We start from the raw sequence: 57,671 nt of genomic DNA on the forward strand, positions 1-57,671 counted from the left end.
TTCATATATCGTACTACACAGCATTTTATTTTTATAAGGCCGTGAAAGGATGTTTCCTCATGAGGAGAAGAAATCAATCAACATGGCCTTTGCATAAATAGTTGTTTTCTGACGTACCCGTTTATCTAATCTCGATCTTTCGATACAGCAGAGTGATGGACCGTATATTGTCCCTCTCTTTCAAGAAGAACGGCCTATATAGGAAAACAGCTGAAAGTAACCGCTTACAATTTAATAGTTTTTATTTCAAGGAGGGGAAAAGAGAGTATGCATATTGTCGTATGTGTCAAGCAAGTGCCCGATACAAAGATCATTAAAATCAATCCCAAGACGAATACTCTTGACAGGAGGAGTGCACCTGCAATATTGAATCCTTATGATGCCCATGCTGTGCAGGAAGCGGTCAAAATCAGGGAGAAAACAGGTGGAACGATTTCTGTTTTGTCCATGGGGCCGCCACAGGCAGTCGCTGTCATCAAGAAAAGTGTTGAAATTGGCGCAGACCAGGGTTACTTGATCTCTGACAGAGCGTTCGCGGGTGCAGATACACTGGCTACAAGCTATGCTCTTTCCAAAGCGCTCGAGAAAATTTCGAAGGATAAACCAATCGACCTTGTCATTTGCGGAAAGCACGCGATTGATGGTGATACAGGTCAAGTAGGACCAGGTATTGCCCGGCGTCTTGATATTCCGCCAATTACAAATGTTATAGAAGTTTCAGAGGTTAATAAGGATGAAAAATATGTTCATATCAAACGGAAGCAAATCGCCGGCTATGAGGTCCTTCAATCACAGCTTCCTTGTTTATTGACAGTCGAAAAAGAGATTAATGACATCGAGTATGCTCCGATGCCGAACATGATCAAGGCTGCCAGATATGAACCTGTCATCTGGTCTGTGAATGATCTTGAGGATGTTGATAAAACCCAGCTTGGCCTAAAAGGGTCTCCAACAATCGTTGGCAAGATGTTCAGCCCTCCTAAGCTGGAAGGCGGAAAAAGACTGGAAGGAAACCCGGATTCTCAGGTGGAACAGCTTATGGGAATTTTGCTGGAACGAAAAGATTTATTGAAATTAAATACAGCCAACTCTTGATTCCGATTTTTGAAGGGGGAATAAAAGGATGCAAGAAAACCAGGGAGTCTGGGTATTCATTGAAGTAAATGACGGAAAGATCGAAGGAGTGTCGCTGGAATTACTGGGTGCGGGCAGAAAGCTTGCAGACAAGCTCGAAGTTCCGCTTGCCGGAGTGATGCTAGGTGAAGGTGTCCTGCCTTTAGCCAACGACGTAATATACGCCGGTGCTGACCAGGTTTATGTTGTAGACCATCCAGTCCTGAAAGATTACCGGACTGAGTCATTCATGAAAGGGGTTTGTATACTGGCAGAAAAATATAAACCCGAGATTTTCCTTTATGGTGCGACACCAAATGGAAAGGACCTGGCCAGTGCGGTTGCGACTGATTTAAGCACCGGGTTGACTGCTGACACGACCATGCTTGACGTTGATGTCGAGAAAAGGCTGCTTGAGGCAAGCCGTCCGGCATTTGGCGGCAATATCATGGCCACGATCCTATGCAAAAAGCACAGGCCGCAAATGGCAACCGTAAGACCTAAAGTCATGAAAGCCCTCGAAACTGATACTGGCCGTAAGGGAGTCATCATTGAAGAAGAACTGGAACTTAGAGAAGAGGACATGCGCACAAAAGTGCTTAAAATTGTGAAGGACGTAACAAAAAAAGCAAGTCTGTCAGAAGCTCATGTCATTGTAGCAGGCGGAAAAGGAATGGGCGATATCCAGGGATTTCAGCTGATCCATGAACTGGCCGAAGTCATCGGCGCAAGCGTCGGAGGAACGAGGGATGTTGTTGAAGCAGGCTGGCTGAAGCATGAGCAGCAGGTCGGGCAGACGGGGGAGACCGTCACACCAAAAATCTACTTTGCCATCGGGATATCCGGGGCAATCCAGCACGTGGAGGGCATGAAAAACTCCGAGTTGATCATCGCCATCAACAAGGATCCGAATGCACCGATTTTCGATGTTGCCACATATGGCATAGTCGGTGATGCATTGGAAATTGTTCCAAAGCTGATCAAACAGTTCAAAGAGCTCAGCAAAGAGAAGGGCGGGGAAATGAGCTATGTCTGAAAAATTTGATGTAATCGTCGTAGGAGCCGGCCCTGCTGGAACATCATGTGCCTACAACTGTGCCAAAAATGGATTGAAAACATTGTTGATTGAACGGGGGGAATATCCAGGCTCAAAGAACGTTATGGGCGGAGTTCTTTACCGTAAACAGATGGAAGACATCATTCCCGAGTTCTGGAAGGAAGCGCCGCTGGAAAGGCCAGTCGTAGAACAGCGTTTTTGGATGATGGATAAAGAATCGGTTGTCCAGTTTGGTTATAAAGGTCTCGAATGGGCGGTTGAACCATATAATAACTTTACAGTCCTGCGGGCACATTTTGATCAGTGGTTCGCAAAGAAAGCTGTCGAGCAAGGGGCATTATTGATAAATGAAACAGTTGTGACGGAATGTATCGTTGAAAACGGTAAGGTGGTAGGCGTCAAGACCGATCGTCCAGATGGAGAAGTATTTGCAGATGTTGTCGTGCTGGCAGACGGAGTCAACTCCCTGCTTTCCAAGCAGCTCGGCTTCCATCGTGAATTCCGGCCTGATGAGGTTGCCCTGACGGTAATGGAAGTAATCAATCTGCCGAAGGACAAAATCAATGAACGCTTCAATCTTGAAGGAAATCACGGAACGACGATTGAAATTTTCGGAGATTCTACAAAAGGCAATCTGGGCACTGCCTTCCTCTATACAAACAAAGAAAGCTTGAATATCGGAGTGGGAACCACACTTTCAAGCATGATCAAAGCAAAGCTTAAGCCATATGAACTTCTGGATTACCTGAAAAAGCATCCAATGGTACGTCCATATCTGGAGGGAGGAGAGTCTGCGGAATATCTTGCGCACTTGATTCCGGAGGGTGGATTCCATTCTGTGCCGAGAGTTGCCGGAAACGGGGTGCTTGTCGTGGGAGATGCTGCCCAGCTGGTCAATGCCATTCATCGTGAGGGTTCAAACATGGCGATGGCTTCGGGACAAATGGCTGCTGAAGCGATTGTCGAGGCCAAGAAAGATGGCGACTTCAGCGAGAACAGCCTGAACCGCTATAAGGAAGCATTATTCGGCAGCTTCATCATAAAGGACCTTGAAAAATACAAGGATGCAGCACATACCTTCGAGACATACCCGCAATACTTCAAGGAATATCTGCCAATGATGAACAAAGCGATGAGCAAATTCTTCACGGTAGATGGAACACCTAAGAGAGAAAAACAAAAGGAAATCATGCGCAGTGTGACGGCTGAAAAAGGAACCTTTAAGATAATGCAAGACATCTATCGTGCCTGGAAGGCGGTGAAATAATGTCAACGACAAACATCGAGGAAAAACAATTTCTTTTAAGGTTTAAGTGTGACACGAAATCGCATCTGACCGTTCTGGACCATGACGTCTGCATGACTCAGTGCCCTGATAAACTGTGCACCGTATTCTGTCCGGCTGAGGTCTACAAATGGGAAGGAAAACGGATGCAGGTAGGCTATGAGGGCTGCCATGAGTGTGGGAGCTGCCGGATTGGCTGCCCGTACCAGAACATCAAATGGGAATATCCAAAAGGCGGACATGGAATCGTATTCAGGCTCGCGTGACCAAGAAAAAGTAAAAAGCTGGCGACTGACCTAAAATGGTCGCCAGCTTTTTCTGTTTTATTCGTTTTGGGTAATCAAGGGAACTTTGAAGAAGAGCTAGTAATTTTGGGGAGCAAAGTCTTGAAATAGTTATTGAATCGTGGGAAGGGGATCAGTTTACAAAATCAATCTTATAGAAATGTTCTATATTCATCATATGTAAGTTAATTCACAAGTGGGTGCAAAAAAGGGTGAAGCTTAAGAGGGTATGGATTTAGGGGGGAGAGATTAGCTGATTTTTTCTTGATGGCGCATCAAGTGAAGTTCATCATTGCGGATTTCTTTTTCTAATTTCCGCGCTTCAAGCATGGCATCATCGAAACGGTCAAACAATTCCGAAGCGTACACGGGTTTGCCGGCATCATAGATTCCGGAAGAGTCTGATTTATAAATGGTAACATTCCAATGGTAAGAATCTTTGCCTTCTTCCTGATGGCCCTGTAATCCGATCATTAAATGTGTATAGAACAGATCAGGCTGGATTCCAAGGAAGGATTTCTGGTCACTAAGCCCCGCGGGAACAAGTGATTTTCCATAAAAATCGCGATATAAAGAGTTCTGCAATCTACATTCACTCCTTTTACATTAAGCTATAACTTCATTATATGTAAGGTGTTTAGATATTTGAAGAATAATTGTTAAAATTTTTAGAAATTTTAACGAAGTGTCATATTTCCTTCACAATTTCGTTCGTAAAATGAAAATTGTGATTCCTATCACAACCTGGGAGATTACTGGTTTTTATAATGAAGGTATCAAAATGTATAGGAGGCCGATTAGCATGACAGGCTGTATGAGCGGTTTAACCCAGGATTCTAATTTTACATTAAGTGAAGGTCTTCAACAGTTAAAAAGTGAACACCCGCCATTATTGGAAAGGCTTGCGCATCTTTTGGTTCTTTCAGGGAAAGTTGAGGAAGGTATGCAAATGGAGGAGAACTTTTCAAAGCTGAGGGAGATGGTCGTCGAATTCCTCGCTGAACTGGAACCCCATTCAGAGCGGGAAGAGGGCGTTTTGTTCGAGATGATGGCTGCTTATATCGGAAGGGAAATGGGACCAATAGCGGTGATGGAATATGAACATGATCAGGCAAAACGGTTTATCGGCGCTTTCCTTCATAACACAAAGGATGGAGTTGCAGGTCTTACAGCCGAGCAGATGGTCGAAAATGCCCAACTGATCAAAAATGCAAACTACACCTTGGTGAGCCATTTCTCAAAAGAAGAGAGCATCCTATTCCCTATGGCGGAAAATATGCTCAGCGAAGAAGAAAAGCAAGAATTAGCTCAGCGCATTAAGTTAATAAAATAGGGGCTCTGTTAAAGCTAAATGTTGATTTCTAAATCCTGTTGATTGTAGAGGAAGGCGCGTAGACTCCTCCGAAAATGCTACCGCATTTCCATCGTGCGTGGGCTGATTCAGGAAGCTAATCAATGTCCTGCGGGCGAAGCTGGTCAGGTGAGACCCCGCAGGAGCAAAGCGACGAGGAGGCTCAGCGCCAGCCAGGAAGAATTGCCTTTTGAAAAAGCCGGCAGTTGGGCTTTTTCATTATTCTTCCAGCGGAAAGCGAAGCGCCTGGAACGAAAATCAACAGCCTTGTTTAACAGAGCCAAAATAAAAATAAAAAGGGTGAAGCGATTGCTTCACCCTTTCTTTTACATTTAAGCCGTTGTGATTGTGACCAGTTTAATGTCTTTTGTATCGAATTTATAAAAAACATCATCTTCACCGGTGAATTCAATCATGCCTTCCTGGTCTTTGGCATCCTGGATGGCTTCAGATATGTTTTCCACCTCGATTGGTCGTGAAACGACAAAATCTTTTTCAAAAAAATAATTAATCTTAAACTTAGACATGATAATCTCCCTTCAATATATCCTCACTATCTTTCTTTCCTTAACAGGAGCATGCCTAAACGTAAAAAATGCAGATGGAAAATTTTAATTGCCAGTGACGTTTTATCTATTCCATTCTGCCAGTTGTTGATCTGTCGGAAGGAACATGGTCAGGATTCCCAGCAGGGGCAGGAAGCCGACGCAGATAATCATCATTGGAAGCCCGATCATGTCAGCGAGATATCCCAGGCCGACAGAGCCGATAGCACCCATGCCGAATGCCAATCCTACTGTCAGTCCGGCCATCGTACCGATTTTGCCGGGAACCAGTTCCTGGGCATATACAACCGTAACGGAAAAGCTCGACATCAGGATAAAGCCGCTGATGGTCAACAGGAAGACTGCAACCGAAAGGGGCATAAATGGGATGATTGCCGACATAGGAGCAGTTGCGATCATGGAAAGGAAAATGATCTTCTTCTTTCCAAAACGGTCAGCGAGCGGGCCGCCAAAGAATGTGCCGAACGCACCTGCAACAAGAAAAGCAAACAGGAACAATTGCGCTTCCTTAATCGAAAGTCCATATTTATCAATCGCATAAAATGCATAGAAATTTGTCATGCCAGAAATATACCAGGATCTTGCAAAGATTAAAAATAAAATCAGGACAAGAGCCATCTTGATATTTTTAGAAATGCCATTATTGATTTTTGTGGTGGCTTGTCTGGTTCTAGCGGCAATTTTATCAAAGTTCAATTTGCGGTTGTACCATGTAGCAATATAGATGAGCAGTCCTACGGCAATGGCAGCTACAAGCGTAAACCATACAGCACCGAATTGGCCAAGCGGAACTAATATCAGCGCGGTGATGAGCGGAGCAAGTGCCTGCCCGGAATTTCCGCCAACCTGGTATATGGATTGTGCCAATCCTCTGCGCGGGCCTGCTGCCATATAGGCTACACGCGACCCTTCAGGATGGAAGACAGCTGATCCTAGGCCGATGAACAAAACCGAGAGAATGACAAACTCGAAACTCGGAGCGAATGCCAGGCCGAGAACACCGAACATTGTTGAGGTAAGACCGAGCGGAAGGGCAAACGGCATCGGCTTTTTGTCGGTTGCCATCCCAATCAAAGGCTGAAGGATGGAAGATACGATATTCAAGGAAAAGGCAATCATTCCTAGTTGGGTAAATGAAAGGCCCATCGATTTCTCGAGTATAGGGAACATCGCAGGAATGACGGACTGGATGGAATCGTTCAATAAATGTACCAATCCAATGATAAAAAGTATTTTATATGCTGTCACATTTTGATTTTGCGTTTTTGCGCTGACAGCAGCTGCTGTTTGGCTCATGTTTGTCTCCTTTAAAATTTATTTCGGTTTCCTACATATCATTTTACAAAAAAAGTCACCAGATAAGAATAGCTTTTCTATTAAAATATATGGTCTAATAAAATTGAGAAAATACAGATTATTCAAAGAGGAGAGCGAGGAATGGAACAGACAGTGAATTTACAGATGACCGTGGAAGTGTTGAATGGTTTTCTGGAGCGTTTTGGTTTAGAGGCCGAAGTAAAGAAGCTTGGGGATTTCGAAAATTATGTATTTGAAACGTATAGGACTGGCCAGCCCTATATCATGCGCATCACTCATAGTACCCATCGTAATAAGGATGAGATTTTATCCGAGCTCGACTGGATGAGACATTTATACCGTGAAGGCCTGTCTGTTCCGGAAGTCTTTCCTTCGTTAACCGGAAGTCTGGTTGAAGAAGCAGCAGCAGAGGATGGCAGTATTTTTTACGGATGCTTGTACGCGAAAGCTGAAGGAAAGGCTGTCTCTGTCCGTTCAGAGCAATTCGATGATGTACTATTTGAAAAGTGGGGAGAAACGATTGGAAGGATGCACAGCGTAACAAAGAGTTACCAACCATCCGAAGGCATCAAAAAACGCTGCAGTTGGGATGAAGATGACCTCCTCCAGGTGGAAAAATATTATCCTGCTGAAGAGCAGGAATTGGTCCAGAATGCAAAAGCGGTGATATCGTCCATTTCATTGCTCCCGAAAAATATCGATAATTTTGGAGTCATCCACAGTGATATCCATTCCGGCAATTTCTTTTATGATGGAGAAGAAATCCATGTTTTTGATTTTGATGATGCCAGTTATCATTGGTTCTCATCCGACATCGCCATTCCCTTGTATTATTCCTTGCTATACAGAATTCCTGCCAGTGAAAAAGAGGAGCGCCAGCGCTTTGGACAAATGTTTCTGGAGTCATTCATCAATGGATATCAGAAAGGGAATCAGCTCCCCGAAGGATGGAAAGAACATGTCCCATTGTTCCTGATGCTCAGGGATGTTGTCCTGTATGCCGTCCTGCATAAGAAAATCGCTCCAGAGGACAGAGATGAAAAACTTCTGGCGATGATGGATGAGATCGCGGACAGAATTAAATGCAAAGAGCCGATTGTGAAAATCAGCTGATGAATAGGTCTAAAAAAAACACCAGAGCAACCGCTGCTGGTGTTTTTCTGTTATTGAATTCGACTCTATGCTGGTCCCTGAAAGTGAGAAATTAGAGATCCTTACCAGCCGCGGCTTGCACCACCGCCGCCGGAAGAACCGCCTCCTCCTCCCCGGGGACCCCCACCGCCGCCGCCGCCCCTTGAAATGATCGACAAAAGCAGATAGGTAAGGGTACCGCCAAAGAACATGAAATCAAGGATGATCACACCGATTACGATAATGATCAGCAGCCAGGAGGGGATGGGGAAATCCTGTTGCTGCTGAACATCATTCGGGGCGCTCCCATATTCATTCGTACCTGACACCTCATTTGCGAGAGCCTGATACGTATTCATCACTGCCAGGTTAGGCTGGCCATTTTTCAAGTGAGGAATCGCGTATTCATCAAGAATTCTCCCTGCCTTGCCATCGGGAATGACCCCTTCAAGTCCATAACCGACCTCAATCCTGATTTTCTTTTCCTGCATGGCAATAACAAGCAATACGCCATTATTATTTTCTTTGGTCCCGAGGCCAAATTTACGGTACGCCTCAACTGAATATTCCTCGATGCTTGTCTCCCCGATCGAATCTACGGTCAGGACCGCAATCTGAGATGTTGTCTGGTCATCAATCGACCGGCCGATGGTTCGTAATTGGATTTCTTCATTTTCACTTAAAACATTCCCGAAATCCTGGACATAAATATCTCCAACAGGTGCCGGTATCTCATTTGGTGCCGCGATTGCACCGGATGGAAGCAGCAAGAGCAGGATGCCAAGCAGTGCTGCTAATCCGGGGAATCTTTTCGGAGTCATCATCAGCCTCCAAAGTCAACCTCAGGAGCTTCCTGTGCCCGAGGGTCTGCTTTAAAATATTCCTTTTCGTCAAATCCTGTTATGTTTGCGATAAGGGCACCTGGAAATCGTTTAACCATTTTGTTATAAATGGACACCTGGTCATTGTAATCCTTCCTGGCCACAGCCAGTCTGTTTTCTGTGCCGGCAAGCTCGTCCATCAATTGTGTGAATTGCTTATCCGCTTTCAGGTTTGGATAATTCTCGACCACTACTAGCAATCTGCTTAATGCACCCGACAATTCAGCATTTGCGGTTGCCTGTTCTTCTGGTGTATTTGCGCCAGCCAGCCTTGCACGGGCATCCGAAATCGATTTGATCACTTCTTTTTCATGGGATGCATATCCTTTGACTGAATTCACAAGATTCGGGATCAGGTCCAGCCTTCTTTGCAGCTGGTTCTCTATCTGGGCATAAGCCTGATCGACATTCTCTTCTTCGGAGACAAAGTTGTTGTAGCTGCCAACCCCCATCATGATGAAAATTCCCAGTATCACCAATAAACCAATAACAATTCCTAAACCTTTTTTCATCCAAGACACTCCCAATTCTTTGTTGAAGGTTTTCGCTATAATGCCGGAAACAACTAAAATAAACGAAAGCCTTATTATTTATGCAGATGCCCGTATTTTTCCCTCATTAGACAGGTTTTTAAACTTTTTGAATGGGGATAATCTTTCCCGATGTTTACCTGGATGATGAATTAAAATAGTTTTTATTGATAAAATTAAGGGAATTACTGATAAAAACAACAAATTCAGATATACTCTAGTTATGGATTAGTCGTTTAAGATAAAGGAATGAATTATGCATGAGCAATGAAACAGAAAAATCTTTAAAATTATTTATTGTATTGTCCCGCGCCTATCGGGCAGTTAATGAAAAGGTGAACAAGGTCATCCAAAAAAATGGACTGAACCCCACAGAGTTTGCTGTGCTTGAGTTGCTTTACCATAAAGGGGAGCAGCCACTCCAGCAGATTGGCGGGAAGATCCTGCTTGCAAGCGGCAGTATCACCTATGTGGTCGACAAGCTCGAAGAAAAGGGCTACTTGAATCGGGTGGCATGTCCAAAAGACCGAAGAGTGACATACGCAAAAATTTCAGAAGATGGCAAAAAGTTGATAGAAGAAATTTTTCCGGAACACAGCGCCTTGATTCACGAACTGATGGACAGCCTGTCAGATGAGGAAAAAGGCACTGCGATCGAGCTGTTAAAAAAGCTGGGGCTATCTGTGAGCAAATATTAAAAAAACGGCAATTGCCGTTTTTTTGTTATCCCGATAATAAAATTTTTTGAAAAGACAATGCATTAAACAGGAAAAATGGGGCCATCCGTAGAATAGGATGGAGATGGGGTGAATTTTCATCCTTATATAGATAAAGGGGGCAATACGATGAGGTTTGAGGAATATACATATACACGGCCGAATTTGGACGAAGTGACGGCCAAATTTGATCAGCTGCTTGAACAATTCAAGAATGCCGGATCGGTTGAGGAACAAAGTGTTGCTATGGATGGAATCAATGGGCTGCGAAATGATGTCGGAACCATGTTCAATCTTTGCTATATCCGTCATTCGATTGATACTGAAGATGAATTTTATAAGCAAGAGCAGGATTTTCTTGATGAACTGGCTCCAGAGGTAGAAGGTCTTGTGACCAAATATTATGAAGCACTTGTGTCATCTCAATTCCGTGCTGAGCTTGAAGCGAAGTGGGGAAGGCAACTGTTTGCACTTGCTGATGCACAATTGAAGCAATTTTCCCCGGAGATTGTTCCTTTGATGCAAAAGGAAAACAAACTTTCCACTCAATATACAAAGCTTGTAGCATCAGCAAAAATCATGTTTGACGGAGAAGAGAGGACGCTCGCTCAGCTTGATCCATTTACAGAGTCAAAGGACCGTGAAACAAGGAAAAAAGCCAGTGAAGCGAAATTCGCATTTTTCTCAGAGCATGGAGAAGAGTTTGACCGCATTTATGATGAACTGGTAAAAGTAAGGACGGAAATGGCACATAAGCTTGGCTACAACAACTTTGTCGAGCTGGCTTATTACCGTATGTCCCGAACTGATTATGACAGCAGCATGGTAGCGGCATTCCGTGACCAGGTCCATAAATACATCGTACCGGTAGCGACGAAGTTGAAGGAACGCCAGCAAAATCGAATCGGTGTCGATGAGTTGAAATATTATGATGAGCCTTTCGATTTCAAGACGGGGAATGCTGCACCGAAGGGAAGCCCCGAGTGGATCATTGAAAACGGCCAGAAGATGTATGATGAACTCTCGGCTGAAACAGGTGAGTTCTTCAAATATATGAACGATAACAACCTGATGGATCTTGTTGCCAAGAAAGGGAAAGCCGGCGGCGGTTATTGCACATATATTGAAAACTATAAATCACCGTTCATATTTTCGAATTTCAACGGAACATCCGGTGACATTGATGTCCTGACACATGAAGCAGGGCATGCCTTCCAGGTATACTCAAGCCGTCATTTCGAGATTCCGGAGTATAACTGGCCAACATATGAGGCATGTGAAATCCACTCCATGAGCATGGAATTTTTCACATGGCCATGGATGGATCTATTTTTCAAAGAAGATACCGATAAATACAAATTCTCTCACTTGAGCAGCGGCCTGTTGTTCCTGCCATATGGTGTTTCAGTCGATGAATTCCAGCACTGGGTATACGAAAACCCAGAGGCAACACCTGCAGAGAGAAAACAGCAATGGCGTGAAATCGAGAAAAAATACTTGCCGCACAAAGATTATGATGGCAACACCTATTTGGAAGAAGGCGGATTCTGGCAGCGTCAGGGCCATATTTACAACTCGCCATTCTATTATATTGATTACACGCTTGCCCAAATTTGTGCATTCCAATTCTGGAAGCGTTCAAGGGAAAACAAGGAAGAAGCGTGGAACGACTATGCCAACCTCTGCAAACTCGGCGGAAGCATGGCATTCACTGACCTTGTAAAGGAAGCGAACCTGATTTCACCATTTGAAGAAGGCTGTGTTCAATCCGTGATTGGCGAAATCGACAGCTGGCTGGAATCAGTCGACGACAGTGAACTGTAAAATAGAATAGTGAAGCCTTTGGGCATCACCTCAGCCTGCAGACAAACTTGATGGAAATCCAGTTGTCTGCAGTTTTTTTTAGGACACAAATAGCCCTTAATGGTGCCCACTTTTTAAGGATCGTAAGAAATTAAGTCACCAATAGCCGTCTTTGGTATCCTTCCAAAACAAAAGCCCGCATCTAAGTGCGGGCTTCAAATCTTACATACCTCGTTCTTTTTTCACTTGTTTGAAGAAGAAAACTTCATAGATCACCGGGATCAGGATCAATGTCAACAGGGTGGAGGAGGTAAGTCCGCCGATTACGGTTACTGCCAGCCCTTTTGAGATCAGGGTGCCTGATGAGGTGGTGAGTGCCAATGGAATCAATGCGGCAATTGTCGCAAAAGCGGTCATCAGGATTGGCCGGAGCCTTGTAATTCCTGCTTCGATCAACGCTTCACGTACAGGCATTCCTTTTTCAGTTCGATTCTGGCCAATTCGGTCGACCATGACAATGGCATTGGTCGTAACAATTCCAATCAGCATCAGCAAGCCGATCATGACACTGACTGACATTGGTTCATCAGCAATCCACAATCCCAAAAGTGAACCGATTGGGACGAAGATCAGGGATGACAGGATAATGAACGGAATTCTTGCCTGACCGAAGGTAATCAACATCGTTAAGTAGACCAGCCCGATGGCCACAACCATGGCGATTCCCAGTTGAGTGAAGGTTTCAATCGTTTCATCGCTTCCGCCGCCGCCTTCAAGCGAAACACCATCTGGAAGGTCGATATCATTTTTGACACCGTCAATGACAGCAGTTGAAACGGCCCTGATATCATTGGAATCGATCTGCGCAGAAACCCGGGCGAAAATTTTGCCATCCAGTTTCTGAATGGAGGTGAATGCTTCAGTCTCGGTGATGCTGGCGATTTCTGTAATTGGAACAGGACCTTGCTGGGTGAAAATTAAGGTATTCTTTAAATCATCGATTGTTTCGGATTGCTCATCATAAATAATCGAAACCTTTCGATCCTCCCCATCGAGCTGCAAGGTACCTGCATCGACTGGTTTTGTTTTATCCGAGATGGTGCCGAGAATCTGAAAGCCGGAGAGACCCAGCTGTGCCGTTTTCTCAGGGTCGATATCGACCAGAACCTGTTTTTGTTTTTCAGAAAAATTGTTAGACACATATTTTAAGCCATCCTGCTTATTCATGTAATCTTCGACTTTGGCTGCTGCTTCCTGTAAGGCAGAAAGGTCAGTAGAATATAAGTCGATATTGACATTGTTATTGGATGGAGGACCTCCTGTGGACTGTTCCTGGATGCCGATTTTCGCATCCGGCTCTATGGAAAGCACGGTATCTTCCATTTCTTTTTCGAGCTTGGGAATAAACTCAGAAACACTCGCTCCTTCTCCAAGGCTTAAAAAAAAGTTCGCCTGGTTCTGGCGTTTGAGACCAGTCTGAAAATCACGGCTTCCGATTCCGACGGTTACATCATTGATTTCTTTTTGTTCTGCGAACATATTCTCGACTTTCAGCGAAACTTCATTTGTTTTTTCAAGTGAAGTAGAAGAGGGCAGCTGAAATGTCGCAACAAGCAGCTTTTGCTCCTCGTTTGGTATGAAAGTGAAACCAAGTCCTCTAACAAGGAATCCTGAACCTGCAAGCAGGGCAATCGACATTAAGATCACGAGCCCTTTATGGTTCAGGGACCATCTGATGGAAGAGGCATATGCTCTTTGCATTGCACCTTCTTTTTCTTCCTTTGGCACTCTTTTGAAAGAGAATTTTGCCAGGATTGGTACGATTGTAACGGCTACAACCAATGATGCAAGCAGTGAAAATACAATCGTCAGTGCGAAAGGCAGGAAGAATTCCCCGGTGATCCCACCGACAAGGCCAAGCGGCAAGAAGACAACAACGGTAGTAATCGTGGATGACGTGATGGCTTTCAGGATTTCCTTTGTGGAATCCTGAATCAGGTCATCGGTCATGCCCTGATTGGTTTTCCGGACTCTCCGGAAGATATTCTCGATGACGACAATACTGTCATCGACGACACGTCCTACTGCCACAGCCATTCCGCCCAGGGTCATGATATTCAATGAAATATCAAGCTGGTTCAAAAAGATCGACGAAATTAACAGTGATAGCGGGATGGAGACAATCGCGATAATGGTTGCCCTGAAATTCCTCAGGAAAATCAATACGGCAACTGAAGCAAACAGGGCACCGAGCAACCCTTCCTTGACGAGGGTGTTGACTGATTTTTCAATTCCTTCTGCTGAGTCGAAGCCGATCGCGTATTCCAGGCGGTCATCATAACTGTTGATCACGCCTAAAACCTTTTCAGCTACTTCGACTGTATTTGCGTCCTGCTTTTTCGTGATAGCCATCGATAATGATTCTTTTTCGTTATACCGGGTGATTTCCGGTTTTTCGGTTACCACATCGATCGAGGCAATTTCACTTAGTTTGACGGAAGGAGCATCTGGTGTGAATTTTGATTTAATGACCAGGCTTTCAAGTTCAGTGATTTTTTCTACTTTTTCCTGCACCCGTACCGGCACCTGGATTTCGTTTTCATTCAGGTTGCCTGCCGGGAAGCTTAATTTTTTGGAATCAATCGTTTCTTTAATATCATTCAAACTCAGCCCCACCTGTGCTGCCCTTTCCTGGTCCACGGTGATTTGAAGGATGTCTTCGGTCATGCCGCCAACAGAAACACTGTTTATGCCTTGGATTTTATTCAGCTCCGGAATGATCTCTTCGTTCACCAGAGTCTCGAGATCTTCATCACCTTTTGCAAACAGGGAGATATTGAAAATCGGGAATGTGCCAAATGAGAATCTGTTTACGTTCGTCTGCACGTTCTCAGGCAGTCCTGCTTCCTTGATGAAGGTGTTGACCTGTTGTTCGGCATCATCAAGCTGAGTATCAAAAGGAAATTCCAGATTGATGATAGCAATGCTTTCAAATGAAGAACTTTGCATTTTCTTGATGCCATCGATCCCTTTGAATTTTGTTTCAAGCTTCTCGGTAACCTGTTCGTTGATGTCTTGCGGGGATGCTCCCGGATATATGACTTCCACAGAGAGCTGTGGAAATTCGATATTTGGCAGCAGATCAACCTTTAGCCTGGTGAATGAGTACAGGCCGCCAAGTATCAGTAAAAATGAAATGATAAATACAGCGAATGCGTTTTTGAGACTGAATCTTGTCAAAAATCCCATTAAAAGACCTCTTTTCTATAAAAAAGCTATGACTCTATTCTATATGCCTTCTATGTAGTTTTCATTTTTAAACTGTAAAAAATAAAAATAACCCGAAGTTTCATAACTCCGGGTATCAAATAAAGATTATTTTTGTTTGATGGTAATTTTGTCATTTTCAATGACTGCTTCCAACTGGTTTGCTTCCGGTGCTTCAAGAATAAAGTCGGCAATGGAATCCTCCAGTTGTTCCTGGATGGAACGACGCAGCGGGCGGGCACCGAATGCTGGGTGGTATCCAAGCTCAGCCAACTTAGTCTTCACTTCCATTGTCACTTCAAGGTTGATGTTCTGCTCTTCAAGTGTTTCTTTCAGTTCTGCAAGCATCAAGTCCACAATCTGAAGAAGGTGTTCCTTCTCAAGAGACTTGAACTCTATGATGCTGTCGAAACGGTTCAGGAATTCTGGTTTGAAAAATCCTCCCAGTGAATCAAGAATGCTAGATTCATTGACAGCAGTGTTCTGGCCAAATCCTACCTTGATGGTTTTATGTCCGACACCTGCGTTGCTTGTCATAATGATGACTGTGTCCTTAAAGCTTACTGTGCGGCCCTGGCTGTCAGTCAGGCGTCCATCTTCAAGAATTTGCAAGAACATATGCTGAACATCTGGATGAGCTTTTTCAATCTCGTCCAGCAAAATGATGCTGTATGGGTTGCGGCGGACTTTTTCAGTCAGCTGGCCAGCTTCATCATGGCCTACATACCCTGGAGGCGAACCAATCAGCTTGGAAACACTGTGCTTCTCCATATACTCACTCATGTCGAGACGCACCATTGCATCCTTTGAACCAAAGAGTTCCTCAGCCAAAGTCTTGGTCAGCTCTGTCTTACCAACACCAGTAGGGCCGACGAACAGGAACGAGCCGATTGGACGATTCTTTGATTTCAGACCTGCACGGCTGCGGCGGATTGCCTTGGCTACTTTCTGCACGGCATCATCCTGTCCAATGACTTTGCCATTCAGGTTGGCAACAAGATTCTTCATCTTTTCCTGTTCGTCTTCCTGAAGCTTGCCGACAGGAATGCCAGTTTTCTTCTCGATGATTTCCTGGATATGCTTGACTGTTACAACAGGTCGTTCAGCATTGCCATTTTCATTTATTGCTTTCTCAAGCTTCGCTTCTTCATCACGGAGCTTGGCAGCAGTTTCATAGTCTTCCTGCTTCAATGCTTCTTCCTTTTCTTTCGCAATTTCAGCAAGGCGGCTTTCAGCATCATTTTTATTTGTATAGTCAGACACCAGGTTTAGCTTAGAGCCAGCTTCATCCATTAGATCAATCGCTTTGTCTGGAAGGAAACGATCCTGGATATAGCGGTGTGAAAGCTGGACACACGCCTTGACGGCTTCATCCGCAAAAGTCACCTGATGGAAATCCTCATACTTGGACTGGATTCCTTCCAGGATCTCAATGGCCTCGTCCACAGTTGGTTCCAGTACATGGACAGGCTGGAATCGTCTTTCTAAAGCTGCATCTTTTTCAATTTTGCGGTATTCCTTCAGGGTTGTCGCACCGACTACCTGAAGTTCGCCGCGGGCAAGTGCTGGCTTGAGGATATTGCCTGCATCCATGGAACCCTCAGCAGACCCTGCACCTAAAAGCTGGTGGATTTCATCAATGAAAAGAATGATGTTTTTGCGTGCCTGCAATTCAGAAATCAATTGCTTCATTCTTTCCTCGAATTGCCCACGGATTCCGGTGTTCGATACCATGGAAGCGACGTCTAAAAGATAGACTTCTTTATTCTTCAGCTTCTCTGGCACATCACCCTCGACAATCTTCAAGGCAAGACCTTCAGCAATCGCTGTTTTGCCTACACCGGGTTCACCGATGAGCACAGGGTTGTTTTTATTTCTTCTATTTAAGATTTCAATCACACGTTTAACTTCTTCGTCCCGGCCAATAACCGGATCAATCAAACCTGTCTTGGCGATTTGTGTCAGGTTCCTGCCAAATTGGTCGATATAGCCCTTCCCGCCGCCGGCTGTTTTAGTTGCAGAAGCAGATGTATTGTGAGGTTCCTGATTCATATTCCCAGAGAATTGTTTGAACATATCATTAAACGGCGAACCTCCAAATCCGTTAAACCCGGACATTGGGCTGCCAAATGAAGCACCTAATTTTTCTCTCTCTTTTTGGTAGCAGTCTTCACAGAGCATTAAATGCTTCTGGTTACCATTTAAGCTTACCTTCAATTGAATATTCGCATGTTTTTCCTGGCAATTTTGGCAAAGCATTTAAATTCCTCCTTCAAAAGTTTCTATATTTTTTATTTAATCAAAGATGTTTTGACTTTGACTATCTTTGATCAACTTAACTATATTGTACTTTGACCAACTTTGACTTTCAAGGTGTTTGCATATGGGAATTATTAGTAATTCAAAACGTGAGGCGTAGCCTTTAACTTTGGATAGGAAAGCAACGAGGTTTATGAAACAAGCTTTATAAAAAGCTCGTCATGGTTTGTCTTTCCATACATATATTGAAACAGAGGGAGGGGAACGCTTTGAAAACGAATTGGGGTGCTGCCTTTCAGATCGCTGCTGTTTATGTCGGCACTGTGGTGGGGGCTGGTTTTGCGACCGGGAGGGAAATCGTTGAATTCTTTTCCCGTTTTGGCATATTTGGACTGATTGGAGTGTTCATGGCTGGATACATTCTTACATATATGGGTGCTAAATTGATGCGCATTGCAGCGGCCATTGGCGCCCGATCATATGAAGAAATGAATGTGCATTTATTTGGAGTGTTTTTTGGGAGGATCATTAATATATTGATGCTGTTCATGCTTCTTGGTGTTTGCGCTGTTATGCTTTCGGGAGCCGGAGCCGTTTTTGAGGAACAGCTGGGATTGACGAAATCACTCGGAATCATTATTACGATTGCCTTGTCACTTGCCGTCATGGTTGTCGGCCTAAAAGGTGTTTTTGCCGTTAATACTTTTGTGGTTCCGATGATGATTTTGTTCAGCCTGATCCTATTTTCCCTGTCAGTTAAATTGCCTGGATTCTTTGAACAGGTTGTATTTATTCCATATGCTGAAGATGGCTGGAAAGCCGTAATCGGCCCGTTTTCCTACACGGCACTGAACCTGTCTCTGGCCCAGGCCGTGCTTGTACCTGTCGCCGCAGAGATGAAGGACGATCAAACAGTTAAGTGGGGGGGCATTCTTGGCGGGGTTGCACTAACATTGATTTTGCTATCGAGTCACTTGACTTTGATTATGCTCCCTGGATTTGATACATTCGAAATTCCGATGGCTGTTATCATGAAACAGCTGGCGGCCGGCCTTTATTGGATTTTTGTCTTTATTGTTTATGGAGAAATTTTCACATCCGTCATCGGTAATATCTACGGTCTGGAAAGGCAAATTCAAAAACATATCAAAATGCCAAGCATGCTCATCGTCTCTTTCCTTTTCCTGATCTGTTATTTCATCAGCTTGATTGATTATGGAACACTACTTTCGTTCCTGTATCCGGTATTCGGCTACATCAGCTTAGTGTTCATTGTTTTACTGTGGATGAAGCCAGTCAATTTTAAAAAATGATCATAAAAAAAGAAGGGGGCGCCCCTTCTTTTTCTTGCGTTTTATAGGAAAGTATAAAATTTATTAGGTGTGGATACCTTCTGTGATTATCTTAATCCAGCTCAAGGGCCTAGCCCCTCGAGATGCTTCAGCCCTGTCAATGAAGTCAAAGAACGACTTTACTGTCAGGTCCTCCAGCGCTTGTCAATGCTGAACGAGGCGCTTACGCTTTTTGTTCTATTTCTCTTCTTTCATGATTGTCTTTGCCATTTGGATGAAGGCATCACGGTGGTCAGAACCTTCTTTTGTGAATAGAGTAAGCTTCAAAGGCTGCTCTTCATTTTTAATGAGGTAAGTGGTGACATTGTCCGCTCCGTTTTTTGTTTCCATACCCCAGGCATTGCTGAAAAATGGGTCTTCAGGAATTTCAGTTTCTTTTACCTCAGGCCCGACTGCAGCCAGCTGTGCTTTTGCATTTTCTTCAACCATTGCCCATTCTGCATCTGCTGGAAGCAATTCTATCCTCATAAAGATACTGTCATCCTCAGTCAACATCAGAACATCTTTGTTTGGTTCTTCCGCAGTCAATTCATAATCAGGCAGGACATACATTGAGTAATTTTGGTTATCATTATACTTTAGAAAAGCGGTTTCCTGTTTCTGTTCTCCGTTCAATGTATAATCAAGGTTTTGTTCCATGATCCGGATCAGACCTTCTTCATTGTTCTTTTCCTGTTCCGCCGCTTGCTGATCTTCATTCGAAGCTTCCGGCGCAGATGCCTGCTGTGATTCAGGTGTTTTCTTCACTGTTTTATCAGAATCTTCAACGGATCCGCAGCCAGAGATGATAATTGCCGATAAGCCCATAAGCGCGATTGGTTTTACTAATTTGTTCATGACAAAATGCCCCCTGTTATTTCATTTGCTGTTTTCTACAATTTTAGACGGAAAAAGATAAAGAATGTTACAACCCTTTATCAAAATAACATGGACAAGTCTCTTCCGACAATAATGAAAATGACCCACGAGCCAGCGTGGGTCATTTTTCAGGATTCATTATTTTCAATGCTACCTGAGGGGAAGAAAAACAAATAATAATAAATCAAAGACAATATGGGAAACAATCACAAGCGGCATGCTCCTTTTCCAGGCATATAAAATGCTCCATGCCAGGCCGGCGATCACTGCAGCCAGAATCAGAATAGCTTGCCCGGAATAAAAATGGACAGAAGCATATAAAAGCACAGATAAGCCGATTGTCATTTTCATTCCAAAGTATTGACTCAGTCGCTCTTGAATGAATCCCCGCCAAAAAATTTCCTCACCAGGAGCGATGATCAAGACAAGGACGATATAATGCCAGAGTAATTCAGGAGAGAATCTGCTGTACAGGGAGCTGATTTGCCCGGAAAAAGGCAGGTTGATTAATTCGATCAATAAGCTTCCGAACCAGAAGAGACCAAATAAACCTGCTCCTGAAATAATCCCTAACGTTAAATAAGAGAGTGTCGATGCATTGTCCTCGATTTCTTCATGGATGATAGAAAAGCTTATAAGAACAAGCATTGAAGCTGTGAATATATACCAGAAAACGTTTTTATCCTCGAAGGTAAAAAACATAAGAAGATGCGCGATCAAAATGCCCAAAATTAATCTGGGATCCGCCATCCATTTTTTCATTCTCGATAAACCCCTTTCCAGAAACAAAATTTATTGTACCAAATAATTCATTAAAGTTGTAAGGAAAAGATTTCTGCAAGATGGGGAATGTTAAGACAGAACAAAAACGAGGGGAGGGAAGAGCATGTCTCAATCGAAACGCGAGAAGGAGCGTAATTGGACAGTCCGTAAACAGGATCAGCATCCTCATGGGAAAGTGAAATCGTACAAGGAATTAGCTGGCAAAGAAACAAAGGAATAGAACAAATTTTGAACAAGTATGAAGCAGCCAATACGAAGCTCCGCAGCTGGGGTGTTTACCAAAGAAGAAAAAGCAGCCAAGGCTGCTTTTTACTTCTTGCATAACATATATTAATAGGCTGTTTCTTTAACAATTTTATAGTTTTTATGATTGATTACTGTGCGCTGGTCCAGTTCCAGATCCCTGAAATTGTTCATATATGTTAAATCAACAATTACAGAATTCTCATTGACCTTCTCCACAACTCCTTGTAATCCTTCTTTGAATTCGATTACATTTCCAACTTCGGCTTTCTTCAAATAACCTCGCTCCTTCGTTATATTTCGAATTACTAACATTTTGCCTTAAATATTTCAAAGCGTAAAGGAAAATCTGTTATAAATTTTAAATGTTCACGAAATTTTCAAATTTAAAAGTTAGAAAATTCAATTTATAGTATTTATTATATAGAAAGATAACATATTCATCCAGAGGAAATTTATATTGTTTAAAAGGTTTTTTCCCATTTAAATAAGTTTAGAAACTTGTCTCTGCAAGATAGAAATTTGCAAATTGTCCATTAGGAGATAAAATGGTTTTAACTTATTGGCTCTGTTAAAGCTAAATGATGTTTTCTAAATCCTGTTGATTGTAGTGGAAGGCGCGTAGACTCCTCCGAAAATGCTAACGCATTTCCATCGTGCGTGGGCAAACTCTAGGAAGCTTCTCAATGTCCTGCGGGCACAGCTGGTCAGGGGAGACCCCGCAGGAGCAAAGCGACGAGGAGGCTCAGCGCCAGCCAGGAAGAATTGCCTTTTGAAAAAGCCGGCAGTAGGGCTTTTTCATTATTCTTCCAGCGGAAAGCGAAGCGCCTGGAACGAAAATCAACAGCCTTGTTTAACAGAGCCACACTATTAATGATAAAGGATGTGAAAATATGGACAAGGAACAAGCTGAAAGAATGCTCGAAAATCTGAAAAATCGAGAGGTAGAAGAAATCTTTGTTGCAAAGCAGGATTTTATGATTTTCCGTGAAGTGATCGTGAAGCGGGAAGATTTTAAACATTTCAGGGGTATTGCCCAAAGAGGCGGCGATGTCATTTATCAATATGTGGATGAAGCAAGGAGCTGACCTGATAACCTATGTTAAGGGGAAAATTGTACTATACCTATTAGTGGAATAGTAGTAAAATATTAACATAGACTGATGAGGTGATCGCAGATGGAAACTATGTGCCGCAATAAAATAAAAGAAGAAATCGAACATAAACGAAAAGAAATGATTTCTTCGGCCAAAGAAACCGGTTTTCTCAGCGTGCAGACCATATCAGTAAGCCAGGAACTTGATCGGCTGTTAAATATTTTTCAAGGAGAAGGTCAGGCAACATCAAAATAAATGTGAAAGGACACTAAACCAGTGTCCTTTTTATATCTTTAATTGGTTGAAAATTCACACATAAATATCAGCTGATGTTAAAATTTTTTTTAGAACTATATAAAGAATATAGGGGGATGGCGGATGGAATTAAAAGACAAGCTTGAACAGATGAAGGAGGAACTAAGGAAAGTTGTAGTTGGACGGGACCGGGAAGTCGAAATGATGGTCATATCCCTGTTGAATGATGGCCATATCCTAATGGAAAGTGTGCCGGGAACAGGAAAAACCCTTCTGGCGAAAACATTCGCAAACGTCATAACGGGTAAGTTTTCAAGGGTCCAATTTACACCTGACGTTTTGCCAAGTGACATAACAGGCATCCAGTTCTTCAATCCGAAGCTCCAGGAGTTTGAATTGAAACCAGGTCCTGTGGTTACCAATATCCTTTTAGCGGATGAAATAAATCGTGCTACACCCAGAACCCAGTCAAGTCTGCTGGAAGCAATGGAAGAACATCAGGTGACAATCGATGGCCATACGATTCCGCTGAACACTCCTTTTCTTGTCATTGCAACACAAAACCCGGTTGAATCACAGCAGGGTACCTTCCAGCTGCCAGTCGCGCAGATGGACCGTTTCTTCATTAAACTTTCGCTTGGGTATCCGGAAATCAATGAAGAAAAAGAAATGATCAAAAAGCACAGGTTTGGAACGGAAGCGGCAGGAATCAATGCTGTCTTTAAAGAGGAGGATATCCTCTTTCTAAAGCAGGAACTAAGGAAGGTTAAGCTGGCAGATGTGGTAGAAGAGTATCTGTTAAAAATAACAAGAGAAACAAGGAATCATGCCTCCATCGAATTGGGCATCAGTCCCCGGGGAACGCTTGCTTTAGTAAAAGCAGCCCAAGGCAGGGCGCTCGTTAAGGGACGAAGCTATGTGGTCCCAAATGATGTGAAGGAAATGGCGCCATTCGTCCTCGCTCACAGAATTTACCTGTCTGCAGAGGCCTCACTGACGATGACCCCGGAAAAAGTAGTCGCGGATTTGCTGGAATCTATCCCGCTTCCGGTAGAAGCTGAGGTTTGATGCCATGCAATGGAAAAAAACCGTGATTGAGGATCGCTTTTTATCCATTCTGGCTTTTCTCGGTATTTTATTGATGATTGCAAGCTTTTACATAAATTCATGGCTGATTTTCGGGGCTGGCCTTCTCATCATTTTTCTGGCATTCGCCAATTCCTATTATTTAAAACATATAGGAGAAGGGCTGTTTTTTGAAAATAACCGGAATCGCAATCGCTTTTTCATTGAAGACAGGGGAGAGTGGAACCTTCAGTTCTTCAATCAGGGCCTGCCCATCATGAATGGGAATATCTCTATCTATTTTGACAGTGCAGTTGTCCCAGCTTCAGCTGAATATCATATCCATCAATCAAGAGTAGATGTCAGCATGCCGTTTTCGATAGGACGAAAAGAAAAAATCAATATTCATATCCCTTTTCTTGCTGAAAAGCGGGGACTATCGAAAATCCGGAAGCTGGAGCTCCATATTCCGCATTTTTTTGGCTTCGGCGATACGATTCTTGAGTTTACAGATGTGATCAATATGGAGACACTTGTCTATCCAAGACCGCTAACGGTAAACAATATTGATCGTCACAAATCGGTCAAGCCTGGAAACAGTCCATCTATTTTCTCAGTTTTTGAAGACAATATGGGACCGGTTGGAACAAGGGATTATCTGCCGACCGACAGCTTCAACAGAATTAACTGGAAAGCAAGCGCACGGAGAATGACATTGCAGACAAAGGAATTTGAAAGAATCAATGAGGCTGGTGCTGTTTTGTTGATTAACGTCTCTGATGGATATTCAGTAACCAGTAAGCTTGAATTTTTAATGAGCAGCGCTGCCGAAATGGGTTATTTTTTTCATCGTAACAATATCCCATTCTCCCTTTGCATGAACATACGGTCTGCCGGGGCGACACCCTTTACCTATCTTCCATTAGGTTCAGGAAAAGATCATCTGCAAAAACTCCTGGATTTATTGGCGATTGCCGATTTTCATTCGCCCACCATTCCGCATGAACAAATGCTTTTCTTCTATAAAAGGCATTTGCCGCTGGCACCGGTAATGGTGTATGCGGGTGTTCGGACACCAAGGACGGATGGCTATATGCAAGAGTGGTCAAGGGGAGGGGTGCAGCTTTTCGAACTGCAGCAGCATAACGAAGCTGCATACCTTGAACCACTGAAAACCATGTTAAAGGATGTGGCGGGCAAATGAATCTTCGTGTCTTGCATGTCTTTTTTCGCTTTTATATCGAATGGACCTTTGCCAGCCTGATTATGGTGATTATGCATTTGTTGTCCTCACAGCAAATGCCATTTACTGCAGCAATGGCCATAGCGGCAGCAGCTTCGCTGGTTTTTGCGATTCTGTTGGAGCAAAGGCCAAATTTCGCTAAGCCATTGTATGTACTGGTCATTTTGCCGGTGATTGTTCTCTTTGGAAATGTAAGCGGCCTGGATCTATTGTATACAGGGATCATGGGTGTATTGGTCTTTTGGAGGATCCTGAAATTTCATGAGGATTCTACAAGTCATTCAGAAAGTGTTTGGCTTGTCGTCACCTTCCTCATAGGAGTGTTCGTTTCCCCGCTTGGATATTTTTATGGCGGGAGCTATTTAATGCAGATCGCGATCATTCTGATTTTTCAGTTGCTGTTTATCTTATTGGGACAATTTTTGCTAAAGTGGCTGGATATTGAAACGGCTGCGAAAAATAAGTTCGCTGTCACCTATTCCAGACTGCTGGGTGGTATACTGCTCATGGTCACGGCACTGACCTTTGGAAGAAATCTATTAAAGGAAATATTCTTTTTTGTCCTGCAGGCAATTGGGTGGATACTTTCCATGCTGTTATATCCACTTTTCTCCTGGATTGCCTCTCCTGTTATACAGGAAAGGGCAAGTAAAGTCATTCCAAACAGAAAGCCGAACGTGGAGAACGACCCTTCTTTTGAGAATGCCGTGCTTGGCTTTGACCCGAATTTCTGGGGACCCATTCTTTTTGTGTTGTTAGTCATGATCGCTTTTTACTTTATTTATAAAAAGTCCGGTTTGTTTAAAAAAGAACAAGGACCGAATGAAATCCAGGCGGGGTTTGTAACAAGTGCTCCGTTCAATGATTCTTCACTGAACAACATGCTTTCAAGAAAGCGGACAATAGTGCCCGCCAATCAAATAAGGAAAGAGATTTTTCAACTGGAAAAATTCGCACATAAAAAAGAACTGGGGAGACTTAATTTTGAAGCAATCAATGAATGGTTCGACAGACTGGGCATTCAATACGATGCAAGGACCATCCAGACATATGAAAAAGTCAGATATGGTGATGAACACGAAGAATCTTTAGAAGGATGGTTCAAAGAGGATATCAAGTCCATCAAGAAACAGTTCGTTTCACTAGAAAAACTTTACAAAGAAGAAAATAAAACAGGGTTGAAAGGCACCTTGAAAAATGTTTTAAAACGAAATTAAAATCATTTGTCACAATTTCGTTAAAATGAAAACGTTTTACTAAAAAAAATGCGCAAAACCTTTAAAAAACAAGGTTTTTTCATTGTCTATACTGGGGTGAAATGCTATTCTTTTGTGTGGGATGCCAATCCATATTTCTGAGGAAATGATTGGAAACAATATATGGTGTGAAAGAACAACACAAATGGGTAAAATACAAATATCATTTTGGCCAGGCCAGATTTTGACCTTTCGCTGAATTGAACCATTTAGTTTGGAAGGCATCATGTATGGTCATCTTAAACATTTATTTTAAAGGAGATTGATCTAGTATGGTACAAAAACAATTCAAGGTTGTTGCTGAAACAGGAATCCATGCTCGCCCTGCTACAATGCTTGTTCAGGCTGCAAGTAAGTTCGATTCTGAAATCCACTTAGAATATAAAGAAAAAAAGGTTAACCTTAAATCAATCATGGGTGTAATGTCATTAGGAATCGGCCAGGGTGCAGACATCGCGATCATCGCTGAAGGAAGCGACGAGCAAGATGCTCTTAATACGCTGGAAGAAACTCTTAAAAGAGAAGGTTTAGCTGAATAATGGGCTTTCTCCAGGGTATTGCTGCTTCAAATGGCATTGCCATCGCAAAAGCCTATAAGCTTGTCGAGCCTGATTTTTCTTTTGAGAAAAAATCGGTAGAAGCCCCTGCTGAAGAGGTTGCACGATTCCAGACAGCGCTTCAGACAGCCAAAGCTGAGCTTGAAAAAATCCGTGATCATGCGGGAACGGCTTTAGGTGCAGATAAAGCAGCGATTTTTGATGCACACCTTCTAGTACTAAGTGATCCAGAACTGATTTCACCCATCGAAGATAAAATCACAACTGAAAATGTCAATGCAGAACACGCATTGAAAGAAACGGCTGATATGTTCATTGGCATGTTCGAATCAATGGACAATGAATACATGAAAGAACGTGCGGCTGATATCCGCGATGTAACAAAGCGTGTGCTTGCACATCTGTTGGGGATCCAGATTCCTAATCCAAGCATGATTGCCGAAGAAGTGGTCATTGTTGCGGAGGATTTGACTCCATCCGATACTGCTCAGCTAAACCGCCAGTTTGTAAAAGGCTTCACAACCAATATCGGCGGCCGTACCTCACATTCTGCCATCATGGCTCGTTCCATGGAGATTCCTGCCGTTGTGGGCACGAAGGCAGCTACGGAAGAAATCAATAACGGCGATCTCGTTGTTGTGGATGGATTGAAAGGTGAAGTTCATTTCAATCCGACTCCTGAAGTGCTGGATGCATATAAAAAGATTCAGGAAGACTTTGAGAAGCAAAAAGCAGAATGGGCAAAGCTTGTTAATGAAAAATCAGTAACAGCAGATGGCCACCATGTAGAACTTGCCGCGAACATTGGGACACCGAAAGATTTAAAAGGTGTTGTTGAAAATGGCGGTGAAGCAGTAGGACTATACCGTACGGAATTCCTCTATATGGACAGGGACCAGCTTCCTACCGAAGAAGAACAGTTTACAGCATACAAAGCTGTTCTTGAAGGCATGGAAGGCAAACCAGTCGTTGTCCGCACATTGGATATCGGCGGCGATAAAGAGCTTCCATACCTTGACTTGCCAAAAGAAATGAATCCTTTCCTTGGTTTCAGGGCGATCCGTCTTTGCCTGGAGGAAGTTGATATTTTCCGTACACAGTTACGCGCTCTATTGCGTGCCAGCGTTTATGGCAACCTGAAGATTATGTTCCCGATGATCGCTACTCTTAATGAGTTCAGGGAAGCAAAAGCGATGCTGGAAGAAGAGAAAGCTAAGCTTGTAGAGGAAGGCATCAAGGTTGCCGACCACATCGAACTTGGAATCATGGTCGAAATCCCTTCAACTGCAGTTCTTGCAGACCAGTTCGCAAAGGAAGTCGACTTCTTCAGTATCGGAACAAATGACCTTATTCAATATACGATGGCCGCGGACAGGATGAACCAGCAGGTATCATACTTATACCAACCGTATAATCCGTCTATCCTTCGTTTGGTAAAAATGGTCATTGATGCAGCGCATAAAGAAGGAAAATGGGCTGGCATGTGCGGCGAAATGGCCGGAGACGAAACTGCGATTCCAATCCTGCTTGGTCTAGGTCTTGACGAGTTCTCCATGAGCGCTTCATCAATCCTGAAGGCACGCTCTTTGATCAGAAATCTGAACAAAGCCGATATGGAAAAGCTCGCTTCTGATGTTTTGAACATGAGCACAACAGAAGAAGTGGTCGAAGCAGTAAACAAAGCAGTCGCTTTGTAATATATTTGTAATATAAAAAATGTTTTAACCTATATCAGGCGGGTATAGATGAGTAAGCACTTTGGTTAGACTGAAAGTAAGCTAATCATTCTCATTTTCCCCCAGATTTGGCCGGCTGTTAATCAGCCGGCATTTTTTTGTGCAAAAAAATTAAATGTGGAAAGTCATGCGTTAAAACTTCCGAAAGCTAGAGCCACTTCAGACAGGTTTGAAGGAAAAAGCAGAAAAGCTGTCCGAAGCAGGATCAACTTCGGACAGGTTTGAAGAAAAAAGCAGAAAAGTTGTCCGAAGAGAGAGCATCTTCAGACAGGTTTGAAGGAAAAAGCAGAAAAGCTGTCCGAAGCAGGATCAACTTCGGACAGGTTTGAAGAAAAAAGCAGAAAAGTTGTCCGAAGAGAGAGCATCTTCGGACAGGTTTGAAGGAAAAAGCAGAAAAGCTGTCCGAAGAAGGAGCCACTTCAGACAGGTTTGAAGGAAGAAGCAGAAAAGCTGTCCGAAGAAGGGTCAACTTCGGACAGGATTGAAGGAAAAAGCAGAAAAGCTGTCCGAAGTGAGAGCAACTTCAGACAAGTTCATAAGGAAGAGCATCATAGCTGTCAAAAGCAGTCACATTGAACAGTTTAATAAAGTCCTGATAACGGTGACTTAATGACCGTACAAAAACAGCAGGAATACATCTAAGCTTTAAATGGGTTTTTCCACTCCATCAGCATTCCATAATTCAATGATTCTTCATCTTCCAGATAATTAGCCACCGGTTTTACCGGGGTACGTCCGCAGCGGAGCAAAAAGGAAACGACGGGGTCCTTCAATTCACCAGCAAGTACTTTTTCAATATACTGGTCAATCGACATGTGTGCAGCATAAAGGTGATAACCCGGCATCCTGCCGCCACCCAAAAGCCGATCCAATCCTAAATGAACCACTGTTTCATACATGCATTGCATCATCCATTTTCCAAGTCCCAATTTCCGATAGGCCGGGCTGATGCAAATATCGACTATGTATAGTGTATTGCCATTTGGGTCGTGATTCCGGATATAGCCATTATCTGTGATATCAGCCCAAGAATGATCTTCATCCCCATTTTTCAAATCAACAATCAGGCCGGTGATGGAGCCTGCAATCCTGCCATCGACTTCAACACAAATTGCACCTTCCGGGAACAAGCTAATATGATTTGTCAGCTGATCTTCATTCCACCAGAGATCCTCCGGAAAAGGCGGGGGGAAGGCTTCCTGCTGGACGCGGACTAACTGGTCGAAGTCATCTTTCCTATAATTTCTAAACGTTGCCTTGACAGGTTTATTATTGTCGTACACATAAATCTCTTTATAAAACATATTCACACCTCGGAAAGTCGTCATAACCACAGTATAGAAACTTTAGGCACACAAGGTCAACTCGAGAACCACTATATAAATTTAATGAATCTTTATGTTTGAAAAGACCAAGGAAGGGGTAACATAAGGGTGCGCATAAAAATGGTAGATCGCTCTGGAGGCCGGGATTAATTTCTCGGCCTTTTTTGATTCTAATGTTAGAATATATTTAAAATTAAAAAGGGGAAGAAGGAGTACATATGCTATCCAAAGAAGATACGGTAATTGGATTTATCGGAACTGGTGTGATGGGGAAAAGCATGGCAGGCCATCTGCTTGAAGCAGGCTATCAGCTTACGGTTTATACTAGGACAAAAGAAAAGGCAGCTGAATTGCTGGAAAAAGGGGCGGTCTGGTCAGAGTCACCACGTGAGGTTGCCCGAAAAGCAGATGTTGTTTTTACAATTGTCGGTTACCCATCAGATGTGGAAGAGGTTTATTTGGGCGAGGATGGACTCATTGCCAATGCGAAACCGGGCAGTTATCTGATTGATATGACCACATCGACCCCATCCCTGGCAAAGAAGATTTATGAAAAAGCAAAAGAAAAAGGAATCCATGCTATTGATGCTCCTGTTTCCGGCGGAGATGTCGGTGCCCGGGAAGCCAGGCTAGCGATTATGGTCGGCAGCGATGATGAGGCTTTCCTGGAAGTGGAACCATTGCTTAATATACTTGGTACGAATATAGTTCATCAGGGAGAGCCTGGTGCGGGTCAGCACACTAAGATGGCCAACCAGATTGCGATCGCTTCGAATATGATCGGTGTTTGTGAGGCAATCATCTACGCCGAAAAGGCCGGCCTTGATCCTGAGACCGTATTGAAAAGCATTTCGACCGGTGCTGCAGGCAGCTGGTCACTGTCAAACCTGGCACCAAGGATGATTGCAGGCAATTTCGAGCCTGGTTTCTTCATCAAGCATTTCATCAAGGATATGAAAATTGCCCTCGATGAAGCGAAGCGGATGGACATGGAAGTGCCTGGCCTCTCGATGGCTCTTTCATTGTATGAGCAGCTCGCGGAAAAAGGCGAAGAAAACAGCGGCACACAGGCGTTATATAAGTACTGGAAACAATCATAATATTTGCTAGTCATAGACCCCTCCCCAGGTAAAGATACTAAAACCTAAAGGAGGGGATTTCTATGGCTAAAAGGACAAAAAAGAATGATCCGCAGCAAAAAAACAAAAAAGGTTTTGACTCTGCTGTCATTGATTCTGAGTTCTCACATGAAATTGGCAGTGCTGCGACAAATAAAATCCATAAGGATAAAGCAAAAAAAGAGAAAGCTCCTAAAAATAACGGAAAATATAAGGGGTAATAAAAAGCCGTTCCTGCTGATTGAGGAACGGCTTTCAAGTTATTGGCGTAAATATCTCTCCAGACGGTCTAATCCTTCTTTAAGCGTGTCCATTGAATATGCATAGGAAAGGCGGAAATACCCCTCTCCAAATTCGGAGAATGCACTTCCGGGAACAACAGCCAGCTTTGCTTCTTTGACTAAATCCATACAAAAATCAAATGAAGAAATATCGGTTGCCGGAATTTTAATGAAAAAGTAGAACGCTCCTTCAGGCTTGATGACATCAAGTTCCATTGACTGGAGCCTTTTGAATACATAATCACGCCTAATGGCATACTCCTCTTTCATTGGCAATGCGTCATCAATCCCCGCCGTCAAAGCCTCCAATGCAGCCATTTGTGAAATCGAAGTTGCACAAGTCACATTGTATTGATGTACTTTCAGAATATGTTTTGCCAGATATTCAGGCGCAAAAAGCATCCCTATCCGCCAGCCTGTCATCGAGTGGGATTTGGAAAGCCCGTTAATGACAATCGTCTTTTCCCTCAGGAATTGGGCAATAGATACATGCTTCTGCTCGTAAACCAGTTCACTGTAAATTTCATCAGCCAGCACAAAAATATCCTTGTCCATCAGGAGTTGTGCAATTTCCAGGAGCTCGCTCTCATTCAGACTGACCCCGGTAGGATTTGATGGGTATGGGAGGACGATGCACCTTGTTTTTTCGGTAATCAGGCTCTCAATCAGTTCGGCTGTCATCCGGAATCCTGTATTCCTGATATCCGCATAGATTGGAGTGGCACCGCAAAGCTTGATGATCGGCTCGTATCCTGGATAGACAGGGCCGGGAAGGATCACCTCACAGCCTTCATCCAGGATGGTCCGGAAGGTGATATCAATCGCCTCACTTGCTCCTACGGTGATGATTGTTTCATGGTCAGCTGAATAATCGACATGGTATTTCTTTTTGTAAAAATCCGCTGCGGCCTCTCTTAGCTGAATCAGACCAGCATTATGTGTATATGTAGTGATATTTGACTCTATGGCTTGCTTGCCTGCTTCTTTAACATGTTCAGGCGTTTTGAAGTCAGGCTGTCCGATGGTCAAAGAAATCATATCCTCCACGTGGGCAACCATGTTGAAAAACTTCCTGATGCCTGATATCTCTATGTTTTTTACCCGATTATTAATTAAATGCTCCACTTATGACATCCCTCCAATGATCATTCCTATTTTACCATGTTAAAGTGGGAAGTTGTAAATTCATCTGCAAGGAAAAAGGGTTAATGAAAGAAGCAGCGAATATTAATTTAGGTAGAAATGGAAAGGGGTGTTCCACTTGGACTTGGAACAAATCAAAAAACATTATACAGAGTTCGATATCTGGATCCAATCATTAAGGAATCTTGATGACAGTGAATGGAATATGCCGCTAGGAGAGGGAAAGTGGGCGGTAGCAGCAGTAGTATCCCACCTGCTATTCTGGGATAAATTTTCATTGGAAAAACGATTTCCGTTTTTTAAAGAAGACGCTGTTCTGCCATCATTCCCTGATTTTCAGGAAATCAATGATATGGCACGTGATTATGCTGAAAATAACGCAACTAAGGACCAAATCCTTGATGAGCTCCTTGAGGTCCGTCAAGAGTTCCATGAAATGCTTGAACGCATGAATCAAGACGCTCTTGCCGTGTCATTCAAGATTTCTGATCATCAAATGACGACTGGTACATATTTTGCGGACTTTATCTGGCACGATCTTCATCATCAAAAACAAGTAGATGCTGTGTTAGGAAGGACAATCGCAAACTGATTTTCATAGGCAAACCATTTTTGGTTTGCTTTTAATATTTTTCAACTTAAAATAGTCTAAACCTTATTCAACAGAACAGAAGAATCAAAATCGGAATAATAAAAGGAAGAATAGTTATGTCAAATACCTTAAAACAAAGAAGAATAATTTTAGATTTAGCAGTTACTTTAGATGGTTTTATTGAAGGGAAAAATGGAGAGGTTGATTGGTGCATCATGGACCCTGATATGGGGTTTACTGACTTCCTAAATCAAATTGATACTATTTTATATGGTAGGAAAAGCTACGATTTATGGGGACAATATATTCCGAAAAATGAAGACACAGATACCGAAAAGGAAATTTGGGAATTGGTTCATCGTAAAAAGAAATATGTTTTTTCCAGAACACAGAATACGATTGATAATCAAGCGATACTTATAAATGATAATATCCTTGTAGAAGTAAATAAATTGAAGAAAGAGTCTGGTAAAGACATCTGGCTCTATGGCGGAGCAAGTCTCATTACAACTTTTATTAATCTTGGGCTTGTTGATGAATTTAGATTATCTATTCACCCTGTTGCTTTGGGAGAAGGAAAACCGTTGTTTATTGATTTAAAACAGAGGGTTAATTTAAAAATGGTTAATACAAGAACATTTTCCTCTGGCGTTGTGCAAATAATTTATCATTGGCATGGTAACTAAAAAAACTTTCACTTCAAAGATATATTGTAATAAATAATGTAAGTTCATATTCGACAGTTGTTTTACGTATTGATTGCTAAAGGGGAATCCATAAATAATGGGTTCCCCTTAATAATGTGTAATCATCAATAAAATTTTAACAGGGCCATTTGCTAAAGGGTATTATCCGATCTGCCGATAATAGGTATATAGTACCCATATTTTTTATAGAGAAGGAAGAGCATGATGAATGATAGCAGTATTTTATTAGAATCGGGCACGAATGAACTGGAAATTGTCGAGTTCGGGATCGGCCAGAATAAATTTGCCATAAATGTTATGAAAGTGAAAGAAATCCTCAATCCGGTCCCGGTCGTGGAGATTCCTCAGTCGCATCCATTTGTGGAGGGAATTATGGAACTGAGGGGTGAGGTGCTTCCTGTTATCAATGTGGCGTCTGCTTTAGGACTGACGCAGTCAGCCAATCCTCAAATGGATAAATTCATAGTTGCGGAATTCAATCGGCAAAAGACGGTATTCCATGTGCATACCGTTTCGCAGATCCATCGTATTTCATGGACTCAGATCGAGAAACCATCCGATTTGTATCAGGGTCAGGAGAGCCAGGTGATCGGAGTGATCAAACTGGCAGGAGAGATGGTTCTGTTCCTGGATTTTGAAAAGATTCTTCTTGAGATCAATCCTGATTCTGGGGTGAAAATCAGTGATGTCAAAAAGCTGGGGCCTCGAGAACGTTCTTCGAAAAAAATCGTGATTGCAGAAGATTCTGCGATGTTAAGAAAAATGCTTCATGACACATTGAGTGAAGCAGGATTCGAGAATCTGGAGTTTTTCGAGAATGGGCAGGATGCAATCACTTATCTTGAGCATTTGACAGCGAACCCACAGGAGTTACCCGGGGCAGTCCAGCTTGTGATTACCGATATTGAAATGCCCCAGATGGATGGCCACCATTTGACAAAGAGGATAAAGGAGCATCCGGTCCTGTCAAAGCTTCCGGTGATCATCTTTTCTTCGTTGATCACGAACGAGCTCCGCCATAAGGGAAGTGTTGTGGGTGCGGATGCCCAGATCAGCAAGCCGGAGATTGCACAGTTGGTTCTGAAGATTGATGAATTGATTTTATAAGGCAGATTGTCTATAAAAATAGAAAGCTGGGCTTCCAGCTTTCTTTTACGGATATCTTTCGCCAAGCTTTTTAAATACGGGTTTTACATATTTTCTTGTCCTGGCAGTTCCGGAAGCTTCCTGGGCCTCTTTTAACCCAGTGTAGGATGACAATAATTTTTTCGCGTTGGTCAGCGATATTGATGCTCTCGGGTTCCTGACAGCCTGATCAAGCTTTCCCAGGTGGGGCAGCTGCTCAAAATCCTGTTTAGTCGGCGGGATATGGAACGTATAATCACCGCAAACCACCAGTACGTCTGACTGCTGCTGGCTGTTTCTTGGATTGTTTGAGAAATGAAGACCAGTTTTTTTGGCTTTTCCTTCCCTGAGCATTTTTTTTATCGCATCATGTTTTAACTGATAAAGAAATTTCGGATTTGGAGCAGTCTTGGCATGACGGTTCACTGTGAAGATAGCTTGCGAGAGGTTCTCAATCGTTGGACGGAGTTGGGGAATATTGTTCCTTTCATTCTTCAATGGGTTAGGCTCCTTTCTGCATTAGCACCTATGCAAGTCCTTATTAACCATATTTCTATTATAACCTTTATTTGGCTTTTTGAGAAATAGAAGCCTTTCATCGAGCATTTTTATGGCCTGATGGCTACTCTTGTTCCGTTCGGTACCTGCCGGGCTAACTCGAGAACATCTTTGTTTTGCATGCGTATACATCCTTTTGAAACAGACTTGCCGATGGAGGCAGGGTTATTTGTTCCATGGATTCCATACCCAAGCTTGGAAAGAGATAACCACATTACGCCATAAGGTCCGCCAGGGTTGGGTTCTCTGTTGACAATGACAAATTCTCCGACGGGGGTTTGGGTCAGCATTTTCCCGATGCCGACAGGGTATGTTTTTACTAATTTGCCTGCTCTGTATAAACTGAGCCTTTTGCTGGTTAATGATACCGAAATGGAGTAAGGAATGGAAGCAGGATCCGGAAGTCCGGGAATTGAAATACGCTGGCCTGGATAAATGAGCGCAGGATTGATGATCCCGGGATTCGCTGATAGGATTTGACTTAGGGGCCGTCGATAATTTGCTGCGATAACGGCCAAAGTTTCGCCTCGCTTAACAATATGATACATAAAATCTCCTCCTCTGCATCAGCTTATGCCTGTTGTAAGAGAAGGGCACCTTGCGATTTTTCGATGTCGATTTTTAGCGAAAATTTGTAAATATTTAAAAAATAGTATCGTTTTTCCTTATTCGAAAAGGTAAAATAGGGATATAAAACTATTTCGGATCATGGACCAGGTACAAATGTACTTCTGGAATGAGGATGGTTAGATGAATCAAATGAAGCAATCACGAATCACAAAAAGAAGGAGCATGCCGGCTCCCAATAAAATCGAACAGATGATTTCAGATATCATCTTTAAACATGTGAAGGATCTCGTTTTTATCATGGAGGTAGAACCGGGATACCAATTCCGTTATTTATTTGCGAATGAAAACGGACTGCTCCACGCGGGAATGAACCCGCGTGATATTGGCAAGACGATGGAGGAAGTATTGCCGGTTAATCGGTTGGCCCCCTTGCAGCAGCAGTATTTAAAAGCCGTGAATAAAGGACAGGAAGTCGTTTTCCATGATCAAGTCGATCTTGAGAATGACAAACAGGTTCTTGGTGAGACACTGCTGACTCCGGTCAAGAATGAGTCAGGGGATGTACAATATGTTGTAGCGGTCACTCGGGATATTACCGAAACCCTGAAGGAAAAGAATCGATTGATTGACAGCGAGCAGCGCTATCGATCACTTATTGATCATAATCTTGATGCTGTTTTTTCAATTGACCTTAGAGGGAAAATCCTTGATGTCAACCCCGCTGCCCAACTATTGACAGGATATACGGGCAAACAGCTTAAATCGCGGAAGATCACCAGCTTGATTTGCGAGAGTGACCTGCCGCCATTTCACGAGCTATTGACTGATACGAAACATGGAAATGCGAAGGAATCGCTTGATTGCCGCTTCATGCACCGAAAAGGCAATTTCCTTACTGTCCATTTGAAGACAATACCAATTGTGATCCATTCTGAAATAAAAGGAATGTATATCATTATACGGGATCTTTCTGAACAGGCTAAAAATACAGAGTTGATTAGATACATGGCATTCCACGATCAGCTTACAGGGCTGCATAACCGTAGGGCACTTCTCGATCATCTTGATACTCTTGTGAAAAACAGAATGAAGCAAAAGACTCCCTTCGCCCTTCTCTTTCTGGATATCGATCGTTTCAAGTACCTGAACGATACACTGGGGCATTTTGTTGGCGACCAGATTCTAAAACAGGTTGCAGATCGGCTGGTCGAAATACAAAAAGTAAACTGTACTGTCTACAGACAGGGCGGTGACGAATTCATCATTGTCCTTGAAGAAACAGGCAGGCTAGCCGCAGGTGAATTCGCACAAAAAATATTATCCAGATTCAATGAATCTTTTTATTTCAATTCCCAGGAGTATTATATAACACCGAGCATCGGAATCAGCCTATATCCCAATGACGGGAGGGACGCTGAATCATTGATCAAATATGCGGACGAAGCATTATATAGCGTGAAAGATAAAGGGAAAGCACACTACCAATTTTATCGTTCGGACATGCAATCAACTGGCATCAATGTCATTACCCTTGAGGCCCATTTGCGAAAAGCAATCGAACGGGAAGAGCTGGAACTTTATTTTCAGCCGCAGGTGAACTTAACTACCAATGAGATATCCAGCTTTGAAGCTTTACTTCGATGGAACAGCACTGAATTAGGCTTTATTTCCCCGGCTGAGTTTATTCCGCTTGCAGAAGATACCGGGTTGATCATCCCGATTGGCAACTGGGTCATTGACAGGGCATGCCGGCAGATCAGAGAATGGTCGGACAAGGCAGGGAGGCCAATCAGGATTGCCGTCAATATTTCTCCGAAACAATTTTTGCAGCTGGATTTAGTCAGGGTAATCAAGAGTGCGGTTGAGCAGCACCATATTGATCCCGCCCTTCTGGAAATTGAGATTACAGAGGGAGCAATGCAGGATACGAAAGAAACAATCCCAACCCTGAAACGTTTGAAAAACCTGGGAATCAAAATCTCCGTTGATGATTTTGGGACAGGGTACTCATCACTCAGTTATTTAAAGCAGTTTCCTATTGATGTATTGAAAATTGACCAGAGTTTCATAGGGGATATCAAGTATAACGGCAAGGATGCCGCCATCATTACAACCATCATCCACCTGGGCAAAAGCCTGGGCATGGAAGTGATTGCAGAAGGTGTCGAAGAACAAAGCCAGGTGGAATTCCTGACAAATGCCGATTGCGAGAAAGCCCAGGGGTTCTTTTTTGCCAGACCTTTGAAAGTGGTTGAAGCAGAGGAGAGATTCATCCTCAAATCGACAACAAGCAGCTGATCAGCTGCTTGTTTTTTTGAGTGTAAATAATGTAAGTTCAGGCTGTGACAAAAATCTGAATGGAAGCCTGGTTGTTCCAAGTCCGCGATTCACATATAGTTTGAATTCCTTGTTGTTTCCTGCGTCATAGAAGCCTTCTACGTATTTTTCGGCATATGGCGGCGTAACCAGTGGACCGTAAAAGGGTATCTGGATTTGTCCGCCGTGGCTGTGTCCGCTCAGCTGCAACTGAATAGAATAATGTGCTGCTTCATCTGCTTTGTCAGGAGCATGGGACAAGAGGATGGTGTAAGAGTCTTTGGGTATATTGGACATAGCCTCTTTCAAATTAGGCTTGCCAAGCATGGCATCGTCAATGCCGGTAATCCAGATCGAACTGCCATCAAGAAGCCTGACAGCAGCGGAATCGTTCAGCAACAAGGAGAAACCTGATTGTTCCATCATTTGTTTATATAGGTCTGAACCGTATCCCCCATGATCGTGATTCCCATATACAGCAAATTTTCCAAGGGGAGCCTCTAACTGGCTTAACAGAGTAGTGATTTTCTTTTTCTTATCTGTAAAATGCCGAGGGTCATCAAGTAAATCGCCTGTAAACACAATCAAATCCGGATTCAGTTGATTAATCTTGGCAACCAGTTTCGCAAGCTGTTCAATTGTATATTGAAAACCAATATGTGTATCGCTGAATTGGATGATCTTAACTCCGTCAAATCCTGCCGGCAGCGTGGCGCTCCCGATGGTATGGCGGGTGACATCAAGCATTCGGGGCTCGACTTCACGGGCATAGAAATAGCCTCCAGTGGTGAGTCCGCCTGCAGCCAAAATCGTGCCGACTGCCTTTTTTATAAACTTCCTCCGGGTGATTTGTTCAGACATGAAAAATACCAACCTATCTCCAAATTTTCTCTACTATACTAGCAAACAAACATGGAAAAAAGAAGTGCCATTTTAGGGAAGGAACTCATTTATGTGTTTCTTGGCCATTACTCTGGGGAAGAGAAAGGAAAAGTATGACTTGTCCTTTCAGCAAAAGAGGTGTTGTTGATGAAATATTATGATATGAGAATGGAAATAATGTTTATACCGATGAAAAATGGCTATTTAAAAGTTTTTGTTTCCGGTTTTGACCGGTTAGGAACCTGGGGCAACGCGATCGCTGTCTTTAATGGTGTATCGGCTACAGCAAAGGGTTTTAATAAGAAGAGGACAATCGTCCATTCTATTGCGAAACTCCATAAATCGCTTGAGAAGAAGAGCGGTGGCAAGTAAAAGAGAAAAGGCCGGAATGGAATCCAGCCTTTATCTGTGTTTTACCGGTAACTGACTGCTCTTGATTGCATCGCTTTCCATGTTTCAATAAATCGCTGCTTGTTAACAGGCACTTGTTTTCGGCCTGACAGAGGGTCGTTCAGATAGACAGTAGTGTCATTGAACCCAACAAGGACGACTGCGTGTAAGTCGAGTGGCGTTTTTATGACTTCGCTGCCATGTGTCCATGATTCCCAACGATCAGGAAGACGATAGTCACCGGTCGTCCACACGACGGCCGGGTAACCGGAAGCCACATGGTTTAGAACAGTCTCGAAGTCTTTGCCGGTCAAATTCACCGCCCGGCCTGGAAGGTAATGGTTGATCAACTCTTCCATTGGTCTATCAAAAACTGCATACCCTGCACGTTTCCCTGTCATATCTCCAACAAAGCCTTCGGCTGGATCACCCCAGCTTATAATATCCCCGTTTGCAGATCGCTTTAGAGGATCTTTATCTTTTTTTATCTCATTGAAAAGCTTCATTTTATTCGTTTCAGCCCCGGCATACTTCAGCATCATCGCCAGGCTGGTTACTTCACATCCATACTTTAATTCTGGATTTTGTTTGATCAAGGGTACATTCATCACTATCTGTTTATCACGCTGTTGCTGTACTTCTTGTTTCTGCTCTGGTTTCGGGACCGCCAGTTCCTGAATCTGTTCAGGAACTTCCTTGATAACGAGTGGTTCATGGTCTGTTTTGAGGGTCTGTGTTTGGTTTTCGGCGGGCGAGCCGTGGCTGCATCCAAGCAATGGAAGAATAATGCCGATGAAATGCCACGGTTTCATGTCATCATCCTTCCATAAGCTCTGCTATTATCTTTAGCCATCTGGATGCTTTTATGACTTGTCGAAAATGGAAACAGTGTAACTGAGGGATTTATCATATTGTGGTAAAATCGTTCATATCAAAGTAATGGATAGGAAAATGCGCAGATTTTGAAGGGAGGTTGAGTTTTTTTGGATGCTCTTGATATATTAACCGACCTTGAGCATGTTGTTCCATACTTTCAGCCAATTTTTAATGCGGAAGAACATAAAATCATTGGATATGAAATATTAGGACGATATGTTGGCGATAAGGAAGAAATAAGTCTTGGTTCTTTTTTTGAAGATGACATGATACCTGAAGAATACCGGATAGAAGTGGAGAATGTCGTACTTAGCAAAGCTCTTGAAATAGCCTCCAGTGCAGGCGAGAAGGATCTGCTGTGGTTCGTTAACCGGGATGCGGAATTATTGATGATGGATGATGGTGAAGGATTTTTGCAAATGGTCCTCTCTTTCCAGGAAAAAGGCGTTCGTCCAGAACATATTGTCCTTGAAATATCTGATCGCCATGTCCAAAGCCATATCGAGCATCTGATCAATTACTATAAATCCTACGGAATAAAAATCGCGATGGATAAAGTAGGAAGTGAAAGCAGTTATCTAAACCGTATAGCAGGTATTGAACCAGAAATACTAAAAATTGATATGTCCTCACTCCGGTCCAATAATACCGGCCCGGCTTACCTGGATGTCCTTCATTCCTTGTCCATCCTCGCCCGTAAAATTGGTGCAGCGATATTATTTGAAAACATTGAAACACCATACCAGCTGCAATTTGCCTGGAAGAACGGAGGCAGGTTCTATCAAGGGTTTTACTTAAAAAGACCTGATCATGGCTTAGTGGACAAAGAGATACTCAAGGATAAATTAAAGGACGAAATCCACGGGTTTATTTTATCCGAGAAGAAACGGCTTCAGTCATTTTATGATTTGCGGATTGAATTGAACAGCAAGTTTCAGGAATTGATCAGCAAGTATAAAAAAGAACAAAGCCCAAGTGAGTTATTGATGGCTCTCGGTGATCGCATGGATGGGGTTGCGTTCCGGATGTATGTATGTGATGAAGACGGATTCCAGCTGTCACCTAATCTTTATAAGGCAGGGAATGAGTGGCTTTTGCAGCCCGAATATGAAAATAAGAACTGGAGTTGGCGCCCATATTTTCTTGAGAATATCATCCGAATGAGAGGCGGAAAAAAAGGGATCCTGTCAGATCGCTACAGTGACATAGAAACCGGGGAAGTCATTAGGACTTTTTCGCTGCCATTGAATGAAAAGGAGTTTCTGTTCGTTGACTTATGTGCCTCTTTTTTGCATGTAAGAGAAGGGTTATTTTGACAGGGTGAATGGCGAATAGGAAAGCGGATTAAGCACAATTTATATATACAGCCTTCTATAAAGGGGGATTTATATGAGTATCTATACGACAATGCTTTTATTAGCAGGCGCGGGTGTGCTGGCTGGCGGTCTGTTCTATACCTGGGCATTAGGCAAGGGACAGAAAAGAGCGCAGGGTAATCTTGATTCCCAGGTTCCAGGAGCTGTCCAGGAGCACGCATATATCCGTAATCCAATCTTTTTAACCTATATCATTGTTCTTTCAATCGCCCTGTTGTTCGTCGTTTATTTTGCGGTGACCACAGCCAGGTATTAACCTCCAAGTTTGGGGGTTATTTTTTTTTCCCTGATAAACCAACAATTTTTTCACTATTTGCGTTAGTTCGAGCGAGTATAGGGTAATTTGAGAATAAGAAGCCGCTTTTTATGTCAGATGGTGAAGTTATTTTACGAATGAATTTCATAATTATATAGGGTAAATCTTGGTAAAATTGTATGTACCAGTCATCAAGAAAGAGGGGGAGAAAATGGACAAGCGCTCTAAGCTATTATTTCTTTTATTTGGATTTTTTGTTTTGTTCGTCCCGGCCAATGCATACGCACAGTCAGATCTGCATGACAGGGAAGAAGTTTTCGAATTCCTCGGGATAGCTTTTGATTCACAGGTCTCGTTAAGTGAAAAGGGGAGGAGTATGGAGGAGATTGACAGCATCCTTGACCCTTATTTTACAGATGCGTACAAGTCAGGATTCATTGAAGAAAACGTTGTCGGCCAGGAAAATGATTTCCAGACATATGGAACCGACTTTGCTCCATATTATATCCCGTTTTACGCATTTTCCGAAAAAACAAAAGTTGTGGAAACCGAAAATGAAATTTATGTTGTTGAGTTTTTCCCAGCCACTACTGAAGGCCCGGTAGGCTATGAAGATCATTATGAAGGATTGAAGCTTGTTAAAGAAAAGGACGGGTGGAAGGTCGCTGAATATTTGTATGATCAGGTGCCCCAGGAAGTAATTCATCAGGCATATCCTGAGAAAGTGAAGGATCAGCAGGCTGCTAAACCCGAAAGTGAAGATAAGCCGTTCACCGGTGATATCGTTTTTGGGCCGAATTTCTCGACATTAAACACGTTCATGGAATTAGGCGTGGTATTCCAGAACGAAAGCAGGACCATTCTATTTGGTCTATTATAAAGGTGGAAGAGGTGCCTCAAATGGCACCTCTTCTTTTGTGTTTTTGTCCGAATTGAGTGTGTTTTTCGCACGATGCAACACTTTTTATCATTCTTTTATATCCAGGACTTGTTTTAACCGCTCGAGATCGAACCCTGTGATGACTTCTTCACCTACTACAATCGTAGGTGTTGAGTAGGAGTTGTAAGTATGTGTCAGCTCCTGCCTGCTGCTGTCATCTTCACTGATGTTCTTTTCGGTAAAAGAAAAATTGAATTCAGTCAGGAACATTTTAATGATTTTGCAGGAAGGGCAATCATTTTGTGTATACACGATGATGTCATTCATATCAATGGCTTCCTCCGTTCAGTTTTGTTAAATAATGGGCCAGTCCCATCGCACTTACATTGATGTCTAGGTAGAGCAGCTCGTAAATCGGATGGCTGTCAGCCAGACCTTGCTGTTTTAAATGGGAACGTATTTTATCATAAAGGTTTTTGGTGATATTTTCGACTAGTTTTTCACGTTGATTTTCATCTGAAAAAGCCAGTTCTGCTTCCTGAATGAATAGTTCAAGCCAGTGCTCAACCTGCCTGAAAGCTTCGGCTGGATTTTCAGACATGCCATAATGTCCGAAAAAGATTCTCTCGATTCCCAATTCCTTATACTTGTTTATGGAGTCAAGCATTTTCCCAGGGTCAAACTGATTTGGCGAGGTAGTGGGAAGATAGAATTCAATTCCTTCGCGGTCAAGCTGTGGATAAAATATCCCGGCGGTATCACCAGAAAAAATTCCTTTTGTTAAGGGATGATAAACGCTCAGGTGATGATTGGCATGTCCGGGAGTGTCAAGGAACTGCAGTGTCAACTTCTCGCTGATTTTAAGTGTCTCGCCCTCACCCTTAATCACCAAACGGTCCTCAGGTACTTCTACAATGGGATCGAACAGCTCAGAAAACTTTTCTCCATAAACCGCTTTTGCTCCCTGAATCAATCTGGAGGGATCGGCTAGATGCCTTGCACCCTTAGGATGGACGATGACTTTTGCATTTGGACAGTGCTTGAGCATCAAACCTGCACCGCCGGCATGGTCGAGATGGATATGGGTAACGATTATGTATGAGATATCTGCCGGGGATATTCCGAGTGTGTTCAATCCTTCAAGGATATAGGGAATGGATGGACTGGCGGAAGTTTCGATCAGGGTAACCTTGTCCTCTGTCAATACATAGGTTCCGGTACGTTCTTCCATCTTGAGGTCGTAATCATCAATAAGAAAGACATTTTGTGATATTTGTACGGGCTTTTTCAAAAAATCACTCCTTTTCTCGAAGCTTTTACTTGTACATCGTCTGACAATATTTTATTCTGTTAATATTGACATGTAAAGAATTATGTATAGAAAATTCTGAAATCATTTTACATGGATATAAATAGGCCAATTGCAAAATCTATTGATAAGTTATTGGTTTTTGTCTTGAAAGGAGAGGGAGCAATGTCACAGCTTCAAGGAATCATCACCCGTTTAAAGAATCTGCAAGAGCAGTCTAATGGAGGGGAGCCTTCCCAACGCTTTTTTGAGGTGAACGGAGAGCGTAAATGCCAGGTTACATACCATCCAAAAACGGAAACATATGAACTGGAAGTTTACAACGACAAGGAAAAGCCTAAGAAATACCAGTTCGATAACATCGACATGATTACGATTGAGATCTTTGACCTTATTCAGTAATCAAAGATCCATAGCAAAAGGGCCTCATTTTGTGGTCCTTTTTTGTTCTTATAGGAAATAATAAAAGCGATAAAGTGTGGATAACAAAAGTGGTTATCTTAATCCAGCTCCAGCGCCTAGCCCTCGAGACGTTTACCTAGCTTCGGCTCCTAACTCCTCGAGACGTTTCGGTCCTGCCAATGAAGTCAAAGAGCGACTTCACTGTCAGGCCCTCCAGTGCTTGTCGGGGCTGACCAAGGCGCTTGCGCTTTTTGTTATCCTTTTTGAGCAAACTAAATAAAAGCACCACCCTATAATTTATGATAAAATGAAATGGAAAGAAATCCATTTTAGGGAGTTTTCGCCATGATTAGTCTTTACAGCGGTGAATTTTTGGGATTATCGGTTAAGGACCTGATGATTCCTTCTGAACGTGTAGCCCACGTCCAAGTCGGCAATAGTCTTGAGCATGCCCTCCTTGTCCTGACAAAGAGCGGATATACTGCAATTCCTGTACTGGATCCACATTATCGTTTAATGGGTTTGATCAGTACACCTATCATAATGGATTCCATCCTCGGACTTGAGAGAATCGAATTTGAGCAGCTTGATACGAAAAAGGTTGAAACCGCGATGAATACAGAAATCCCCAGGATCAATGTCCATTCCGATTTGCAATCTTCCCTTGATTTGCTGGTTGACTATCCGTTTCTATGTATAGAAGATGAATCAGGGATTTTTGAAGGAATTCTGACAAGACGGACCGTTTTGCTGAAGCTGACGAATGAGGTAAAAAGAAATCATAAAAAATAGTGCCTGAGGCAGCTCCCGGATACGGGAGCTGAATTTTTTACTTTTTGAGGTGTATGTATGGGACAAGCTGAACAAAGGACTACGAGAAAAGAAACGAAACGGCCTTATGTCCTGGCAACAGTCATGCTCGCCATGTTCATGGGAGCCGTGGAAGGGACTATCGTGTCAACCGCGATGCCTGCCATAGTCGGGGATCTTGGCGGGTTTGCGCTATACAGCTGGGTTTTCTCAGCTTACTTGCTTATGAATGCTGTTACGGTCCTTATCTATGGGAAACTTTCTGATTTATTTGGAAGGAAACCAATTCTGACTGTTGGAATCATTGTATTCTTGATTGGGTCCATCCTGTCGGGTACGGCAGAAACGATGGAGATGTTGATTTTATACCGGTTCATCCAGGGTTTTGGCGCCGGCGCTGTCATGCCGATTGCCACGACGATTGTTGGGGACATCTATTCTAAAGAGGAAAGGGCAAAGGTACAGGGTTACCTTTCCAGTGTTTGGGGAATCTCAGCCGTATCAGGCCCGGCACTTGGTGGCCTCCTTGTGGAATATGCAAGCTGGAGGTACGTGTTTTGGATCAATGTCCCGCTAGGTATCCTGGCAATCGCGGGTCTCTGGTTATATCTTCATGAAAATATCGAGAAAAAGAAGCATAAGGTTGATTATCCGGGAGCTATACTGCTGACAATCTCCATTAGTTCCTTGATGATTGTCCTTGTAGAAGCTGGGGCGAACTGGGCTTGGACTTCACCGAAAACAATCGGTCTCATCAGCTTGAGTGTCATTGGATTCATTTTCTTCATTCTTCAGGAGAAAAGGGCAGAAGAGCCTATGATGCCATTTAATATTTGGCGTGAACAGTCCATCTTTATCGCCAATATGACTTCATTGACTACGGGCGTCATGCTAATAGGTATATCTAGCTTTTTGCCTGCGTTTGTCCAGGGTGTCATGGAAAGGTCTCCGATCGTAGCCGGTTTCACCCTGACGGCAATGTCGATTGGCTGGCCAATTGCTTCGGCAGCCAGTGGACGGCTCTTACTGAGTATCGGCTACCGCAAAACTTCCGTTTTTGGCGGGGTATTTCTGATCCTGGGCAGCATTCTGTTTGTCACTCTAACACCGGAGGCAGGTCCCTTATGGGCTGCAGCGGGGTCGTTTTTCGTAGGTGTAGGGATGGGGCTGACAAGTACGGCTTTCATCGTTTCTATTCAAAATACCGTCGCCTGGCAGCAAAGAGGAATCGCCACCGCCGCCAATATGTTCATGAGGAACCTTGGCAATACCGTTGGTGCTGCTCTGCTGGGCGGTGTTCTTAACAGCAGCATCCTCAGCTATATGAAAAAGCATGGAGCAGAAGACCATGACCTTTCGATCGATGCAGCAAATGTTCTGCTCAATGAGGCAGAACGCCAAAAGCTTTCGGTCGGCATGAAAACGATTCTTCAGGACGCGCTGACAAATGCACTGCATTCGGTCTATATTGTCGTATTCATATTCGCAGTCATCAGCTTGCTGTTCATCTTATTTTTGCCAAAAGAAGAAAAAACTGCAGATTGAATTCATCTGCAGTTTTTGTTTATAAAATAATCGACGCGAATGGTACTATATAAATGAAAAACATTTAAAGAGGGTAAGCGATGTCATCAATTTCTGAATTCCATTTATTATCGGTGCTTGCACAGGAAATGAATATGAGGAAGGCGGCGGAAAGACTGTTTGTCTCGCAGCCAGCGTTGTCCCAGCGCCTTCAATCGATCGAGAAGGATTGGGGCACGAAACTGTTCCTTCGCTCCCAGAAGGGACTTACTTTGACTCCCGCAGGAGAGGTCGTACTCCAATTTGTCAATGAGACCATTGCCAGGGAAGAAAAAGCGAGAGAAACCATCCATGCATTAAACTCTGAAGTGTATGGAACCCTTAAAATAGCTGTCGCCTCAATTGTCGGACAAAATTGGCTTCCACAGGTGTTGAAGAAATATGTAAGCCGTTATCCTCAGGCAAAAATCTCGCTTGTGACCGGTTGGAGCAGTGAAATATCAAAGGCACTCTATGAGGACCAGGTCCACATTGGCATTATCAGGGGAACGCCAGACTGGAAGGGTGTGAAAATCCACCTTTTCAAAGACAGCCTCTACCTGGTAGACACAGAAATCACGAGTCCGGAACAAGTCCTGGATACAGATCGGCCGTTCATCCAGTTTAAAAGTGATTCGAACTACTACCAGGAAATCCAGGATTGGTGGCTGCGGCAATTCCAGACAGCGCCTAAAAGAACCATCATTGTCGACCAGATTGAAACGTGTAAACAAATGACGTTCAATGGAATTGGCTATGCCATCCTCCCGGCAATTACGCTCAATGGAGCTGAAAAGGATATTTTCAAAGTACCGCTTCATGACGAAAACAATGAACCTTTAGGAAGAGATACCTGGCTCCTTGGCTACGAATCAGCCTTCCAGTTAAAGCAGGTTCAGGCTTTCATTGAAATCGTCAAGGAACATATCGTCGATTCGAAGAAAAACGATAATTAGTTTTCCTTGTTTTAAAAACTTTTGTTTGTTAAAGTAATTTTTAGAAAAGGCTGTTTTCATTCGATTGCTTTAGTACATTAGCAAGGCGTCGACAAGAAGAGCCTGTGACCACACATACATAATTGGAGGTAAAGTAAATGAAAATGATGGATGCGAACGAAATTATTTCGTTCATTCAAAATAGCAAGAAAGCGACACCAGTGAAGGTTTATATCAAAGGGGAACTTGAAGGGATAGACTTCGGTGAGAACTCAAAGACATTCTTCTCTGGAAACAGCGGTGTCATTTTTGGCGAATGGGCTGAAATCAATCAGGCACTTGAATCGAACCAGGACAAAATCGAAGAGTATGTCGTTGAAAACGATCGCAGGAATTCTGCCATTCCATTGCTTGATATGAAGAATATCAAAGCGCGCATTGAACCAGGCGCCATCATCAGGGACCAGGTGGAAATTGGTGATAACGCCGTAATCATGATGGGAGCTTCCATCAATATCGGGGCTGTTATCGGTGAAGGCACGATGATTGATATGAACGTTGTTCTGGGCGGACGTGCGACAGTCGGAAAGAACTGCCATATCGGTGCAGGCTCTGTACTTGCGGGTGTCATTGAGCCACCTTCAGCAAAGCCAGTCGTGGTTGAGGACGATGTCGTCATTGGTGCGAACGCAGTTGTCCTTGAAGGGGTAAAAGTAGGCAAGGGAGCTGTTGTAGCTGCAGGCGCCATTGTAATCGACGATGTGCCTCCATACACAGTGGTAGCTGGAACACCAGCTCGCGTAATCAAGGAAATCGATGAAAAAACGAAATCAAAAACTGAAATCAAGCAGGAACTTCGCCAGCTTTAATAGCAAGCAAGAAAGAAAGCGTGGATATTCGGTCCGCGCTTTCTTTTATAAGGAGAGAACGATATGAATTGGGACGCATTCATTAAAATTAGAAGAGATTTGCACCAGATTCCTGAACTTGGTTTCAAGGAGTTCAAGACGCAGGCTTATCTCCTTGATTATCTGAAGAGTCTTTCCCTAGACCGGCTAGAAGTAAAGACCTGGAAGACGGGGGTTTTCGTTAAAATACAAGGGAAGAATCCCAAAAAGACGATCGGGTACAGGGCAGACATCGATGGGCTGCCAATTACAGAAGCAACAGGCTTGGAATTCCAATCTCTTCATAAAGGACATATGCACGCTTGCGGACATGATTTCCATATGACAATTGCTCTTGGACTGATCACGTACTTTGTTGAAAACCCGATTGATGATCATTTGCTGTTTATTTTTCAGCCGGCGGAAGAAGGTCCGGGTGGCGCTGAACCTATGCTCAAGACAGATATCATGCAGGAGTGGAAACCTGATTTGATCATTGCCCTGCACATTGCCCCTGAATATCCGGTGGGAACAATCGCAACAAGGGAAGGGCTGTTGTTTGCCAATACCTCTGAGTTGTTCATTGACCTTGAGGGGAAAGGGGGACATGCAGCATATCCTCATCAAACGAATGATATGGTTGTTGCTGCATGTGCTCTTGTGAACCAGCTTCAGTCAGTAGTTTCAAGAAACGTCGATCCGCTTGATAGTGCGGTGATCACCATCGGTAAAATCACCGGGGGGACCGTGCAAAACATCATCGCGGAAACCGCAAGACTGGAGGGTACAATCCGGACGCTGTCTGTGGAATCCATGGCAAGAGTCAAGGAAAGAATCGAGGCACTTGTCAAAGGCATTGAAGTAGGCTATCAATGCAAAACGTCAATTGACTATGGTGCCATGTACCATCAGGTTTATAATAATGAAGAAATTGCGCGTGACTTCATTGCCTTTGCTGAAAAAAAGGAAAACATTGAAGTAGTCGTTTGTAATGAAGCGATGACAGGGGAAGACTTTGGCTATATGCTGAAAGAAATTCCGGGAATCATGTTCTGGCTTGGTGTTGACTCCGGATATGGACTGCATCACTCAAAGCTTAATCCAGATGAAGAAGCGATCAAGTCTGCTCTTGATTTATTGACAGGGTATATCGAATATAAAAGTAAATAGATTGAGAATCTATCATTCCAAAAAAAGAGGTGTTCGATATGAGACTGCGTCAGCCTTTGCCCGAGATATCAGGAGCGACTGAATGGCTGAATAGTGAGGTTGCGAGAGAACAGCTGGTCGGCGAAAAACCGACGCTGATCCATTTTTGGTCAATCAGCTGCCATCTGTGCAAGGTAGCAATGCCAATGGTGAATGAACTCCGTGATACTTATAAAGACAAACTGAATGTGATGGCTGTCCATATGCCCCGGTCAGAACAGGACATGAATATGGATGAAATCAAACAGACAGCAGAAGAGCATCAGATTTCCCAGCCCATCTTCATTGACGACGAGCTTAAATTGACGAATGCATTTGAAAACCAGTACGTCCCTGCTTACTATCTCTTTGACAAAGACGGCCTGTTAAGGCATTTCCAGGCTGGCGGAAGCGGGATGAAGATGTTTGAAAAGCGCCTGATCAGATTAATCGACGAAACTGAAAACAACGAATGATGGTTGATTAACATCTTTCTTTTACGTCCGAGAACTCGGATTTTTTTTAAAGAATGTACTTCGAGAATGTCCGATAAAGGCAGTCTAATGGACGCAATTAAAGAAATCGCCATAAGAAAGTCTGATAGAACGAGTCTAACGGACACCTTTTAAGGAAATCGTCATAAGAATGTCCGATAGAAGCAGTCAAACGGACACTTTTCAAGGAAATCGTCATAAGAATGTCCGATAGAAGCAGTCTAACGGACACTTTTCAAGGAAATCGTCATAAGAATGTCCGATAGAAGCAGTCTAACGGACACTTTTCAAGGAAATCGTCATAAGAATGTCCGATAGAAGCAGTCTAACGGACACTTTTCAAGGAAATTGTCATGAGAATGTCCGATAGAGGGGCTCTAACGGACACTTATCAAGGAAATCAACATGAGAACGTCCGACAGAGGAATCTGTCGGACATTTTGCATTCAAGTCATAAGGTTGACTCTGAATCGCTCTGCGTCATCCTGGTATGTTTTTCTCACTTACTCACCCTCAAAGAAGTAAATGCATCTATCCTTCTACCCATAAAATCAGATAATTCCTATATACAAAAAAATAAAAAAATTCTTAAAAAAGGCTGGAAAAATATTTCGAAACTCGATATATTAATGTATACGTGCCTTTTCTTTTTGTTAAGCTTTTCCAAAGGGGGGAAATGAATGGAGACATTCAAAAAACTGAAGGAGTATTATTGGCCTTATAAAAATTACTTTACATGGTCGATTTTCTTTATGTTAATCGTAACGGCAATAACTGTAGTGTATCCTATGATTCTTCAGCTTACGATTGACGAAGCCGTCATTGGCGGAAGGTATGAAATGATTCCGGTCCTGGCAGTTGGTTTCGTGGGATTCATGATCGTTAAAGGGGTTTGTACTTATATTTATCAATATACGGGGGACCTTTTCGGAATCCACTCTGTATATAAACTGAGGAATTCGCTTTATGAAAAGCTACAATTTCTTTCTTTCCGATATTATGACAATGCGAAGACGGGGGACCTGATGTCGCGGCTTACGGCTGATGTAGAAGGATTCCGCTTTTTCCTGAGCTTCGGGTTCTCCGAATTGATTCGTTTTGTTCTTCTAATCGGCATAAGTTTCTCCGTGATGTTCTATTATTCGATCCCTCTGACGCTGGTGACGCTTGCGACCCTGCCTTTTCTTGCAGTGGTCGTATATAAGTTTGATAAAGCGGTACATCCAGCTTTCAGGGGGATCCGCAAATCATTTGGTAAATTGAATACTAAGGTCCAGGAAAACATCAGCGGAATCAACACGGTGAAATCGCTGTCGCGTGAAGATTATGAGATTGGCAGATTCAATGATTCGAACGGTAATTATAAGGATCAATATTTATTTACATCTGAAATTTGGGCGAAGTATTTTCCGCTCATGGAGTTTCTCGGCAACTTGAGTGTCGTCCTGTTATTGGGTTACGGTGGTTTCCTTGTCATGGACGGATCGCTGCTTCCGGGGGAGTTGGTAGCATTTTACAGTCTTGTCTGGTACATCATGTGGCCAATCATGAACCTTGGATTCGTGGTGAATCTTTTTTCACAATCAAAGGCATCTGGTGAAAGATTATTGGAGATCCTTGAGGCTGACGATGAAATCGAAGAGAAGAAGGAAGCTCTGCAGATTGAGAAGCTTTCTGGAGCAGTGGAATTCGATCATGTCACACTCCGCTATGGGGAGGATGAAAATGCTGCATTATATGATATATCCTTCAAGGCAAAGCCAGGACAGACAATCGGCCTGATTGGGTCGACAGGGTCAGGGAAAACAAGTATAACCCAGCTGATGACAAGATTTTATGAGCCGGTTTCAGGCCAGGTACTTATTGATGGCCGGGATATCAAGGAATACTCAGTCCGTTCACTTCGAACCAATATCGGCATTGTCCTTCAGGAATCTTTCCTATTTTCATCATCGATCAAAGCCAATATTTCGTATGGAAACCCGGATGCGACAATGGAAGAAATCATTGCAGCCGCCAAAAGAGCTCAGGCGCATAGTTTTATCATGGAGCTTCCGGATCAATATGATACCATTCTGGGCGAAAGAGGCATGGGACTATCCGGAGGCCAGAAGCAAAGAATCGCCATTGCGAGGGCAATCTGCGTCAATCCAAGTATTTTAATCCTGGATGATGCCACAAGTGCGGTTGATATGGAAACGGAGTTCAAGATCCAGCAGGCATTGCTGGAAGTCATGAAGGGACGGACGACATTCATCATTGCACACCGCATTTCCTCTCTCAAACATGCAGATGAAATTCTTGTGCTCGAAAAGGGATCCATTGCCGAACGCGGAACCCATGAGCAATTGATCAAGAATGGCGGAACGTATCAAAAGATTTATGATATCCAGTTCAAGGACCGTCAGAAAGTGACACATACTGGCTAATCTCCTGAGTCACACTGTCCGTCAATCTATTAAAAACAAGAATGCAGGGGGGAAGGTTTGTGAGCAGTAAAAGCAATTCTCAAGTTCTAAAAAGATTTCACTATTCTACTGATCAGATAATCGATAAGCCTTTTAACTGGAAACAGATGTTGAGGCTTTTCAGCTATTTAATGCCATATAAGAAAACGTTAGTGCCGCTGTCGATTGCAATGGTATTGATCACGACAGCGGTCAGGCTGGTGATCCCGATCCTCATTGGGATCTACACACTTGACAGGGCAGTGAAAAACAAGGATGAAACCATGCTGTTCTGGCTGGTGGCCATCATCGCAGGATTATATACAGCCTCTTATATCGCGAATATTTTCAGGATTCGCTGGATGAATCAATTAGGCCAAAATGTCATTTATGATTTGCGGAAGCACTTGTTCACCCATGTGCAAAACCTTTCCCATCGATTTTTTGACCAGCGTTCGGCTGGTTCGATACTGGTAAGGATCATGAATGACATCAATTCACTTCAGGAATTGTTCACCAATGGTGTCATCAACCTGTTAATGGATATGGTTCTCCTGATTGGGATCTTCTTTATCCTGTTCTCGCTGAGTCCACAGCTAACATTGGCTATCATGATCATTTTGCCAATCATGTTCCTGATCTCGACAAAGCTGAGAAAAAATATCAGGCGCTCCTGGCAGGATGTACGGATGAAGCAATCAAAGCTGAACTCCCACTTGAATGAAAGCATACAGGGGATAAGGGTTACACAATCATTTACCCAGGAAAAAGAAAATATGGCCTTCTTTGATGGTGTCAATGATGAGACCTTCCAAAGCTGGAAGTCTGCTTCACAGAAAAATGCCATGTTCCGTCCAATGGTAGAATTGACAAATGCACTCGGAACCGCAGTGCTGATCTGGTATGGAGCAAGCCTGATCCAAAATGACACCATCTCCATCGGTGTGTTCGTCTCATTTGCCTTCTATCTGGGCATGTTTTGGGAGCCAATTTCAAGATTGGGACAGGTGTATAACCAGCTGTTGATGGGGATGGCCTCGTCGGAACGAATTTTTGAATTTCTTGATGAAAAACCTATTGTCTCTGAAATCGACAATCCAATTAAACTGGATGACATCCGCGGTGACATAAAATTTGATAAAGTTGTATTCTCTTATGATGAAAAACGGACTGCACTAAAAGGAGTCAGCCTCGAAATGCTGGCTGGCCAGACCGTGGCATTGGTGGGACATACGGGCTCAGGAAAGACGACCATAGCAAATCTGATCAGCCGGTTTTATGATCCGACATCAGGTAAGGTATTGGTTGATGGATATGACCTCAAAGACATCTCCATTGGCAGCTTGAGGAAACATATCAGTATTGTCTTGCAGGATACCTTCATTTTTTCCGGGACGATCTATGATAACATCCTTTTCGGCAGACCGGATGCCACCGAAGAAGAAGTCATGGCTTCTGCTGAAGCAGTTGGGGCGGCGGATTTTATCGCCAAACTGCCGAATGGCTATAAAACGGAGGTTGAAGAGCGCGGGAATATCCTTTCGGTGGGGGAAAGGCAGCTCCTATCCTTTGCCAGGGCATTGCTTGCAAATCCACGTATCCTGATCATGGATGAAGCGACAGCAAGCATTGATACGGAAACAGAGATGAAAATCCAGAAAGCCCTCAAGACGCTGTTGAAGGGCAGGACAGCGATCATCATTGCCCACCGATTGTCAACCATCAGGGAAGCGGATAATATTTTCGTACTGGAAAATGGTTTGATCATCGAGCATGGTAATCATGCTCAGCTGATGGAGCTTCAGGGAGAATATCATGACCTTGTAAAAGCCCAATTCAATATGCTGGATGCAGGATAGAAAGTCTTCTTATTGAAGGCTTTCTTTTTTTAATTTGTAACATATTTACAAAGATGCCGTCTATTACATAAAGATCATAAACTTAGGGGGCCATCCATTGTTGAAAAGGAATTTACTTATATTGATTTCGTTATTATTTTTGCTTGCCGGCTGCAGTGGAGGAACATCTTCAAGTGAAAAAAGTGGAATGAACGAAAGGGGAGACGCTAAGTCTGCCGAAATGGAAAATGTCAGCGAGGACAGGGTCAGCTTTTCAGAAAAAGGAGAACAGAATCATGCTGCCGGGGAGAAATCCAAAACACAGAATCAAGACGGTGTATCAGAAAAGACCGTTACTGCCGAACGGATGGTCATTTTCAATGCTGAAATGGATATAACCGTGAAAAATTTTGAAAATGCGCGCAATGCACTAGAAGAGAAGGCAGAAAGCTATAATGGGTATATTGTTCAATCCGATTCAAACCGTTATGATGACGAACAGCAAAGCGGGATGATGACGTTCAGGATCCCACAGGAGCACTTCCATGCCTTTTTGAATGATGCGGAGGGCCTTTCTGTCCAGGTTAATAATCGGAGGGTGAGCGGGCAGGATGTTACCGAGGAATATGTCGACCTGGAATCACGCTTGAAATCGAAAAAAGCAGTGGAAGCGAGGCTCATAGAATTTATGAAAGAGGCTCAGAAAACTGAGGATCTTTTAAAGATTTCATCAGATTTAGCTGATGTCCAGGAAGAAATCGAACAGCTCGCCGGGAGGAAGAAATTTCTCGAAAACCAGACAGCATACTCGACGGTAACGATCTCTTTGCAGGAAACACTGGTAGCTGTCCCGAAGATCGATAATGAAACCCTTAACACCTGGCAGAAAATCAAGAAACAGTTTGCAGATAATATAAATATTTTGCTTGCTGCCGGCTCAGGGATTATCGTATTTTTTGTGGGCAATCTTCCTATGCTACTGATAGTTGGAGTGATTGTTGCAGCAATTATTTATATTGTACGGAAAAAGAATAAGCCTGGCCAAAAAAATAATATGGATTCTAATGGTTAATAAAAGCTGACTATGCAGTGATTGCTGCCTATCGAATTAATACAGTTTCAGCATGTCTAGACGTACCGAAACTCTTTTCGGGGAGATAACTGAACTATATTTATAAAAAAACCGCTGCGATGATCGCAACGGTTTTTTTGCTACACCTCCATGATGATCGGCAGGATCATTGGGCGGCGTTTTGTCTTTTCGTATAGGAATGGTGCAAGTGTATCAGTGATTTCATTTTTGATTTCAGACCACTGAGTAGTTTTTCTTTCCATCACTTTATTCAAGTGTTTACTGATCAAGCTTTGCGCATCATTGATCAGATCCCCGGATTCTCTCATATAAACAAATCCGCGTGAAATCAGGTCAGGGCCAGCGGCAATCTTGAATTCCTTCATATTGATGCTTACCACTACAACGACAAGGCCTTCTTCTGATAGAATGCGGCGGTCGCGAAGAACGATATTGCCGATGTCGCCTACTCCGCTTCCGTCAATATACACATTGCCAGATGGGATTTTGCCAGCCACACCGACCTCATTGTCGCCTAGAGCAAGAACTTCACCATTGTCCATTATGAAGCAATTTTCTTCTGGCACTCCGCAATCGGCAGCAAGCTTGCTATGCATCTTCTGCATACGGAATTCACCATGGATTGGCATGAAGTATTTCGGTTTAATCAGTCGCAGCATCAATTTTTGTTCTTCCTGACCGCCATGACCCGAAGTATGGATATCATTCAATGGACCATGGATGACATCAGCACCAGCACGGGACAGCAAGTTGATGGTCCTGTTGACGCTGATCGTATTCCCAGGAATAGGGGAAGAAGAAAAGACAACTGTATCGCCAGGCTGAATCTGGATTTGACGGTGTGTACCGTTTGCAATACGTGATAAAGCGGCCATTGGCTCGCCCTGGCTTCCGGTACAGAGGATCGTGACCTGGTTGGCAGGCAGCCTGTTGATCTGCTGTGCATCGATGAATGTATCCTTTGGAGCATTAATATAGCCAAGATCTTGTCCAATTGTAATCGCTGATTCCATGCTTCTGCCGAACACGGCAACTTTTCTGCCATTTGCGACTGCGGCTTCGGTAACTTGCTGCAGTCTATGTATGTTCGAAGCAAAAGTTGCGAATATGACCCGTCCGTCAACCTTACGGAAAATATCTTGAATGCTCTCACCTACACGGCGTTCAGACATTGTGAAATTAGGCACCTCGGCATTTGTACTATCAGATAGCAAGCATAGGACGCCTTCTTTGCCGATTTCAGCCATTTTTGTAAGGTTGGCCGGCTCACCGACCGGGGTAAAGTCAAATTTAAAATCACCGGTGTGGACGATTTGCCCTGGTGGTGTTTTTACAACGACCCCATAGGAATCAGGAATGCTGTGTGTTGTCCTGAAGAACGTAACAGATGTCTTGCGGAATTTGATGATATCATCTTCCTTGATTTCTATCAGCTTGGCCTTTCGCAGCAGACCATGTTCTTCAAGCTTGTTTTTGATAAGGCCGAGTGCCAGTTTTCCGCCATAAATCGGGACATTGATTTCACGAAGCAAATAAGGGATGCCGCCGATGTGGTCTTCGTGGCCGTGAGTAATGAACAGGCCTTTGATTTTGTCTTCATTTTTTACAAGATAGGAATAGTCAGGAATAACATAATCAATTCCCAGCAATTCATCCTCAGGGAATTTGATGCCTGCATCTATCAAAATGATTTCATCCTGAAACTGCACGCCATACGTGTTCTTGCCGATTTCGCCCAATCCTCCGAGCGCGAAAACGGCTGTTTGGTCATTTTTTACGAATTTCATAAATTATTCGATCTCCAATACTTCAAAGTCTTCTTTTTGTTTCTCATACTCCAAATAGTTACCCTCAACTGCCTCGACATATTCGATGTTATACTGGCGGTCAACAATTTTTGTCCGTACTTCTCTTTCAGAGCCGGCTTCAACATAAATAGTCTGTGTCTTTTCACGAACTGGTACTTGCTTGTTGGATTCCTGGAAGTAAACTTTATAAATCATTAAAAATCTCTCTCCTTAAATAAACTTTTCTATTTTACAGGATGCCCTTCATAAAACCGATTTCATTATCTGCCGAATTCCGGCTGGATTGCAGCATATGCAATGCCGGATTGTTTGATGGCTTTGAAATCAATTAAATCTCAGCCCTATATAAAATGACAATGTTACCATTGTTATTATCAACCGTGCGTGTTTTCCGCTATTAACCAATTTACAATAAGGAAGGAGCCCTTCGCAAGTTTGAAGGGCTCAAAAAGTTAAGCGATTGTTTTTTTACGAAGCAAATCTTTCCACTGTTTCAA

At 43.2% G+C, this 57,671-nt stretch carries 57 protein-coding genes; 37 read left to right on the top strand and 20 right to left on the bottom strand.

Features of this window, described 5'->3' with window-relative positions:
* The first annotated feature begins 267 nt into the window (after positions 1-267).
* The 4 genes from J7E38_RS04985 to J7E38_RS05000 are packed head-to-tail and all read left to right on the top strand — an operon-like array spanning position 268 to position 3,721.
* Positions 268-1,095 (top strand): electron transfer flavoprotein subunit beta/FixA family protein, encoded by an 828-nt coding sequence (locus J7E38_RS04985; protein ID WP_214709850.1) that lies wholly within the window; start codon positions 268-270, stop codon positions 1,093-1,095.
* Positions 1,096-1,123: 28 nt separating this feature from the next.
* Positions 1,124-2,149 (top strand): electron transfer flavoprotein subunit alpha/FixB family protein, encoded by a 1,026-nt coding sequence (locus tag J7E38_RS04990; protein WP_214709848.1) that lies wholly within the window; start codon positions 1,124-1,126, stop codon positions 2,147-2,149.
* Entirely contained in the window at positions 2,142-3,437 is a 1,296-nt protein-coding gene (locus tag J7E38_RS04995) for an FAD-dependent oxidoreductase (RefSeq protein ID WP_214709846.1), read from the top strand. The genes J7E38_RS04990 and J7E38_RS04995 overlap by 8 nt, the downstream gene beginning before the upstream one ends.
* Positions 3,437-3,721, top strand: coding sequence for a ferredoxin family protein (locus J7E38_RS05000; protein ID WP_023615122.1), 285 nt, complete (start codon positions 3,437-3,439; stop codon positions 3,719-3,721). The genes J7E38_RS04995 and J7E38_RS05000 overlap by 1 nt, the downstream gene beginning before the upstream one ends.
* Before the next feature lie 267 nt (positions 3,722-3,988).
* On the opposite strand, the gene J7E38_RS05005 is transcribed toward J7E38_RS05000, so the two are convergent.
* On the bottom strand, positions 3,989-4,324 hold the full coding sequence (locus J7E38_RS05005; protein ID WP_214709844.1) for a hypothetical protein: 336 nt from the start codon (positions 4,322-4,324) through the stop codon (positions 3,989-3,991).
* A 217-nt stretch (positions 4,325-4,541) separates the two neighbouring features.
* Here J7E38_RS05005 and J7E38_RS05010 point away from each other — a divergent pair, with 217 nt between their 5' ends.
* On the top strand, positions 4,542-5,072 hold the full coding sequence (locus J7E38_RS05010; protein WP_214709842.1) for a hemerythrin domain-containing protein: 531 nt from the start codon (positions 4,542-4,544) through the stop codon (positions 5,070-5,072).
* A gap of 350 nt (positions 5,073-5,422) precedes the next feature.
* On the opposite strand, the gene J7E38_RS05015 is transcribed toward J7E38_RS05010, so the two are convergent.
* Together J7E38_RS05015 and J7E38_RS05020 are read right to left on the bottom strand one after the other, a co-directional pair.
* Positions 5,423-5,617 carry a hypothetical protein gene (locus tag J7E38_RS05015; RefSeq protein WP_214709840.1) on the bottom strand — a complete coding sequence of 65 codons (195 nt, stop codon included), beginning with the start codon at positions 5,615-5,617 and terminating at the stop codon, positions 5,423-5,425.
* A 102-nt stretch (positions 5,618-5,719) separates the two neighbouring features.
* Entirely contained in the window at positions 5,720-6,952 is a 1,233-nt protein-coding gene (locus J7E38_RS05020; RefSeq protein WP_214709839.1) for an MFS transporter, read from the bottom strand.
* Positions 6,953-7,093: 141 nt separating this feature from the next.
* Here J7E38_RS05020 and J7E38_RS05025 point away from each other — a divergent pair, with 141 nt between their 5' ends.
* Positions 7,094-8,086, top strand: coding sequence for a phosphotransferase enzyme family protein (locus J7E38_RS05025; protein WP_214709837.1), 993 nt, complete (start codon positions 7,094-7,096; stop codon positions 8,084-8,086).
* 101 nt (positions 8,087-8,187) lie between these two features.
* Here J7E38_RS05025 and J7E38_RS05030 read toward each other — a convergent pair whose 3' ends face one another.
* Positions 8,188-8,928, bottom strand: coding sequence for a TPM domain-containing protein (locus J7E38_RS05030; protein WP_215038200.1), 741 nt, complete (start codon positions 8,926-8,928; stop codon positions 8,188-8,190).
* Positions 8,928-9,497, bottom strand: coding sequence for a LemA family protein (locus J7E38_RS05035; protein WP_214709834.1), 570 nt, complete (start codon positions 9,495-9,497; stop codon positions 8,928-8,930). Before J7E38_RS05035 ends, J7E38_RS05030 begins: the two co-directional genes overlap by 1 nt.
* A gap of 278 nt (positions 9,498-9,775) precedes the next feature.
* Between J7E38_RS05035 and J7E38_RS05040 the strand changes: the two genes are divergently transcribed.
* Both J7E38_RS05040 and J7E38_RS05045 read left to right on the top strand, forming a co-directional pair.
* Complete coding sequence (locus tag J7E38_RS05040) at positions 9,776-10,213, top strand: MarR family winged helix-turn-helix transcriptional regulator (RefSeq protein WP_214709832.1); 438 nt, start codon at positions 9,776-9,778, stop codon at positions 10,211-10,213.
* Between the two features lie 147 nt (positions 10,214-10,360).
* Entirely contained in the window at positions 10,361-12,055 is a 1,695-nt protein-coding gene (locus J7E38_RS05045) for a M3 family oligoendopeptidase (protein WP_214709830.1), read from the top strand.
* Positions 12,056-12,256: 201 nt separating this feature from the next.
* Here J7E38_RS05045 and J7E38_RS05050 read toward each other — a convergent pair whose 3' ends face one another.
* Together J7E38_RS05050 and J7E38_RS05055 are read right to left on the bottom strand one after the other, a co-directional pair.
* On the bottom strand, positions 12,257-15,283 hold the full coding sequence (locus tag J7E38_RS05050) for an efflux RND transporter permease subunit (protein WP_214709828.1): 3,027 nt from the start codon (positions 15,281-15,283) through the stop codon (positions 12,257-12,259).
* A gap of 126 nt (positions 15,284-15,409) precedes the next feature.
* Complete coding sequence (locus J7E38_RS05055) at positions 15,410-17,560, bottom strand: ATP-dependent Clp protease ATP-binding subunit (RefSeq protein WP_214709826.1); 2,151 nt, start codon at positions 17,558-17,560, stop codon at positions 15,410-15,412.
* Between the two features lie 269 nt (positions 17,561-17,829).
* Between J7E38_RS05055 and J7E38_RS05060 the strand changes: the two genes are divergently transcribed.
* Complete coding sequence (locus J7E38_RS05060; protein ID WP_214709824.1) at positions 17,830-18,873, top strand: YkvI family membrane protein; 1,044 nt, start codon at positions 17,830-17,832, stop codon at positions 18,871-18,873.
* A gap of 216 nt (positions 18,874-19,089) precedes the next feature.
* On the opposite strand, the gene J7E38_RS05065 is transcribed toward J7E38_RS05060, so the two are convergent.
* Positions 19,090-19,749 (bottom strand): hypothetical protein, encoded by a 660-nt coding sequence (locus J7E38_RS05065; protein WP_214709822.1) that lies wholly within the window; start codon positions 19,747-19,749, stop codon positions 19,090-19,092.
* Between the two features lie 171 nt (positions 19,750-19,920).
* Positions 19,921-20,532 carry a CPBP family intramembrane glutamic endopeptidase gene (locus tag J7E38_RS05070; protein WP_214709820.1) on the bottom strand — a complete coding sequence of 204 codons (612 nt, stop codon included), beginning with the start codon at positions 20,530-20,532 and terminating at the stop codon, positions 19,921-19,923.
* A gap of 124 nt (positions 20,533-20,656) precedes the next feature.
* On the opposite strand from J7E38_RS05070, the gene J7E38_RS23835 reads away from it, so the two are divergent.
* Positions 20,657-20,773, top strand: a complete 117-nt coding sequence (locus J7E38_RS23835) for a DUF6254 family protein (RefSeq protein ID WP_222125050.1) — start codon at positions 20,657-20,659, stop codon at positions 20,771-20,773.
* Positions 20,774-20,883: 110 nt separating this feature from the next.
* Here J7E38_RS23835 and J7E38_RS05075 read toward each other — a convergent pair whose 3' ends face one another.
* Entirely contained in the window at positions 20,884-21,072 is a 189-nt protein-coding gene (locus J7E38_RS05075; protein ID WP_023615106.1) for a YkvS family protein, read from the bottom strand.
* Between the two features lie 617 nt (positions 21,073-21,689).
* Here J7E38_RS05075 and J7E38_RS05080 point away from each other — a divergent pair.
* From J7E38_RS05080 to ptsP, 7 genes are all read left to right on the top strand, one after another.
* Entirely contained in the window at positions 21,690-21,884 is a 195-nt protein-coding gene (locus tag J7E38_RS05080; protein WP_214709818.1) for a hypothetical protein, read from the top strand.
* Positions 21,885-21,974: 90 nt separating this feature from the next.
* The gene (locus tag J7E38_RS05085) at positions 21,975-22,148 is read left to right on the top strand and encodes an aspartyl-phosphate phosphatase Spo0E family protein (protein WP_251030204.1); all 174 of its coding nucleotides are present in this window, start codon (positions 21,975-21,977) and stop codon (positions 22,146-22,148) included.
* 123 nt (positions 22,149-22,271) lie between these two features.
* Positions 22,272-23,216 (top strand): AAA family ATPase, encoded by a 945-nt coding sequence (locus J7E38_RS05090; protein ID WP_214709816.1) that lies wholly within the window; start codon positions 22,272-22,274, stop codon positions 23,214-23,216.
* Between the two features lie 4 nt (positions 23,217-23,220).
* On the top strand, positions 23,221-24,417 hold the full coding sequence (locus J7E38_RS05095; RefSeq protein WP_214709814.1) for a DUF58 domain-containing protein: 1,197 nt from the start codon (positions 23,221-23,223) through the stop codon (positions 24,415-24,417).
* The gene (locus J7E38_RS05100) at positions 24,414-25,673 is read left to right on the top strand and encodes a hypothetical protein (protein WP_214709812.1); all 1,260 of its coding nucleotides are present in this window, start codon (positions 24,414-24,416) and stop codon (positions 25,671-25,673) included. Before J7E38_RS05095 ends, J7E38_RS05100 begins: the two co-directional genes overlap by 4 nt.
* Before the next feature lie 311 nt (positions 25,674-25,984).
* Positions 25,985-26,251: a phosphocarrier protein HPr gene (locus tag J7E38_RS05105; protein WP_144474695.1), complete on the top strand. Its 267-nt coding sequence runs from the start codon at positions 25,985-25,987 to the stop codon at positions 26,249-26,251.
* Positions 26,251-27,966: a phosphoenolpyruvate--protein phosphotransferase gene (gene ptsP / locus J7E38_RS05110; protein WP_214709810.1), complete on the top strand. Its 1,716-nt coding sequence runs from the start codon at positions 26,251-26,253 to the stop codon at positions 27,964-27,966. The genes J7E38_RS05105 and ptsP overlap by 1 nt, the downstream gene beginning before the upstream one ends.
* A 677-nt stretch (positions 27,967-28,643) precedes the next feature.
* Here ptsP and J7E38_RS05115 read toward each other — a convergent pair.
* The gene (locus J7E38_RS05115; protein ID WP_214709808.1) at positions 28,644-29,309 is read right to left on the bottom strand and encodes a GNAT family N-acetyltransferase; all 666 of its coding nucleotides are present in this window, start codon (positions 29,307-29,309) and stop codon (positions 28,644-28,646) included.
* Between the two features lie 239 nt (positions 29,310-29,548).
* On the opposite strand from J7E38_RS05115, the gene J7E38_RS05120 reads away from it, so the two are divergent.
* Positions 29,549-30,430, top strand: coding sequence for an NAD(P)-dependent oxidoreductase (locus J7E38_RS05120; protein ID WP_214709806.1), 882 nt, complete (start codon positions 29,549-29,551; stop codon positions 30,428-30,430).
* A 62-nt stretch (positions 30,431-30,492) separates the two neighbouring features.
* The gene (locus J7E38_RS05125; RefSeq protein WP_167831916.1) at positions 30,493-30,669 is read left to right on the top strand and encodes a hypothetical protein; all 177 of its coding nucleotides are present in this window, start codon (positions 30,493-30,495) and stop codon (positions 30,667-30,669) included.
* 39 nt (positions 30,670-30,708) lie between these two features.
* On the opposite strand, the gene J7E38_RS05130 is transcribed toward J7E38_RS05125, so the two are convergent.
* On the bottom strand, positions 30,709-31,854 hold the full coding sequence (locus J7E38_RS05130; protein ID WP_214709804.1) for an aminotransferase A: 1,146 nt from the start codon (positions 31,852-31,854) through the stop codon (positions 30,709-30,711).
* Positions 31,855-31,990: 136 nt separating this feature from the next.
* On the opposite strand from J7E38_RS05130, the gene J7E38_RS05135 reads away from it, so the two are divergent.
* The 3 genes from J7E38_RS05135 to J7E38_RS05145 all read left to right on the top strand — a co-directional run bounded on the left by J7E38_RS05135 (position 31,991) and on the right by J7E38_RS05145 (position 34,278).
* Entirely contained in the window at positions 31,991-32,464 is a 474-nt protein-coding gene (locus J7E38_RS05135; protein WP_214709802.1) for a DinB family protein, read from the top strand.
* A gap of 116 nt (positions 32,465-32,580) precedes the next feature.
* Complete coding sequence (locus tag J7E38_RS05140) at positions 32,581-33,150, top strand: dihydrofolate reductase family protein (protein WP_214709800.1); 570 nt, start codon at positions 32,581-32,583, stop codon at positions 33,148-33,150.
* Positions 33,151-33,372: 222 nt separating this feature from the next.
* Positions 33,373-34,278 carry a chemotaxis protein gene (locus J7E38_RS05145; RefSeq protein ID WP_214709798.1) on the top strand — a complete coding sequence of 302 codons (906 nt, stop codon included), beginning with the start codon at positions 33,373-33,375 and terminating at the stop codon, positions 34,276-34,278.
* Between the two features lie 45 nt (positions 34,279-34,323).
* Here J7E38_RS05145 and J7E38_RS05150 read toward each other — a convergent pair whose 3' ends face one another.
* Complete coding sequence (locus J7E38_RS05150; RefSeq protein ID WP_214709796.1) at positions 34,324-34,794, bottom strand: YkyB family protein; 471 nt, start codon at positions 34,792-34,794, stop codon at positions 34,324-34,326.
* A gap of 110 nt (positions 34,795-34,904) precedes the next feature.
* The gene (locus J7E38_RS05155; protein ID WP_214709794.1) at positions 34,905-35,402 is read right to left on the bottom strand and encodes a L,D-transpeptidase family protein; all 498 of its coding nucleotides are present in this window, start codon (positions 35,400-35,402) and stop codon (positions 34,905-34,907) included.
* A gap of 202 nt (positions 35,403-35,604) precedes the next feature.
* On the opposite strand from J7E38_RS05155, the gene J7E38_RS05160 reads away from it, so the two are divergent.
* On the top strand, positions 35,605-37,722 hold the full coding sequence (locus J7E38_RS05160) for a sensor domain-containing protein (RefSeq protein WP_214709792.1): 2,118 nt from the start codon (positions 35,605-35,607) through the stop codon (positions 37,720-37,722).
* Here the strand turns inward: J7E38_RS05160 and J7E38_RS05165 are convergent, their stop codons facing one another.
* Positions 37,723-38,601: a metallophosphoesterase gene (locus J7E38_RS05165; protein WP_214709790.1), complete on the bottom strand. Its 879-nt coding sequence runs from the start codon at positions 38,599-38,601 to the stop codon at positions 37,723-37,725. It lies immediately after the preceding gene.
* Between the two features lie 168 nt (positions 38,602-38,769).
* On the opposite strand from J7E38_RS05165, the gene J7E38_RS05170 reads away from it, so the two are divergent.
* Positions 38,770-38,994, top strand: coding sequence for a hypothetical protein (locus J7E38_RS05170; protein WP_214709788.1), 225 nt, complete (start codon positions 38,770-38,772; stop codon positions 38,992-38,994).
* A gap of 41 nt (positions 38,995-39,035) precedes the next feature.
* On the opposite strand, the gene J7E38_RS05175 is transcribed toward J7E38_RS05170, so the two are convergent.
* Positions 39,036-39,824, bottom strand: a complete 789-nt coding sequence (locus J7E38_RS05175; protein ID WP_214709786.1) for a C39 family peptidase — start codon at positions 39,822-39,824, stop codon at positions 39,036-39,038.
* A gap of 171 nt (positions 39,825-39,995) precedes the next feature.
* Here J7E38_RS05175 and J7E38_RS05180 point away from each other — a divergent pair, with 171 nt between their 5' ends.
* The 3 genes from J7E38_RS05180 (at position 39,996) to J7E38_RS05190 (ending at position 42,400) form a co-directional block, all read left to right on the top strand.
* Complete coding sequence (locus J7E38_RS05180; RefSeq protein WP_214709784.1) at positions 39,996-41,204, top strand: EAL domain-containing protein; 1,209 nt, start codon at positions 39,996-39,998, stop codon at positions 41,202-41,204.
* Between the two features lie 73 nt (positions 41,205-41,277).
* A complete protein-coding gene (locus J7E38_RS05185; protein WP_214709782.1) occupies positions 41,278-41,520 on the top strand; it encodes a hypothetical protein in 243 nt (80 codons plus the stop codon).
* Between the two features lie 211 nt (positions 41,521-41,731).
* Entirely contained in the window at positions 41,732-42,400 is a 669-nt protein-coding gene (locus tag J7E38_RS05190) for a DUF3993 domain-containing protein (RefSeq protein WP_214709780.1), read from the top strand.
* 87 nt (positions 42,401-42,487) lie between these two features.
* On the opposite strand, the gene J7E38_RS05195 is transcribed toward J7E38_RS05190, so the two are convergent.
* Together J7E38_RS05195 and J7E38_RS05200 are read right to left on the bottom strand one after the other, a co-directional pair.
* Positions 42,488-42,727, bottom strand: a complete 240-nt coding sequence (locus tag J7E38_RS05195; RefSeq protein ID WP_214709778.1) for a glutaredoxin family protein — start codon at positions 42,725-42,727, stop codon at positions 42,488-42,490.
* 1 nt (position 42,728) lies between these two features.
* Complete coding sequence (locus J7E38_RS05200) at positions 42,729-43,691, bottom strand: MBL fold metallo-hydrolase (protein WP_214709776.1); 963 nt, start codon at positions 43,689-43,691, stop codon at positions 42,729-42,731.
* A gap of 183 nt (positions 43,692-43,874) precedes the next feature.
* Between J7E38_RS05200 and J7E38_RS05205 the strand changes: the two genes are divergently transcribed.
* The 10 genes from J7E38_RS05205 (at position 43,875) to J7E38_RS05250 (ending at position 55,345) form a co-directional block, all read left to right on the top strand.
* Positions 43,875-44,111, top strand: a complete 237-nt coding sequence (locus J7E38_RS05205; protein WP_079508258.1) for a YkuJ family protein — start codon at positions 43,875-43,877, stop codon at positions 44,109-44,111.
* 345 nt (positions 44,112-44,456) lie between these two features.
* A complete protein-coding gene (cbpB, locus tag J7E38_RS05210) occupies positions 44,457-44,903 on the top strand; it encodes a cyclic-di-AMP-binding protein CbpB (RefSeq protein WP_214703624.1) in 447 nt (148 codons plus the stop codon).
* Between the two features lie 57 nt (positions 44,904-44,960).
* Positions 44,961-46,466 carry an MDR family MFS transporter gene (locus J7E38_RS05215; protein ID WP_214703625.1) on the top strand — a complete coding sequence of 502 codons (1,506 nt, stop codon included), beginning with the start codon at positions 44,961-44,963 and terminating at the stop codon, positions 46,464-46,466.
* 80 nt (positions 46,467-46,546) lie between these two features.
* The gene (locus J7E38_RS05220; protein WP_144474715.1) at positions 46,547-47,440 is read left to right on the top strand and encodes a transcriptional regulator CcpC; all 894 of its coding nucleotides are present in this window, start codon (positions 46,547-46,549) and stop codon (positions 47,438-47,440) included.
* A 137-nt stretch (positions 47,441-47,577) separates the two neighbouring features.
* The gene (gene dapD, locus J7E38_RS05225) at positions 47,578-48,288 is read left to right on the top strand and encodes a 2,3,4,5-tetrahydropyridine-2,6-dicarboxylate N-acetyltransferase (protein ID WP_214703629.1); all 711 of its coding nucleotides are present in this window, start codon (positions 47,578-47,580) and stop codon (positions 48,286-48,288) included.
* Positions 48,289-48,351: 63 nt separating this feature from the next.
* A complete protein-coding gene (locus tag J7E38_RS05230) occupies positions 48,352-49,476 on the top strand; it encodes an N-acetyldiaminopimelate deacetylase (RefSeq protein ID WP_214703631.1) in 1,125 nt (374 codons plus the stop codon).
* A 38-nt stretch (positions 49,477-49,514) separates the two neighbouring features.
* Positions 49,515-49,970: a TlpA disulfide reductase family protein gene (locus J7E38_RS05235; RefSeq protein ID WP_214703633.1), complete on the top strand. Its 456-nt coding sequence runs from the start codon at positions 49,515-49,517 to the stop codon at positions 49,968-49,970.
* A 698-nt stretch (positions 49,971-50,668) separates the two neighbouring features.
* The gene (locus J7E38_RS05240) at positions 50,669-52,417 is read left to right on the top strand and encodes an ABC transporter ATP-binding protein (RefSeq protein WP_214703634.1); all 1,749 of its coding nucleotides are present in this window, start codon (positions 50,669-50,671) and stop codon (positions 52,415-52,417) included.
* Positions 52,418-52,476: 59 nt separating this feature from the next.
* The gene (locus tag J7E38_RS05245) at positions 52,477-54,294 is read left to right on the top strand and encodes an ABC transporter ATP-binding protein (protein ID WP_214703636.1); all 1,818 of its coding nucleotides are present in this window, start codon (positions 52,477-52,479) and stop codon (positions 54,292-54,294) included.
* A gap of 97 nt (positions 54,295-54,391) precedes the next feature.
* Positions 54,392-55,345 carry a DUF4349 domain-containing protein gene (locus J7E38_RS05250; protein WP_214703637.1) on the top strand — a complete coding sequence of 318 codons (954 nt, stop codon included), beginning with the start codon at positions 54,392-54,394 and terminating at the stop codon, positions 55,343-55,345.
* Between the two features lie 140 nt (positions 55,346-55,485).
* Here J7E38_RS05250 and rnjA read toward each other — a convergent pair whose 3' ends face one another.
* Together rnjA and J7E38_RS05260 are read right to left on the bottom strand one after the other, a co-directional pair.
* Positions 55,486-57,153, bottom strand: coding sequence for a ribonuclease J1 (gene rnjA / locus J7E38_RS05255; RefSeq protein ID WP_214703639.1), 1,668 nt, complete (start codon positions 57,151-57,153; stop codon positions 55,486-55,488).
* A 3-nt stretch (positions 57,154-57,156) separates the two neighbouring features.
* On the bottom strand, positions 57,157-57,369 hold the full coding sequence (locus J7E38_RS05260) for a DNA-dependent RNA polymerase subunit epsilon (protein ID WP_214703642.1): 213 nt from the start codon (positions 57,367-57,369) through the stop codon (positions 57,157-57,159).
* Positions 57,370-57,671 lie beyond the last annotated feature (302 nt).

Source organism: Bacillus sp. ISL-35, from assembly GCF_018613355.1.
Lineage (GTDB): Bacteria > Bacillota > Bacilli > Bacillales > Cytobacillaceae > Mesobacillus.

What these genes read in the sequence shown, in the direction of transcription:
- rnjA (WP_214703639.1), bottom strand. Translation starts at nt 57,153, where the DNA reads ATGAAATTCGTAAAAAATGACCAAACAGCCGTTTTCGCGCTCGGAGGA.
- J7E38_RS05050 (WP_214709828.1), bottom strand. Translation starts at nt 15,283, where the DNA reads ATGGGATTTTTGACAAGATTCAGTCTCAAAAACGCATTCGCTGTATTT.
- J7E38_RS05040 (WP_214709832.1), top strand. Translation starts at nt 9,776, where the DNA reads ATGAGCAATGAAACAGAAAAATCTTTAAAATTATTTATTGTATTGTCC.
- J7E38_RS05115 (WP_214709808.1), bottom strand. Translation starts at nt 29,309, where the DNA reads ATGTTTTATAAAGAGATTTATGTGTACGACAATAATAAACCTGTCAAG.
- J7E38_RS04990 (WP_214709848.1), top strand. Translation starts at nt 1,124, where the DNA reads ATGCAAGAAAACCAGGGAGTCTGGGTATTCATTGAAGTAAATGACGGA.
- ptsP (WP_214709810.1), top strand. Translation starts at nt 26,251, where the DNA reads ATGGGCTTTCTCCAGGGTATTGCTGCTTCAAATGGCATTGCCATCGCA.
- J7E38_RS05190 (WP_214709780.1), top strand. Translation starts at nt 41,732, where the DNA reads ATGGACAAGCGCTCTAAGCTATTATTTCTTTTATTTGGATTTTTTGTT.
- J7E38_RS05000 (WP_023615122.1), top strand. Translation starts at nt 3,437, where the DNA reads ATGTCAACGACAAACATCGAGGAAAAACAATTTCTTTTAAGGTTTAAG.
- J7E38_RS05065 (WP_214709822.1), bottom strand. Translation starts at nt 19,749, where the DNA reads ATGAACAAATTAGTAAAACCAATCGCGCTTATGGGCTTATCGGCAATT.
- cbpB (WP_214703624.1), top strand. Translation starts at nt 44,457, where the DNA reads ATGATTAGTCTTTACAGCGGTGAATTTTTGGGATTATCGGTTAAGGAC.
- J7E38_RS05235 (WP_214703633.1), top strand. Translation starts at nt 49,515, where the DNA reads ATGAGACTGCGTCAGCCTTTGCCCGAGATATCAGGAGCGACTGAATGG.
- J7E38_RS05030 (WP_215038200.1), bottom strand. Translation starts at nt 8,928, where the DNA reads ATGATGACTCCGAAAAGATTCCCCGGATTAGCAGCACTGCTTGGCATC.
- J7E38_RS05020 (WP_214709839.1), bottom strand. Translation starts at nt 6,952, where the DNA reads ATGAGCCAAACAGCAGCTGCTGTCAGCGCAAAAACGCAAAATCAAAAT.
- J7E38_RS04985 (WP_214709850.1), top strand. Translation starts at nt 268, where the DNA reads ATGCATATTGTCGTATGTGTCAAGCAAGTGCCCGATACAAAGATCATT.
- J7E38_RS05090 (WP_214709816.1), top strand. Translation starts at nt 22,272, where the DNA reads ATGGAATTAAAAGACAAGCTTGAACAGATGAAGGAGGAACTAAGGAAA.
- J7E38_RS04995 (WP_214709846.1), top strand. Translation starts at nt 2,142, where the DNA reads ATGTCTGAAAAATTTGATGTAATCGTCGTAGGAGCCGGCCCTGCTGGA.
- J7E38_RS05165 (WP_214709790.1), bottom strand. Translation starts at nt 38,601, where the DNA reads ATGTCTGAACAAATCACCCGGAGGAAGTTTATAAAAAAGGCAGTCGGC.
- J7E38_RS05025 (WP_214709837.1), top strand. Translation starts at nt 7,094, where the DNA reads ATGGAACAGACAGTGAATTTACAGATGACCGTGGAAGTGTTGAATGGT.
- J7E38_RS05185 (WP_214709782.1), top strand. Translation starts at nt 41,278, where the DNA reads ATGAGTATCTATACGACAATGCTTTTATTAGCAGGCGCGGGTGTGCTG.
- J7E38_RS05015 (WP_214709840.1), bottom strand. Translation starts at nt 5,617, where the DNA reads ATGTCTAAGTTTAAGATTAATTATTTTTTTGAAAAAGATTTTGTCGTT.
- J7E38_RS05170 (WP_214709788.1), top strand. Translation starts at nt 38,770, where the DNA reads ATGAAATATTATGATATGAGAATGGAAATAATGTTTATACCGATGAAA.
- J7E38_RS05160 (WP_214709792.1), top strand. Translation starts at nt 35,605, where the DNA reads ATGAATCAAATGAAGCAATCACGAATCACAAAAAGAAGGAGCATGCCG.
- dapD (WP_214703629.1), top strand. Translation starts at nt 47,578, where the DNA reads ATGAAAATGATGGATGCGAACGAAATTATTTCGTTCATTCAAAATAGC.
- J7E38_RS05045 (WP_214709830.1), top strand. Translation starts at nt 10,361, where the DNA reads ATGAGGTTTGAGGAATATACATATACACGGCCGAATTTGGACGAAGTG.
- J7E38_RS05155 (WP_214709794.1), bottom strand. Translation starts at nt 35,402, where the DNA reads ATGTATCATATTGTTAAGCGAGGCGAAACTTTGGCCGTTATCGCAGCA.
- J7E38_RS05105 (WP_144474695.1), top strand. Translation starts at nt 25,985, where the DNA reads ATGGTACAAAAACAATTCAAGGTTGTTGCTGAAACAGGAATCCATGCT.
- J7E38_RS05140 (WP_214709800.1), top strand. Translation starts at nt 32,581, where the DNA reads ATGTCAAATACCTTAAAACAAAGAAGAATAATTTTAGATTTAGCAGTT.
- J7E38_RS05055 (WP_214709826.1), bottom strand. Translation starts at nt 17,560, where the DNA reads ATGCTTTGCCAAAATTGCCAGGAAAAACATGCGAATATTCAATTGAAG.
- J7E38_RS05100 (WP_214709812.1), top strand. Translation starts at nt 24,414, where the DNA reads ATGAATCTTCGTGTCTTGCATGTCTTTTTTCGCTTTTATATCGAATGG.
- J7E38_RS05205 (WP_079508258.1), top strand. Translation starts at nt 43,875, where the DNA reads ATGTCACAGCTTCAAGGAATCATCACCCGTTTAAAGAATCTGCAAGAG.
- J7E38_RS05230 (WP_214703631.1), top strand. Translation starts at nt 48,352, where the DNA reads ATGAATTGGGACGCATTCATTAAAATTAGAAGAGATTTGCACCAGATT.
- J7E38_RS05080 (WP_214709818.1), top strand. Translation starts at nt 21,690, where the DNA reads ATGGACAAGGAACAAGCTGAAAGAATGCTCGAAAATCTGAAAAATCGA.
- J7E38_RS05260 (WP_214703642.1), bottom strand. Translation starts at nt 57,369, where the DNA reads ATGATTTATAAAGTTTACTTCCAGGAATCCAACAAGCAAGTACCAGTT.
- J7E38_RS05125 (WP_167831916.1), top strand. Translation starts at nt 30,493, where the DNA reads ATGGCTAAAAGGACAAAAAAGAATGATCCGCAGCAAAAAAACAAAAAA.
- J7E38_RS05215 (WP_214703625.1), top strand. Translation starts at nt 44,961, where the DNA reads ATGGGACAAGCTGAACAAAGGACTACGAGAAAAGAAACGAAACGGCCT.
- J7E38_RS05070 (WP_214709820.1), bottom strand. Translation starts at nt 20,532, where the DNA reads ATGAAAAAATGGATGGCGGATCCCAGATTAATTTTGGGCATTTTGATC.
- J7E38_RS05085 (WP_251030204.1), top strand. Translation starts at nt 21,975, where the DNA reads ATGGAAACTATGTGCCGCAATAAAATAAAAGAAGAAATCGAACATAAA.
- J7E38_RS05175 (WP_214709786.1), bottom strand. Translation starts at nt 39,824, where the DNA reads ATGAAACCGTGGCATTTCATCGGCATTATTCTTCCATTGCTTGGATGC.
- J7E38_RS05240 (WP_214703634.1), top strand. Translation starts at nt 50,669, where the DNA reads ATGGAGACATTCAAAAAACTGAAGGAGTATTATTGGCCTTATAAAAAT.
- J7E38_RS05120 (WP_214709806.1), top strand. Translation starts at nt 29,549, where the DNA reads ATGCTATCCAAAGAAGATACGGTAATTGGATTTATCGGAACTGGTGTG.
- J7E38_RS05095 (WP_214709814.1), top strand. Translation starts at nt 23,221, where the DNA reads ATGCAATGGAAAAAAACCGTGATTGAGGATCGCTTTTTATCCATTCTG.
- J7E38_RS05220 (WP_144474715.1), top strand. Translation starts at nt 46,547, where the DNA reads ATGTCATCAATTTCTGAATTCCATTTATTATCGGTGCTTGCACAGGAA.
- J7E38_RS05145 (WP_214709798.1), top strand. Translation starts at nt 33,373, where the DNA reads ATGATGAATGATAGCAGTATTTTATTAGAATCGGGCACGAATGAACTG.
- J7E38_RS05035 (WP_214709834.1), bottom strand. Translation starts at nt 9,497, where the DNA reads ATGAAAAAAGGTTTAGGAATTGTTATTGGTTTATTGGTGATACTGGGA.
- J7E38_RS23835 (WP_222125050.1), top strand. Translation starts at nt 20,657, where the DNA reads ATGTCTCAATCGAAACGCGAGAAGGAGCGTAATTGGACAGTCCGTAAA.
- J7E38_RS05195 (WP_214709778.1), bottom strand. Translation starts at nt 42,727, where the DNA reads ATGAATGACATCATCGTGTATACACAAAATGATTGCCCTTCCTGCAAA.
- J7E38_RS05010 (WP_214709842.1), top strand. Translation starts at nt 4,542, where the DNA reads ATGACAGGCTGTATGAGCGGTTTAACCCAGGATTCTAATTTTACATTA.